At 47.0% G+C, this 56,585-nt stretch carries 58 protein-coding genes (1 of these 58 running past the window's edge); 19 read left to right on the forward strand and 39 right to left on the reverse strand.

Going from position 1 to position 56,585, the window contains the following annotated elements; genetic code table 11:
* Positions 1-31: 31 nt before the first annotated feature.
* The 3 genes from K5Q92_RS08260 to K5Q92_RS08270 all read left to right on the forward strand — a co-directional run bounded on the left by K5Q92_RS08260 (position 32) and on the right by K5Q92_RS08270 (position 3,895).
* Entirely contained in the window at positions 32-1,174 is a 1,143-nt protein-coding gene (locus K5Q92_RS08260) for a DcaP family trimeric outer membrane transporter (protein WP_220768533.1), read from the forward strand.
* 289 nt (positions 1,175-1,463) lie between these two features.
* Positions 1,464-2,708 (forward strand): hypothetical protein, encoded by a 1,245-nt coding sequence (locus K5Q92_RS08265; protein WP_220768534.1) that lies wholly within the window; start codon positions 1,464-1,466, stop codon positions 2,706-2,708.
* A gap of 80 nt (positions 2,709-2,788) precedes the next feature.
* Complete coding sequence (locus tag K5Q92_RS08270; RefSeq protein ID WP_220768535.1) at positions 2,789-3,895, forward strand: hypothetical protein; 1,107 nt, start codon at positions 2,789-2,791, stop codon at positions 3,893-3,895.
* 133 nt (positions 3,896-4,028) lie between these two features.
* Here the strand turns inward: K5Q92_RS08270 and K5Q92_RS08275 are convergent, their stop codons facing one another.
* On the reverse strand, positions 4,029-4,916 hold the full coding sequence (locus K5Q92_RS08275; protein WP_220768536.1) for a LysR family transcriptional regulator: 888 nt from the start codon (positions 4,914-4,916) through the stop codon (positions 4,029-4,031).
* A gap of 122 nt (positions 4,917-5,038) precedes the next feature.
* Between K5Q92_RS08275 and K5Q92_RS08280 the strand changes: the two genes are divergently transcribed.
* Positions 5,039-5,686, forward strand: coding sequence for a TetR/AcrR family transcriptional regulator (locus tag K5Q92_RS08280; protein WP_220768537.1), 648 nt, complete (start codon positions 5,039-5,041; stop codon positions 5,684-5,686).
* 11 nt (positions 5,687-5,697) lie between these two features.
* Here K5Q92_RS08280 and K5Q92_RS08285 read toward each other — a convergent pair whose 3' ends face one another.
* Positions 5,698-7,068: an ATP-binding protein gene (locus K5Q92_RS08285; protein WP_220768538.1), complete on the reverse strand. Its 1,371-nt coding sequence runs from the start codon at positions 7,066-7,068 to the stop codon at positions 5,698-5,700.
* On the reverse strand, positions 7,069-7,752 hold the full coding sequence (locus K5Q92_RS08290) for a response regulator (protein ID WP_220768539.1): 684 nt from the start codon (positions 7,750-7,752) through the stop codon (positions 7,069-7,071). It abuts the gene before it with no gap.
* 218 nt (positions 7,753-7,970) lie between these two features.
* On the opposite strand from K5Q92_RS08290, the gene K5Q92_RS08295 reads away from it, so the two are divergent.
* Positions 7,971-8,450 (forward strand): Spy/CpxP family protein refolding chaperone, encoded by a 480-nt coding sequence (locus K5Q92_RS08295; protein ID WP_220768540.1) that lies wholly within the window; start codon positions 7,971-7,973, stop codon positions 8,448-8,450.
* Between the two features lie 160 nt (positions 8,451-8,610).
* On the forward strand, positions 8,611-9,480 hold the full coding sequence (locus K5Q92_RS08300) for a cation diffusion facilitator family transporter (protein ID WP_220768541.1): 870 nt from the start codon (positions 8,611-8,613) through the stop codon (positions 9,478-9,480).
* 68 nt (positions 9,481-9,548) lie between these two features.
* On the opposite strand, the gene glnG is transcribed toward K5Q92_RS08300, so the two are convergent.
* From glnG to K5Q92_RS08315, 3 genes are all read right to left on the reverse strand, one after another.
* Positions 9,549-10,958, reverse strand: a complete 1,410-nt coding sequence (glnG, locus tag K5Q92_RS08305) for a nitrogen regulation protein NR(I) (RefSeq protein ID WP_220768542.1) — start codon at positions 10,956-10,958, stop codon at positions 9,549-9,551.
* Positions 10,959-10,975: 17 nt separating this feature from the next.
* Positions 10,976-12,016, reverse strand: a complete 1,041-nt coding sequence (gene glnL / locus K5Q92_RS08310; protein WP_220768543.1) for a nitrogen regulation protein NR(II) — start codon at positions 12,014-12,016, stop codon at positions 10,976-10,978.
* Positions 12,017-12,165: 149 nt separating this feature from the next.
* A complete protein-coding gene (locus K5Q92_RS08315) occupies positions 12,166-12,720 on the reverse strand; it encodes a DUF4124 domain-containing protein (RefSeq protein WP_220768544.1) in 555 nt (184 codons plus the stop codon).
* A gap of 194 nt (positions 12,721-12,914) precedes the next feature.
* On the opposite strand from K5Q92_RS08315, the gene K5Q92_RS24210 reads away from it, so the two are divergent.
* Positions 12,915-13,496: a type II secretion system GspH family protein gene (locus K5Q92_RS24210; protein ID WP_259649524.1), complete on the forward strand. Its 582-nt coding sequence runs from the start codon at positions 12,915-12,917 to the stop codon at positions 13,494-13,496.
* Positions 13,497-13,528: 32 nt separating this feature from the next.
* Positions 13,529-14,194: an MliC family protein gene (locus K5Q92_RS08325; RefSeq protein ID WP_220768545.1), complete on the forward strand. Its 666-nt coding sequence runs from the start codon at positions 13,529-13,531 to the stop codon at positions 14,192-14,194.
* A gap of 259 nt (positions 14,195-14,453) precedes the next feature.
* On the opposite strand, the gene K5Q92_RS08330 is transcribed toward K5Q92_RS08325, so the two are convergent.
* The 4 genes from K5Q92_RS08330 to K5Q92_RS08345 all read right to left on the reverse strand — a co-directional run bounded on the left by K5Q92_RS08330 (position 14,454) and on the right by K5Q92_RS08345 (position 17,663).
* Entirely contained in the window at positions 14,454-15,131 is a 678-nt protein-coding gene (locus tag K5Q92_RS08330; protein ID WP_220768546.1) for a type 1 glutamine amidotransferase domain-containing protein, read from the reverse strand.
* A gap of 92 nt (positions 15,132-15,223) precedes the next feature.
* Entirely contained in the window at positions 15,224-16,381 is a 1,158-nt protein-coding gene (locus K5Q92_RS08335) for an iron-containing alcohol dehydrogenase (RefSeq protein ID WP_220768547.1), read from the reverse strand.
* 151 nt (positions 16,382-16,532) lie between these two features.
* On the reverse strand, positions 16,533-17,135 hold the full coding sequence (locus tag K5Q92_RS08340; protein ID WP_220768548.1) for a TetR/AcrR family transcriptional regulator: 603 nt from the start codon (positions 17,133-17,135) through the stop codon (positions 16,533-16,535).
* 75 nt (positions 17,136-17,210) lie between these two features.
* A complete protein-coding gene (locus tag K5Q92_RS08345) occupies positions 17,211-17,663 on the reverse strand; it encodes an Lrp/AsnC family transcriptional regulator (RefSeq protein ID WP_220768549.1) in 453 nt (150 codons plus the stop codon).
* A 174-nt stretch (positions 17,664-17,837) separates the two neighbouring features.
* Here K5Q92_RS08345 and K5Q92_RS08350 point away from each other — a divergent pair, with 174 nt between their 5' ends.
* Both K5Q92_RS08350 and K5Q92_RS08355 read left to right on the forward strand, forming a co-directional pair.
* A complete protein-coding gene (locus tag K5Q92_RS08350) occupies positions 17,838-19,013 on the forward strand; it encodes a monodechloroaminopyrrolnitrin synthase PrnB family protein (protein WP_220768550.1) in 1,176 nt (391 codons plus the stop codon).
* A gap of 1 nt (position 19,014) precedes the next feature.
* Positions 19,015-20,133 carry an aminotransferase class V-fold PLP-dependent enzyme gene (locus K5Q92_RS08355; RefSeq protein ID WP_220768551.1) on the forward strand — a complete coding sequence of 373 codons (1,119 nt, stop codon included), beginning with the start codon at positions 19,015-19,017 and terminating at the stop codon, positions 20,131-20,133.
* 75 nt (positions 20,134-20,208) lie between these two features.
* Here K5Q92_RS08355 and K5Q92_RS08360 read toward each other — a convergent pair whose 3' ends face one another.
* Complete coding sequence (locus K5Q92_RS08360; RefSeq protein WP_220768552.1) at positions 20,209-20,514, reverse strand: hypothetical protein; 306 nt, start codon at positions 20,512-20,514, stop codon at positions 20,209-20,211.
* Positions 20,515-20,757: 243 nt separating this feature from the next.
* Between K5Q92_RS08360 and K5Q92_RS08365 the strand changes: the two genes are divergently transcribed.
* Positions 20,758-21,768 carry an oxidoreductase gene (locus K5Q92_RS08365; protein WP_220768553.1) on the forward strand — a complete coding sequence of 337 codons (1,011 nt, stop codon included), beginning with the start codon at positions 20,758-20,760 and terminating at the stop codon, positions 21,766-21,768.
* Between the two features lie 47 nt (positions 21,769-21,815).
* Here the strand turns inward: K5Q92_RS08365 and K5Q92_RS08370 are convergent, their stop codons facing one another.
* The gene (locus K5Q92_RS08370; RefSeq protein WP_220768554.1) at positions 21,816-23,027 is read right to left on the reverse strand and encodes a dicarboxylate/amino acid:cation symporter; all 1,212 of its coding nucleotides are present in this window, start codon (positions 23,025-23,027) and stop codon (positions 21,816-21,818) included.
* Positions 23,028-23,174: 147 nt separating this feature from the next.
* Entirely contained in the window at positions 23,175-24,584 is a 1,410-nt protein-coding gene (gene glnA / locus K5Q92_RS08375; protein WP_220768555.1) for a glutamate--ammonia ligase, read from the reverse strand.
* A gap of 686 nt (positions 24,585-25,270) precedes the next feature.
* Here glnA and typA point away from each other — a divergent pair.
* From typA to pdxY, 3 genes are all read left to right on the forward strand, one after another.
* On the forward strand, positions 25,271-27,082 hold the full coding sequence (typA, locus tag K5Q92_RS08380) for a translational GTPase TypA (protein ID WP_220768556.1): 1,812 nt from the start codon (positions 25,271-25,273) through the stop codon (positions 27,080-27,082).
* An 847-nt stretch (positions 27,083-27,929) separates the two neighbouring features.
* Entirely contained in the window at positions 27,930-29,384 is a 1,455-nt protein-coding gene (locus K5Q92_RS08385) for a disulfide bond formation protein B (RefSeq protein WP_220768557.1), read from the forward strand.
* Between the two features lie 297 nt (positions 29,385-29,681).
* Entirely contained in the window at positions 29,682-30,545 is an 864-nt protein-coding gene (pdxY, locus tag K5Q92_RS08390) for a pyridoxal kinase PdxY (RefSeq protein WP_220768558.1), read from the forward strand.
* A gap of 474 nt (positions 30,546-31,019) precedes the next feature.
* Here pdxY and K5Q92_RS08395 read toward each other — a convergent pair whose 3' ends face one another.
* From K5Q92_RS08395 to K5Q92_RS08405, 3 genes are all read right to left on the reverse strand, one after another.
* Positions 31,020-32,234 carry a 4Fe-4S binding protein gene (locus K5Q92_RS08395; RefSeq protein WP_220768559.1) on the reverse strand — a complete coding sequence of 405 codons (1,215 nt, stop codon included), beginning with the start codon at positions 32,232-32,234 and terminating at the stop codon, positions 31,020-31,022.
* A 183-nt stretch (positions 32,235-32,417) separates the two neighbouring features.
* Entirely contained in the window at positions 32,418-33,065 is a 648-nt protein-coding gene (locus K5Q92_RS08400; protein ID WP_220768560.1) for a DUF2959 domain-containing protein, read from the reverse strand.
* 27 nt (positions 33,066-33,092) lie between these two features.
* Complete coding sequence (locus K5Q92_RS08405; protein ID WP_220768561.1) at positions 33,093-33,314, reverse strand: hypothetical protein; 222 nt, start codon at positions 33,312-33,314, stop codon at positions 33,093-33,095.
* Positions 33,315-33,426: 112 nt separating this feature from the next.
* On the opposite strand from K5Q92_RS08405, the gene K5Q92_RS08410 reads away from it, so the two are divergent.
* The 5 genes from K5Q92_RS08410 to K5Q92_RS08430 all read left to right on the forward strand — a co-directional run bounded on the left by K5Q92_RS08410 (position 33,427) and on the right by K5Q92_RS08430 (position 37,393).
* Positions 33,427-34,449, forward strand: a complete 1,023-nt coding sequence (locus tag K5Q92_RS08410) for a virulence factor BrkB family protein (RefSeq protein WP_220768562.1) — start codon at positions 33,427-33,429, stop codon at positions 34,447-34,449.
* Positions 34,450-34,454: 5 nt separating this feature from the next.
* The gene (locus K5Q92_RS08415; RefSeq protein WP_220768563.1) at positions 34,455-35,387 is read left to right on the forward strand and encodes an alpha/beta fold hydrolase; all 933 of its coding nucleotides are present in this window, start codon (positions 34,455-34,457) and stop codon (positions 35,385-35,387) included.
* A gap of 19 nt (positions 35,388-35,406) precedes the next feature.
* Positions 35,407-35,988 carry a hypothetical protein gene (locus tag K5Q92_RS08420; RefSeq protein ID WP_220768564.1) on the forward strand — a complete coding sequence of 194 codons (582 nt, stop codon included), beginning with the start codon at positions 35,407-35,409 and terminating at the stop codon, positions 35,986-35,988.
* Between the two features lie 468 nt (positions 35,989-36,456).
* On the forward strand, positions 36,457-36,894 hold the full coding sequence (gene dtd, locus K5Q92_RS08425; RefSeq protein ID WP_012157097.1) for a D-aminoacyl-tRNA deacylase: 438 nt from the start codon (positions 36,457-36,459) through the stop codon (positions 36,892-36,894).
* A 49-nt stretch (positions 36,895-36,943) separates the two neighbouring features.
* A complete protein-coding gene (locus K5Q92_RS08430; protein ID WP_220768565.1) occupies positions 36,944-37,393 on the forward strand; it encodes a thioesterase domain-containing protein in 450 nt (149 codons plus the stop codon).
* 16 nt (positions 37,394-37,409) lie between these two features.
* Here the strand turns inward: K5Q92_RS08430 and K5Q92_RS08435 are convergent, their stop codons facing one another.
* From K5Q92_RS08435 to K5Q92_RS08545, 23 genes are all read right to left on the reverse strand, one after another.
* Positions 37,410-37,736: a rhodanese-like domain-containing protein gene (locus K5Q92_RS08435; RefSeq protein ID WP_220768566.1), complete on the reverse strand. Its 327-nt coding sequence runs from the start codon at positions 37,734-37,736 to the stop codon at positions 37,410-37,412.
* Positions 37,737-38,456: 720 nt separating this feature from the next.
* Entirely contained in the window at positions 38,457-39,704 is a 1,248-nt protein-coding gene (locus K5Q92_RS08440) for a beta-ketoacyl-ACP synthase (RefSeq protein ID WP_220768567.1), read from the reverse strand.
* A complete protein-coding gene (locus K5Q92_RS08445; protein WP_220768568.1) occupies positions 39,701-40,426 on the reverse strand; it encodes a 3-ketoacyl-ACP reductase FabG2 in 726 nt (241 codons plus the stop codon). Before K5Q92_RS08445 ends, K5Q92_RS08440 begins: the two co-directional genes overlap by 4 nt.
* A 111-nt stretch (positions 40,427-40,537) precedes the next feature.
* Positions 40,538-41,014 carry a hotdog family protein gene (locus K5Q92_RS08450; RefSeq protein WP_220768569.1) on the reverse strand — a complete coding sequence of 159 codons (477 nt, stop codon included), beginning with the start codon at positions 41,012-41,014 and terminating at the stop codon, positions 40,538-40,540.
* The gene (locus K5Q92_RS08455) at positions 41,007-42,305 is read right to left on the reverse strand and encodes a beta-ketoacyl-[acyl-carrier-protein] synthase family protein (RefSeq protein WP_220768570.1); all 1,299 of its coding nucleotides are present in this window, start codon (positions 42,303-42,305) and stop codon (positions 41,007-41,009) included. The genes K5Q92_RS08450 and K5Q92_RS08455 overlap by 8 nt, the downstream gene beginning before the upstream one ends.
* Before the next feature lie 22 nt (positions 42,306-42,327).
* Complete coding sequence (locus K5Q92_RS08460) at positions 42,328-42,990, reverse strand: DUF3261 domain-containing protein (RefSeq protein WP_220768571.1); 663 nt, start codon at positions 42,988-42,990, stop codon at positions 42,328-42,330.
* Complete coding sequence (locus tag K5Q92_RS08465) at positions 42,978-44,282, reverse strand: NAD(P)/FAD-dependent oxidoreductase (RefSeq protein ID WP_220768572.1); 1,305 nt, start codon at positions 44,280-44,282, stop codon at positions 42,978-42,980. The genes K5Q92_RS08460 and K5Q92_RS08465 overlap by 13 nt, the downstream gene beginning before the upstream one ends.
* Complete coding sequence (locus K5Q92_RS08470) at positions 44,272-46,707, reverse strand: MMPL family transporter (protein ID WP_220768573.1); 2,436 nt, start codon at positions 46,705-46,707, stop codon at positions 44,272-44,274. Before K5Q92_RS08470 ends, K5Q92_RS08465 begins: the two co-directional genes overlap by 11 nt.
* Positions 46,707-47,480, reverse strand: a complete 774-nt coding sequence (locus K5Q92_RS08475; RefSeq protein WP_220768574.1) for an outer membrane lipoprotein carrier protein LolA — start codon at positions 47,478-47,480, stop codon at positions 46,707-46,709. Before K5Q92_RS08475 ends, K5Q92_RS08470 begins: the two co-directional genes overlap by 1 nt.
* The gene (locus tag K5Q92_RS08480) at positions 47,477-47,923 is read right to left on the reverse strand and encodes a thioesterase family protein (RefSeq protein WP_220768575.1); all 447 of its coding nucleotides are present in this window, start codon (positions 47,921-47,923) and stop codon (positions 47,477-47,479) included. Before K5Q92_RS08480 ends, K5Q92_RS08475 begins: the two co-directional genes overlap by 4 nt.
* Entirely contained in the window at positions 47,923-48,054 is a 132-nt protein-coding gene (locus tag K5Q92_RS24215) for a hypothetical protein (RefSeq protein ID WP_259649525.1), read from the reverse strand. The genes K5Q92_RS08480 and K5Q92_RS24215 overlap by 1 nt, the downstream gene beginning before the upstream one ends.
* Positions 48,051-48,185: a hypothetical protein gene (locus K5Q92_RS24220; RefSeq protein WP_259649526.1), complete on the reverse strand. Its 135-nt coding sequence runs from the start codon at positions 48,183-48,185 to the stop codon at positions 48,051-48,053. Before K5Q92_RS24220 ends, K5Q92_RS24215 begins: the two co-directional genes overlap by 4 nt.
* Positions 48,185-48,316 (reverse strand): hypothetical protein, encoded by a 132-nt coding sequence (locus K5Q92_RS24225; RefSeq protein ID WP_259649527.1) that lies wholly within the window; start codon positions 48,314-48,316, stop codon positions 48,185-48,187. Before K5Q92_RS24225 ends, K5Q92_RS24220 begins: the two co-directional genes overlap by 1 nt.
* A 16-nt stretch (positions 48,317-48,332) precedes the next feature.
* Positions 48,333-49,895 carry a histidine ammonia-lyase gene (gene hutH / locus K5Q92_RS08500; RefSeq protein WP_220768576.1) on the reverse strand — a complete coding sequence of 521 codons (1,563 nt, stop codon included), beginning with the start codon at positions 49,893-49,895 and terminating at the stop codon, positions 48,333-48,335.
* Positions 49,896-49,903: 8 nt separating this feature from the next.
* Positions 49,904-51,631, reverse strand: coding sequence for a glycosyltransferase (locus K5Q92_RS08505; protein WP_220768577.1), 1,728 nt, complete (start codon positions 51,629-51,631; stop codon positions 49,904-49,906).
* Positions 51,631-52,005, reverse strand: coding sequence for a thioester dehydrase (locus K5Q92_RS08510; RefSeq protein ID WP_220768578.1), 375 nt, complete (start codon positions 52,003-52,005; stop codon positions 51,631-51,633). Before K5Q92_RS08510 ends, K5Q92_RS08505 begins: the two co-directional genes overlap by 1 nt.
* On the reverse strand, positions 52,002-53,381 hold the full coding sequence (locus tag K5Q92_RS08515; RefSeq protein ID WP_220768609.1) for an AMP-binding protein: 1,380 nt from the start codon (positions 53,379-53,381) through the stop codon (positions 52,002-52,004). Before K5Q92_RS08515 ends, K5Q92_RS08510 begins: the two co-directional genes overlap by 4 nt.
* Positions 53,378-53,926 (reverse strand): hypothetical protein, encoded by a 549-nt coding sequence (locus K5Q92_RS08520; protein WP_220768579.1) that lies wholly within the window; start codon positions 53,924-53,926, stop codon positions 53,378-53,380. Before K5Q92_RS08520 ends, K5Q92_RS08515 begins: the two co-directional genes overlap by 4 nt.
* Entirely contained in the window at positions 53,926-54,174 is a 249-nt protein-coding gene (locus K5Q92_RS08525; protein WP_220768580.1) for an acyl carrier protein, read from the reverse strand. The genes K5Q92_RS08520 and K5Q92_RS08525 overlap by 1 nt, the downstream gene beginning before the upstream one ends.
* Positions 54,175-54,182: 8 nt before the next feature.
* Positions 54,183-54,437, reverse strand: a complete 255-nt coding sequence (locus K5Q92_RS08530) for a phosphopantetheine-binding protein (RefSeq protein WP_220768581.1) — start codon at positions 54,435-54,437, stop codon at positions 54,183-54,185.
* Positions 54,434-55,267: a 1-acyl-sn-glycerol-3-phosphate acyltransferase gene (locus tag K5Q92_RS08535; RefSeq protein WP_220768582.1), complete on the reverse strand. Its 834-nt coding sequence runs from the start codon at positions 55,265-55,267 to the stop codon at positions 54,434-54,436. The genes K5Q92_RS08530 and K5Q92_RS08535 overlap by 4 nt, the downstream gene beginning before the upstream one ends.
* Positions 55,260-55,997 (reverse strand): beta-ketoacyl synthase chain length factor, encoded by a 738-nt coding sequence (locus K5Q92_RS08540; RefSeq protein ID WP_220768583.1) that lies wholly within the window; start codon positions 55,995-55,997, stop codon positions 55,260-55,262. The genes K5Q92_RS08535 and K5Q92_RS08540 overlap by 8 nt, the downstream gene beginning before the upstream one ends.
* A gap of 261 nt (positions 55,998-56,258) precedes the next feature.
* Positions 56,259-56,585 carry the 3' end of a DUF3014 domain-containing protein gene (locus K5Q92_RS08545; protein WP_220768584.1) on the reverse strand. The gene runs 540 nt beyond the window's last position, so only the last 327 of its 867 coding nucleotides appear in the window; its start codon lies off the right edge, out of view — the gene reads right to left on this strand; its stop codon occupies positions 56,259-56,261.

The following is a 56,585-nucleotide window of genomic DNA, read 5'->3' on the forward strand; positions in this document are numbered from 1 at the left end:
TTTGTATTTATGTTAATAATTACGGTGGTGAATGATTAATAAAAATATATTGGCTTTGTCTGTTTTAACTATTTTAAGTTGTAGTGCAAATGCTAGTGATACTACTTTTAAATTTGGTGGGTATGTAAAAGCTGACGTAATGTTTAGTGATTATAGTAATGGTGCACCTGATTCAGGTCATATTTCGAGACAGTTTTATGTGCCTGGGACTATATATGGTGTTTCTGATAATGGTGAGCAAGTTGTTGACTTTCAAGCTAGAGAGTCAAGATTTAACTTTAGCTCCCTCAGTAATATTAATGGGCATAAGTTAAAAGGGTTTATTGAATTAGACTTTATGACGCATGCGGATGGTAATGAACGCGTGTCGAATAGTTACTCTCCTAGAATTCGTCATGCGCTAGTAAGCTTCGATAACTGGTTGGTTGGTCAAACTTGGACGACTTTTCAAAATCCAGCTGCGTTACCTGAAAACCTAGACTTTGTTGGTGCCGCAGAAGGTACACCATTCGTTCGTCAAACACAGGTTCGTTACACTAATGGTGGTTTTCAGTTTGCGATAGAAAACCCTGAAACAACATTGACTGCAAATGTTGATATGGGGGGAGGAAGACTTACTAGCGGTAGTGGCATGGTTCCTGATTTTATTGCTCGTTATAACATTAATACCCAAGGTGGAGCTAAGTACTCTTTTGCAGCTTTAGTGCGCCAATTAAATATTGAAGATGCAAACTACGATTCACAGGAAATGGCATATGGCATGAGTATGACTGGTGTTGTCCCTGTTGGTAACGATGATCTTAAGTTCTCCGCTACAGCGGGATCGGGCTTAGGTCGCTATATGGCATTGAACTATGCCAATGCTGGTGTCATTGATAACAATGGTGATATTGAAACTATCGATTCTTACGGAGGATTTGTATCTTATCGTCATTGGTGGAATGAAAAGTGGCGCTCTAGTGTCACTCTATCTGGTTTCAAAGCTGATAATAATGAGTCTTTAACGGGTGGGAAAGTTAATAAAGAGTCCTATTCTGGCTATATCAACTTATTATATTCTCCAATTAAGCCGATTACAGTTGGTGTTGAATATATGTATGCTGAGAATACTAAGCAGAATAACGATTCAGCGGAATTGAATCGTGTGATGTTCTCTTTAAAGTACGTTATCTAATTAAAGTTTTAATTCTTATTATCCTTTTTAGCACAAATGGTGACAGACATTAGCTAGAAGATGCTCCCATTACAGCTGCGCCACGGATGGCGTGTCTGTGACCATTTTTTACTATTTACTGTATTTTATAAATAGCCTTTATTTTAATTTGTGTTTTTAGCCGTGATTGTGAGCTATACAACATTGCATGTTGTTTATGTTGAGCTTGCTAGTTTTTTGGAATTAATTCCATGTTTATTATTTCATTTAGAAAAAGGGGTTACTTATTAAAAATATTAAAGGGTGATGTATGAGGTTTAATTTTTTGTTCGGGTCTTTGTTATTATCAACGAGTGTTGTCGCTGCAGATATTCCTGATTTTCTCGATAAGAATGATATTGAGAATGCGCAATTTCAGTGTTTAGGTGACTCACCTCAATATAGTGCGAGAGATCAAAAGTATATCGATATCCTATGGGATGAAACGCTATCTTATTTGCAAGCCTATGCAGTGGCGTTAACCAATGATCAAGTCAGCGGATGCCTAAACTCTGATACTGCCATGATAGATTCAACCGAGGGCGGTCAGCATATTTGCGTGATGGACAGGCGCGATATGAAGCAGATGGTAAAAAACATCTATCAAGTAATTAATAATGCAGAAGAAGCAAAGAGATGTTTTGGCGCACGTGAAGATGTGAGTTGGATTTATAATCCCGGTGGTGAGCTAACCCAGAACTCCCCGGTTGCTCAGCATTTTAAGCGCACCACATTTGAAGAGTTTTTCGATGAGAAGGTGACAGATAAACAAGTGAAGCAGTATGGCGAAAGCTTTACTAAAAACTTTTATAAGATGGTGACTGGCGATGAAGTGAAAATGCCAGCCGTCTTCCCCTATGACATTAGCGCTAACTCTTTACCAAACCTATGGGCTGCAGCGGGTTGGTTCCCTATGTACGCCGAAGAGAGCAAGCGTAATGATAAGAACTTTAATAATATTCGTGGTGGTTATGCCTATGCTGAGATCTTCGGTCACTGGGGATTACTGCGTATCGATGAGATTAACGGTGAAAAAGTCGGAGCCGAGATTGGTATGACAGTACAGTCGGTAGATACCTTGTACCCGTTTCATAACCATGCGATCTCTGAGATGTACTACAATATGCGTATCCCCGCGTGTACCAATCAGTTTAAAACTATGGCTATACGTGAAGACTCACCACTGGTTAAAACTGTTGAAGAGGATGACAAGATCCGTCGAGTACAGTTTGATGAGGGGCAGCACAATTCGCAAACTATGTGGCGTTCGGGTAGTAGTGAACAAGATCCATTGATCTATTTCCACCAAAATACGATACATGCGTTTGATGTCGATGGTAGTTGTGAGGCTAACCCTGCAGAGCGTGCGATTGTGTCTGTATGGGCAAGAAGTAATGCCCATGATAAACGCAATGATTATGGCACCACCTTACTGTGTGAATCAGCCAAGAACCCAGGCACACCGGCTAAACGCGGTGAAGTGATCCAGTGTGATCTTACTAAGCTGAAGTGGTAATTACGATAAAAGGCGGTGGGCAAAAGCTGCCGCCTAAAAATATAAGAAGATATAAATTGAAGTTGGAAGGGATATCTCTGATGAAAAAAATGAATTTAGTGTTACCGCTAGTGAGCATTATTGCTATGACAAGCCAATATGCCTTAGCCGATGATTTGGAGATTGGCGGTTCGGTAAGGGTAAACTATAGCTACAGTGACTATTCAGAATCTTCAAAAGATAAATTAGGTGATTTTGATTTTAATCTATTTTCTATTACTTTTTCTGATAAATGGAATGATATTGGCGTTAAAGCCGAATATCGATTTTATGATGGTTATGATCATTTAAAGTATGGTTATGCTTATTGGGATGCCAATGAAGACCTTACAATAAGCGGTGGTGCTATCAGTAAACCCTTTGGTAATAAGGGGTACGCATCCCACAACTGGTGGTACAGCCTGAATTACTATATGGGGTTTGAGGATGATTATGGTCTAGGTGTGAGCGCTCAATATCAAAATGGTAGTTCATTAACCGAAGTTGCATTCATTAAAAATGCCATCTATGGCTCTACAGATCATAGGGATTTTGCCGGTACAGTGGCTAAAGGCACTGTAGGTGACATCACCTATAACAACGAAGAGACCAATACCTTTGCTGGTCGTCAAAGCTTTACCTTAACCAGTGGTGATTTGACGACGATTATCGGCGCTTCTATTGAATATGGTCAGCTATATAACTCAGAGTTTGGTGAGAATGGCGACACGCTTAATTACGCCGTGCATCTTGATCTGAATTATGACGGCTGGGGTTTTCAAGCTCAATATTTAGCGTTTGATTTTGATCAGTATGATGATGGCCAAATCGATCCTAATAAGATAGGTATGGGCATGCTCGATGGTTTTTACGAAGTCGCGAGCAAGGGGAATATCTATACCGCAAACCTGTCTAAGAGTGTTGGCACTTCATGGGGCAGTTTAACTCTTTATAACGATTTCAGTATGGTACAGCCTGACTTTGAAGAGTTTGATGACTCATTATTGAATACTATGGGGCTTTCAATAGCCTATGGCCCAGTCTTTGTGTATGTGGACTACTACATGGCGAAGAATGTGCTCTGGTTGGGTGGCAATAGCTTAGGCTTAGTCCAAAGCGATGATCACTGGAACCACCGCTTCAATATCAATTTTGCTTACTATTTCTAGTTATACTGATTGGTATTATTGCCGTTTAGATAGCAGTCGATAGTAAAATGCCAACCAAGGGTTGGTATTTTTGTTTTTAGCCCTAAACCACCTACTTCAGAAGGTGGCTTCCTACTTTTAGGTTACATACGGATTAGCCCTGTAGTCTAGATTGCGGTACTTCACCCAACTCCAGCACGTTGGCTTTAATTAGGTTAATAAGCTGATTAGTCGCTTCTGTTTGCGTGTCAGGGTTGAGATACAGTGACTCATTAAAGGGCGGCAGCGGCGGAATGTTATGCTCAATCGGATCGATGATCTGCATCTTATCGCTGATACGAAACTCAGCAATAGGGGCGATAACGAGATCATTCTCCACCGCCATACACATGGCTGCTGGTGAAGGTGTCGATAGCAGAACGCTCATGGGACGCATGGAGATCTGGTGATTGGCAAAAACCTGAGCACGGATCGGACAGTTTTCAGGATACAGCGCCATAGGCACGGTTTCGCGTTTATGGGCACTACCACCTTTTGCGGCAACCCAATGAAAGCGGCGCTCAAATAACAACTCGCCATGACCAACTGCCGGGGCTTGCCAATGGGTCGCGACAATCACATCGAACTCGCCATTATGTAGTCGCTTATAGAGGTTGCCACTGACATCGGTATCTATGACTAACTCAATACAGGTAAATTCACGAATAAACTCTAGCAGGCAACTGCCTAGGTAACGATTGATGTAGTCTGTCGGCACCCCGAGTCGTATGACTTCACGATTTTGACAATCTTTTAGCTCGTCGATCGCTTGAGAACTGAGCTGCAGCATCTTATAGGCGTAGTTGAGTAGTGTCTTGCCGGACTCGGTCATGGTGACCCCTTTGTTGTCTCTTAGCAGCAAAGGTTGACCAACGCTTTCTTCTAACTTTTTGATTTGTAAACTTAAAGTTGACTGGGTGCGGCACAGCTTTTCAGCAGCTTTAGATAAGTTGCCACACTCTACAACCGCAATGAAGCTCTCTAATAGTTCGATTTTTAACATAGGCTATTGAGTTTATTCATAGTGGTATCAGTATTACTCAATACCCCCGAGTGCCGCTAGGCTGCTACTTTACGAATGTGACGTGAATTTCAATTGATTGTTAGATTTGTGAAGAGGTCGACATGAGTAACTGGCAGCAGCGAGAAAGCTACTTAACGGATATTGCCGAGCGTTGTTTACGGGGGCATAAGAGCTTTGATTTGCGGCGCTCTCACTTGGTTGAGGCGAGCCAGATCTCTAAGGGTACCATCTACAATCATTTTCCCTCAGAGGCTGATTTAGTGGTGGCCGTTGCAACGGCGCATTACAGAAGACGTCTTGAGAGAGCGGCGATCGATGATGCGCAATACAGTGATTATTTGACTCGATTCCTCATGCATCATTGCTGGGGACTAAGAGACGATCTTTTATATGATCGGTTTATCATTTCCCGCGTGATGCCGAACCCAGAATTGCTTGAGCTGGTGACTGATGATAACCGAGCCGCATTCGAGCAGGTTTATGGTGAGTATATCAATTGGAATAACGAGCTGATTAAATCTGTCGGCGTTGTAGAGGGCTTTAATCGCGCGGAGTTGGTGGCTAATTATCTGCGCGGCGCTTTAATTAACTGTGACGATGCGGGTAAGGCGTATGATGATGCCTGTCTGTATTATCAATTTAGCTATGCACTCGCGCAGCTGATGGGGCATTCAAATAAGCGTATTCCTAAACAGCCTGAGTACGCTAGCTGGCTTGCTCGGCTAGAGCCAGCGGCAAATGCCGCTTAGCGCTAGAAATATTAGTGTAGAGGCAGGCTGATACTGATCTTTAAGCCATTCGGTTGCTGGTTTTCAGCTTGGATCTTGCCTTGATGGGCCTGAATTGCCGCCTTGGCAATTGCTAGGCCTAATCCCCAGCCACCGGACTCCCTTTCACGGGCTGATTGTGGACGGTAAAAAGGTTTGAAGATCGCATCTAAGTCGGCCTCATCACTGATCCCCGGGCCATCATCGATAATCTCTATCTGAACACTGCTGGTAGTGGCAATCGCTTGAATAGAGACTCGAGTATCGGCATAGCGAATCGCATTCCGCAGCAGGTTTTCCACCGCACGGCACAGGGGTCTAGGGTAAAGTGGCAAAGTGATTGATTCATCGATATCGATATGTAGCTGTTTCTGCTGTTGCTGGGCCTCGAAATCGGCGTCATCTAACACTTGGCTTAAGCTTTCCGATAACTCTAAGTTGCGTTTTGTCTCATTGGCGTTGAGCTTTACTCGTGAGAGTTCTAGCAGCTCGGCAATCATCTGTTCGAGTTGGTCGGCTTCATATTCGATGCGTTCGGTTTCTGGTGTCGCTAAGCCTTTCTTGCGGCTTAATGCCAAAGAGAGTTTTAGCCTTGTCAGTGGTGTGCGCAGCTCGTGGGAGATATCGCTGATCAATCTTTGTTGACTCTTAACCATATCCTCTACCGAGTCGGCCATGCCATTGAAGGCTTGAGCCAGCTGGCCAATTTCGTCGTTGCGCTGGGCGGTCGCCATATCGACGCGGCTACTTAAATCGCCATCGGCAAGGGCATCGGCGCTGCGTTTGAGTGAACGCAGTGGCTTACCTAGATGCCAAGCAAATAAACCACATAGCAAGCCTGATAGCAGGATCGCGATGCTGAGAGTTAAGATCTTATTGTCGATAAAAAAGAAGAACCAAGGTCTTGGGTGGTGCTCGGGTAAGCGGCCGTATAGGCTGTAGGGTTTACCTTCTATTTTGAAGTTATAAGGCCCGAAAATCAGCTCATCTCTAAATTGATGTTTAATTGGATGGCCAGCTTCATCTGCCATCAACATAAAGCGCCTCAGGGAGCGTGATTGTTTATGGCTGTTCAGTACCTTGCCATACTCATCGACAAGATAGATCCGCGCAGGGCGGCCTTTAAACTCTTTAAAGCGGCTCCAATGTTTCAGTTTTTCAGAGTTTAATACCTGCGGGTTGCTGGCTATGCGCTCGGCGCTACGTTCAAGCATGCGCTTCAGTGGTATCGGAAGTTCTGATTGATCGTGGTTTTGCTGCAACAGAGGTAGCAGCCCTATGAGTGCGATGATCAGCGAGCTGCAGAGCCAAAAGCCCAGTAGTAGCTTAACGAATATATTATTGGGATTTTTTGTTAGCTGCATTTAGGGTAACCAGATGTAGCCTTTACCGCGTATCGTTTTTACTCTTGGGCGGCCATCATCGCGCTCAGGCATCTTCTTACGTAGGTTAGAAAGGTGCATATCTAAGCTACGGTCGAAAGGCATCAGCTTTTTGCCGAGTACTTTTTCGCTTAAGGCCTCTTTGCTTGCTAGCTCGCCAGCATTTTTTACTAGCTCACACAGTAAGCTGAACTCGGTTCCAGTGAGGATGATGAGCTGATCTTGGCAATGGACCTCCTGACGAGCAGGATCCAGCTTTATATCGCCATAATGATGTGTGGTTTGCTGCGTCTCATTGGGCTGAATATGAGTACGGCGGATGATGGCGCGAATACGCGCCACCAGTTCTCTGTCGTTAAATGGCTTAGGTAGATAGTCATCGGCACCGATCTCTAAGCCGACCACGCGATCGATTTCATCACCGCGAGCCGTTAGCATCAACACCGGCGTCTGTTTCTTGCTACGCAGGGCGCGCAGTACTTCAAAACCATTAAGTTTGGGCAGCATGACATCGAGTAAGATTAGGTCGAACTGCTGCGCTAAAGCGAGATCGAGCCCTGCCTGGCCATCGTGGGCGAGTGTTAGCTCGAAACCTTCAAGTTCCAGCAGTTGTGCAAGCAACTCTGATAGACCTAAGTCATCATCTACCAACAATATACGGCTCATATTTACCCTTTTATCTACTCTTACTATGCTGAGTATACCCTGTTTGATGTCAATTGCGGTTTAGGAGTGTAATTCAACGTAAAGATCTAAGTGTGGCGGGATATTTAAACTGCTTTACAGAGCTTTACGCTATATAAACCCAACATTACGTTAAGCCAACTAAACTGGTAAGCGTCAAATCAAGCTTAGCGGGTCTAAGCACAATTATTGAGGCTACCATGATGAAAAAGAATACGTTAAAAGCAGGTTTGCTTGCCATAGTGGCCAGCAGTGTATTACTAACCGCAGGTGTGAGTGCTGGTGAAGGGCATCACGGTTCACATGAGGGTAAGAGCTACCATCAGATGAAAGGTGAACGTGGCGGTCATCACGACATGCGTAAAATGTTCCGTGGTTTGGATTTAACCGATGAACAGAAAACTGAAATTAAGGCGCTTTTCACGGCTCACCGTGATGAGATGAAGCAAAACCGTCCTTCAAAAGAGCAACGTGCGGCGCAAAAATCGCAGATGCTAGATTTTATTACCAGCACTAACTTTAACGAAGATGAAGTGAGACAAGCACTGGCGGCAAAGCAAGAGGCTCGTCAGCAAAAAGCTGTGGATATGCTGAAGCTACAAAACCAAGCCTATCAACTACTAACACCTGAGCAACAAGAGAAATTCAAGCAGCGTTTTGAAAAGCATCATAATCGATAATGGACCTGACGGCAGCTGGCGTATGGTTCTGCCGATAGGCTAACTGCTTTTTTCGATTACATCGATAGGCATTAACTTGAGGGAAATCATCAGTTTTTCCCTCAAGTTTGTTATAAACTTAGAATCTGTGCTTCCCTTACTTTAACAGTAAACAGATTTTATGAATGAAACTTCCCAATACGATTTCTGGGTAAAGCTGGCCAGCCGCGCTGCAGTTGCGACAGCTTTAACCCTTATCATCATCAAGCTTGCGGCATGGATGTACTCTGGCTCGGCCAGTATGTTGGCATCTTTGACTGACTCTTTTGCAGATGCGCTGGCATCGATCGTTAACTTTATTGCCATTCGCTACGCTATCGTGCCTGCCGATCAAGACCATAGATACGGGCATGGTAAGGCCGAGCCTCTCGCTGCACTGGCGCAATCAGCCTTTATTCTTGGTTCCGCTTTCTTACTACTGCTACATGGCGGAGAGCGTCTGATTAATCCTGTTGAGGTGCAGCATGCGACCTTAGGTGTGATTGTATCGATTATCGCAATTGCGCTGACTCTTGCTCTAGTCATACTGCAAAAAAAGGCTTTAGCGGCGACCTCAAGCACTGTGGTTGAAGCCGATGCGCTACATTACAAGTCGGATCTATTTCTAAACGCCGCAGTATTGCTGGCGTTAGTTCTGTCTCAGTACGGCTGGTGGTGGGCCGATGGCTTATTTGCGCTGTTGATTGCATTATTTATTGGTCAGCAGGCGATTGGTTTAGCCTATCGCTCGGTGCAATCGCTGCTCGATAGAGAGTTAGATGATGAAACCCGAGCAAAGATCACTGAAATAGCCATGCTCGATCCGCAAGTTAGGGGGATCCACGATTTGCGAACCCGTGAGTCTGGCAAGACGATGTTTATTCAATTCCATCTAGAATTGGATGGCGATTTGAGCCTACATCAAGCCCATAAAATAGCGGTGAAAACTTCAGAACGGGTGCGGGAGGAGTTTGTCGAGTCCGAGGTGATTATTCACCAAGATCCGGTGTAGCGATTAGCGTATAAGCAAAAAAGGAGAGCCTGCGGCTCTCCTTTTTGTTACAAGCATTGAAGCTTTCGCTAATCCATTTCTAGCTCTTTTAATTTACGGGTCAGAGTATTACGCCCCCAGCCTAGACGTTTAGCCGCTTCCTGTTTGTGACCATTAGTATGCTTAAGTGCCGTTTCCAGTAAAATTCGCTCGAACGCGGGTTGCACTTCGGTGAGCAGATCACTGTCGCCATCGGTGAGCTTCTGGTCGATAAACAGCTTTAGTGCGCCTTGCCAGTCGTCGCTATCGCTAGTTTGAACAGGGCTGAATTTGGGTTCTTGCAGTAGCTCTGGCGGTAGATCCAGTGGCAAGATCTCCTGACCCGATGCCATCACGGTTAACCAGCGACAGGTGTTTTCAAGCTGGCGCACATTACCCGGCCAAGGCAGTTGCGATAACTTAGTGGCAGTTTCCTTGGTCAGCACCTTAGGTTCAACACCTATCTCCTTGGCGGCGATCATCAAGAAGTGACGCGCAAGCTGGGGGATATCTTCACGGCGCTGAGACAATGGGGGCAGGTGCACACGAATGACGTTTAAGCGGTGGAACAGATCTTCACGAAAATCCCCTTGATGTACCAATTGCTCAAGGTTTTGATGGGTAGCGGCGATAATGCGCACATCCACCTGCACCGGTGAATGGCCACCTACACGATAGAACTGACCATCGGCCAGTACTCGCAGTAATCGTGTCTGAACGTCTAGAGGCATATCGCCAATTTCATCTAGGAACAGGGTGCCGCCGTTGGCTTGCTCGAAGCGACCTTGCCGTACGCTGCCCGCCCCCGTAAATGCTCCTTTCTCATGGCCAAATAGTTCAGACTCAATCAGATCTTTTGGGATCGCAGCCATGTTGATGGCAATAAAAGGCTTACCCTTACGTGGGCTGTGTTTGTGCAGCGCGCTGGCGACCAACTCTTTACCCGTACCCGATTGACCGTTAATTAACACGCTAATGGAGGAGCGAGAAAGGCGACCGATGGCTCTAAAGACCTCCTGCATTGCAGGTGCTTCACCAATAATCTCCGGTGTGGCGACTAGCGGCTCCTCTACGGTGATAGTGGAGGACTGCTCCTTGGCGTGGGTGAGTGCGCGCTCGACCAGTGAGATCGCCTCATCAATATCGAAAGGTTTGGGTAGATACTCAAAGGCACCCGCCTGATAGGCGCTCACCGCGCTGTCGAGATCGGAGTGCGCAGTCATGATGATAACGGGTATATGCGGATAGTGATTCTGTAATCGCTCTAGCAGTGTTAAACCATCGGTACCCGGCATACGTATGTCTGAGACGATCACCTGTGGCTGCGCCATCTCTAATGCTTCCCATAGCGACTCGGCTGCCGCGAAGCTAGCACAGCTAAATTTGGCACTTTGAAGTGCCTTTTCTAATACCCAACGTATCGAGCTATCGTCGTCGAGGATCCAAACTTGTTCAGTCATTGAGTGTTTTCCTCTTATTAACTATTGATGGGTAAGGTAATGGTAAATTCGGTGTGACCAGGCGTTGAGTCACAATCGATACGGCCGCCATGTAAACGGGCAAAGTTATGGGCGATAGAAAGACCCAAGCCTGAGCCTTGCTCGCGGCTGGTGACCATAGGGTAAAATAGCGTATCCATAAGCTCGGGTTGGATCCCCGGGCCATCGTCAATAATCGACAGCATGAGTACTAGCTTGTGGCGCTTGGTGCCTATGGTGACCTGATGTTGAGTCCGAGTCTTGAGTCGAATATGACCGCCACTCGGTTCTAGGGCCTGTATCGCGTTTTGCACGATATTTAGGATGGCCTGCTGTAGCTGATCAGGATCCATCTCGATATCTGGGATCGAGGGGTCGTAATCTTGAGTCAGTTCAATATTGTTAGGCAGGGTGACGTTGACTAACTTAACGACTTTTTGGATCACTTCATGGATGTTGTACAGGCTATGTTGCGTTGGTTTCTGCGGACCGAGTAAGCGATCGACTAAGCCGCGCAGTCTATCGGCTTGCTCAATGATCAGATCGGTAAATTCGTTTAGCTCTGGCTCTTTGAGTTCACGAGACAACAGCTGTGCCGCTCCCCGCAGTCCGCCTAACGGATTTTTAATTTCGTGGGCAAGATTACGCACCAAGAACTGCGCTGCTTGTTGCTGGGCATCTTGGGTCAATTGCTGGTGAATACGTCGCTGTTGATCAACTTGGCGCAACTCAATCAGGGCAAGATTTTGCTCCTGTTCCAGTGGTGTCAGGGTGACATCGACCGTGTGCTGCTGGCCATCTATGGTCACCAGTGGCACAGTATTAATGCTGAGCCCTTGGCCTTCGCAGATAGCCTGCTTAAGCACCTGCGGCTCGACTCCTAGCAGTTGATAGTGTTCTGGCAGAGGCTGCTCGGCGAGTCGATTGCTGCCAACACCGAGCAGTTGCTCGGTGGCGGTATTGACATAGAGTAACTCTAGCTCCTCATTGATAACGAGCACAGCCGTTACTAAATGATTGAGCAATAAACTGGTATTCATCGGCTACTCCGAATTATGCTGATGCACCCGCTTGGGCATCTGAGTTGATTGCACCACTATGGTGCACCAAAGTGGTGCAAGCTGCAACCAGACGTCATCGGAATGTAGACTAAATCAAAATATTCCTAAGTAAGTCTATTCAAAGACTTTTATTCATTACCTCTAGGCTGAGGTCTAAAATGTGCAGGCCCATTAACAGTCGTCCGATGAAGAAATACTTTTCTCGCAGGAGTCGATGCAAGTTGTTTGCCGTCTTTACTCAATACTTTCACGACAAAGTTATGTTCGCCGCGGTCGATATTGTTGAGCTTAAAGATGCCGTGCTGTTGTGTATTGCCAATCTGCTGTCCATCCATAAACAGAGCTAGCTCATGGGCGGAAGAGAGTTGTGGCTCAACATTGGCGATAATGGTGAGGTTGCCCTCGTTGTCACGAATACTCTCCTCTTCACTAGGGGAGATAATTTGGACAGCATATTTGATCTTTTCGCTGTCCTTATCCGTATCGGGTCGACTGCTAGGCAGCGCGGTGACTTCGGGGAGTTTGATATTGTTTTGGGTGTTCTCTTTAAGCTCGACGACTTCGGCGTTTTTGACCGGTTTGTCAGAGAAGTGAACCTTGCCGTTCTCGTCGACCCATTTATAAACAGTTCCATGAGCCAGAGTTGCAACCAATAACAGCAGTAGAGCTAAGCCAACACGCATCGTGACATCCTTTGTTACGGGGTTGTAATCATTGAAAGATTAGCTGTTTTTCTATAAAAAATCATCGACTTTATTATGGCAAAGATAACACTCCATTACGGAGATAAAAATTTGCTATCTTTAGCGCTAGAGTAGAACTTAGTCTATTGATTAAAATATTAGTGAGTTAATAAAGCGTCATGAGTAGGGGCAGCATGAGATTTATCAAGGGGAAAGGGGGCTTCACCTTAATCGAATTAGTGGTGGTGATCATCGTGTTGGGGATCTTGGCCGTTATCGCCGTTCCTAAATTTATTAACTTGAGAACCGATGCCGATACCGCTGTGCTAAAAGGGATGCAGGCTAGCCTTAAGTCGGCTCGAGATCTGCTGGCGGCGCAGATAGCCTTAAGACCTGAAAACCTTAACTCTGCTCAAAACCGTTTTACTTTAGAGAATGGTCAGAACGTCCGAGTCAGAGGTCATTACCCCGATGGCCGCTGGAATAACACCTTCTCGCGTTTGGTAGAATTTGATGGAGTGACTTTTATCACCTCTAATCAGTGCACTGAGACAAATTCTGACACAGCTTGGTGTGCGCGTAATCGTGGTTTAGCTTGGTTTACTCAACGTGGCTATACCACGGCAACGACTGGGCGGGGGTTTATTATTTTTCCGCGAGGCAATAACCTCAATAATGATCGCTGTTATCTGTATTATTTTAACCCCAACGATAACAATGTGACCGAAATGGGTCAGTTACCCATCGTTAAGCTAGATCTCACTGACTGTGGTTAACCTTCGAAATAGCAAAGCTTAAAGGATAACAGATGCAAAAATACATTATGGTAAGCTGCCTAGTCTTACTAACGGCCTGTAGCACAGTGGAGCAACAAGCTGTCACGACCAAACAATCCCAAACCTCCGAGACGGCTCAGACGCCAGCAAAAATTCAGACGCAAGAGCCTATGTCGCCTAGCTTTGATTGCACCAAGGCTCAGGGGCAAGTTGAGACGCTCATCTGTCATGACGGCGAACTGGCGCAGCTCGATAGGCAGATGGCGCAAGTTTATAAGGCGGCTGTGGTAAATATCCCAGCTGTTGAGCAGCCTAAGGCGATGCAAAGAGGTTGGATAAAGGGGCGTAATGACTGCTGGAAGGCGCAGGATGTACGCGAGTGTACGCTGCAAAATTACAAGGGGCGGATTATCGAATTGCAGATCCAGGGCGGATTGCTTGAGGTTCCGCCTGCCGTTGTATTCGACTGTGGTGTTCACCCACAGATAAGCGCCGTTTTTTATACGCAATTAGACCCTGTTACGGCTGTATTTACCTTTTCGAGTGAGAAAGTGGGTGAGCAGCAACTGTTAGCCACCAATGTTCGCAGTGGCAGTGGCGCAAAGTATCAAGGACGTAACTTCGAGTTTTGGGAGCATCAAGGTGAGGCGAGCGTGCGTTTTTTCGATGACAGCTATCGGTGTAAATTACTTAAATAGCTAGGGCTCGAACGAGTTTATATGACAGTTAACATAAACTAAAAGGCAGATATGGAGCTTTAATACCATTTATTTAAAGAAGTCGTTCAGAAAAATTTGATGACTTTGAAGGATAAGAATGGATCTCGAAGGACACGAAAATCACGAAGAAAAGCTGCCCCGAGTTTTTCTTTTCTTCGTGTCCTCTGTGTAGCGAGCAAAGTGTGCGCTTCGTGGTGAATAGTTCTTTTATTTATTAGTCAGATTCATGCGGGAATTTCTACTTCAGCTGTTTGATCATCTCATCGGCGACCACTTCAGAAGACGCCGGGTTTTGTCCGGTGATAAGGTTACCATCAACTGCGAGGTAGCTGCTCCAGTCCTCGCCTTTACCGTATAGCGCACCATTTTCTTGCAGCATATCTTCAACCAAGAAAGGCACGATATCGGTAAGTTGCACTGCAGCTTCTTCACTGTTGGTGAAGCCGGTTACTTTTTTACCTGCCACTAAAGGTGTGCCGTCAGCAGCTTTTACATTTTTCAGCGCGCCAGGTGCGTGGCACACCAAGCCTACAGGCTTGTTAGCTTGGTAGAAGGCTTCAATCAATGCAATGGAGTGAGCATCATTGGCGAGATCCCATAAAGGCCCGTGTCCACCGGGATAGAAGATGGCATCGTAATCGGCTTGGTCTATTTCAGCTAAGACTTTGGTCGTTGCCAGTTGCTGCTTGGCTTGCCCATCTTGATTGAATCGCTCTGTTGCTGCTGTTTGAAAATCAGCCTGTTCGCTGCTTGGATCAAGTGGTGGTTGTCCACCTGCAGGCGAGGCCAATGTGACATTAAAGCCACTATCTTTAAAGCGATAAAAAGGACTGGCAAACTCTTCGAGCCAGAAGCCTGTTTTTAAGCCTGTGTCGCCAAGTTTGTCGTGTGAAGTGAGTACCATTAATACGTTCATATTGTTGTCCTTTTTATCTGTTGGTTTGCCAACTAACAAGCGAGATAACACCAGTTAGCTAGCTGAGGTCTCTTATATAGTTTTATCTTGGTTTACAGGTTACACTCTAAAATCTTGCGGCTCATGGCTAGATCTACATCTTGCTTTTCACCCAGTGCCGTCATGCCGTGGGCTTCAAGCTGGTTAATGATTTCATCGATACTGCTGCTATCTAAATTGTAATCCGATAAGCGAGTCTTGATCCCCATGGTCTCAAAAAATTCACGGGTCTTACCAATAGCAGCATCGATGATCTCATTCTGGCTACCTTGGTTAATCCCCCAGACTCGATCGGCATATTGCAGCAGTTTCTCTTGCTTGCCTTCACGGCGTACATCGAGCATGCCTGGCAAGATCATCGCGATAGTACGCGCATGGTCGATGCCATACAGAGCCGTGATCTCATGGCCTATCATATGAGTAGCCCAGTCGTGTGGTACGCCTTTACCAATCACACCGCTCAATGCCATGGTTGCCACCCACATCAGATTGCCGCGCACATCAAAGTCTTTAGGTTCCGTTAATGCTTTAGGGCCAAGTTCAATGAGGGTTTGTAGTAAGCCTTCGGCAAATCTGTCTTGGACAGGTGCATTAACCGGGTAGTTTAGATATTGCTCTGTGATGTGAATAAAGGCATCTACAACCCCATTGGCCACTTGGCGCTCAGGTAGGGTGAAAGTTTTACTCGGGTCTAATATTGAGAACTTAGGGAAAACATGGTTGCTCATGAAAGACAATTTAGCTTGAAACTCTTTGCGGGTGACCACGCTCGCGCTATTCATCTCTGAACCTGTGGCAGGTAAAGTCAGAACTGTACCAAAAGGCATTGCTTGGGTGACTTTAGCCCCCCAACTTAAAAGAATATCCCATGGCTCACCTTCAAATAGCGCCGCAGCGGCAACAAACTTAGTACCATCGATAACCGAGCCTCCGCCAACGGCGAGGAGGAAGTCGATCTCTTGCTGTTTAACCACCTCTACGGCCTGCATTAAGGTTTCGTAAGTGGGATTGGCCTCGATGCCGCCAAATTCAACCACATTACGTTGCTTTAGCGCCGCTTTTACCTCGTCGAGTGTACCTGTGCTTCTGGCGCTGTTGCCACCAAACAGGATTAACACTTTTGCGTTCTGGGGAACTAAGTTATCGAGTTCGGCAATCTTACCTTCACCAAAGCTGATATGTGTTGGGTTGTAATAATCGAAGCTATACATGATTAATCCTATTCAGCGACCCTAGTGGTCGAATGATGCTGTTTAAATTTTAGTAGACCAGTCGTCTAGTAAATTTGTAAAAAATTCCCGCCTTAAGCTTAGGCGGGGGAGATAAATTTGTCGGTCATTTAAAGATGGTTAACTCAATGGTTTATTTCAAAGAGGAAACCGGGTTGGCCAACAAGGCTTTGGTCATCAGCAATACGCGTTCAATGACATTTGGATCACGAGATAATTTATTTCTTAAACTGGCACCTAACCACATCTGGTATAGGGCTTCAGCGGTATGCGCTGCATTAAGACTCGGGATTGAACCATCTTCTATCCCAGATTCAATACAATCAGCAAGGCGAGCAATAACTGCTGATGAGCCTTTGTCTAGGGCTAGACGCATTGACTCGGAAAGATCTGCAACCTCGGCGCTGAGCTTGACCACTAGGCACTTTTGGTCAACACAAGCATCACTTTGAGTTTGTTGCCAGCGCAGCCAATAACTCATGAGTCTCTCAAGGCCTGAGCCGTTATTTACGGCAAACAGCGTATCAATACTGTGTAAATAGTTTTTAAAATAGTCGGTAATGATCTCTTCACCAAACTGTTCCTTAGATTTGAAGTAGTGGTAAAAAGAGCCCTTAGGCACATCGGCAAACTTAAGGATTTGCGCTAGACCAACATTTGAAAAGCCTTTACTCGCAATCAGACTGTAGCCTGAATCGATAATATGCTGCCGTGTTTGTTGAGGAGTCGTTTTCATGTAAACCAGCTTAACACAATTAGACCGGTCGTCTAGTGATTTGTTGTTGGAGTTTTTTGAACATTTTAAATGTCGTTATAACGGCAAAGTACTGCGTGAGAAGTTTTGTTTTAGCACGACGGTTGATTCTATGCCCGCGATACAGTTTAGGCTGCCTAGGGACTTTTTGACGAAACTTTCGTAGCTGAGTAGGTCACTGGCGACGATTTTGAGTAGGTAATCATGGGCACCGGTTACCACGGAACATTCCATAACTTGTTCCAAGTTTTCCATACTCTCTTCAAACAGTATTGCGTGCTGATCAGAGTTTTCTTTTAATCGCACAAAAGCATATACCACCACATTAAGACCCACCTCTTTAGGATCTATCTGTGCCGCGTAACCACTGATAACACCTGTTTGCTCGAGTTTTCTAACACGGCGAAGGCAAGGCGTATCTGACATGTTCAGTCTGGCTGCGAGTTCTGAGATCGCAATACGACCGTGACGCTGTAATATGGCGAGTATATTGCGATCTTTGTTATCCATCTTGGCAACCTTTCTTTTCTTATGGTGAATATCAATATTAACTAGGCTTTTTATAGGGGATTTCGATCTTAATTGGAAGTAATTTGGCTTAGTTTAATGATTTACACCGTACGTATGCTGCTAGGCTAATTTAATTCACTCATGGTTAGAGCCCAGAAAAATAAAGGATAGGCAATGACGCAAAATACTCAGGCGTTCGATCATTGGATCCGTACTCGATTTGTAGCACTGAATAATGAGCTAGAGCATCTTTATCGTTTACAGGCTGATCGCGCGAATGTAGAAGGTGTCGGTGACGATTTAAAAGCCCAGTTAGAGTCTGAAGGTAGAGAGCTTATTGTGAGCTTGCTGGCGGAGGGAAATACCGACGAAGGCTTTGATCATGCATTTGATCTGCTGGGTAACGTGGGTTTGTATATGGCCGCCTGTCGCCGCCATGAGATCACCGAACCCTCGCGGGAGAGAGTCTCGCCGCTGACTGAGGCATCGGCCTTAGCCATGCATATCGGTGCCTCTATTGGTGTAACGCCAAGATTTGCTACTGCTCATCTTACTACTCATAACCGTGCACAGGGAGGCTTGTATAAACGCTTTACCGATCTAGATGCCGAGAAGCTGTTTGTCGATTACAACACCAAAGGAATTTTGGCCTATAAACGTGCCGCCGATGCGCTGTTAAAGATCCAGCCTTTAGGTATAGATCACCCCATCGCCTATGATCTGCTCCAAGTTGCTAAGCAGGCACTGAGGGATGTGATTGACTCGAATAGGGTACTGTTTCAAGAGCTCGATGCAGATGATTTTTTCTATTGTGTGCGCCCTTACTACAAGCCTTACCGTGTGGGGAGTCAGGTTTATCGTGGTGCCAATGCTGGTGACTTTGCTGGGATTAATGTGATTGATATGCTGCTTGGGCTTTGTAATGCCAACGAGCCGGGATATTCGCAGATGTTAGTTGATAAATTCCTTTATATGATGCCAGAAGATCAGGCTATCTTACGTGATTGTATGCGCCGAAATAGCTTTATGGATGATTTGCTTAACATGATGCATTTACGTCATGAGCCTTGGTATCAAAACAATGTAAAGCTGTTTCTTGAGGTGTGCGCATTACACGGAGAAACAGCCATTCAACACCATAATGAATTGGTGACTAAGTATATTGCCGAGCCTTCGAAAACCATGGAGCAGCAACATATGTCGAAGGTGACCGCAAGTGGTCCTCCTTTACCCGTTTTACTCAATTCATTAGAGAAGCTGCGTGATCGGCGTGCCGCAGTGTATCGGAGTGACATTAAAACTCGGTTTGACGATGTGCAAGCGTTAACAGCGAGTTTGGAGGCTAAGTAATATGCAATCTTTTAAAGAGGATTTTAGCTTAGCGGCGGGAAGCTACCTGCTTAACCATTCTGTTGGTCGACCGCTGAAAGATGCTGAGCAAGCATTTAGCCAGCAATTTTTTGCCCCTTGGAAAGCCTCGGGAGTTGAGCCGTGGCAAGAGTGGCTAACGGTAATCGACCAGTTTACCATGAGTTTAGCAAAGCTGTTTAATGGCTCGGCTGAAGAGTTCTGCCCTCAGGTTAACCTTTCTAGTGCACTAACCAAATTAGTGATGTCGTTACCGCAGCTTGCGCATGATAAGGCGGTTGTGCTGATGAGTGAGCTTGACTTTCCAAGCATGGGCTTTGCCCTGCAAAAAGCACTGCCGGATTCCTGTGAGTTACGTTTTATTCCAAAAGAACTGGATATCACTGAAGCGGACGTTTGGCAGTCGTATATTAACGTGGATATTGATTTAGTGTTTGTTAGCCATGTTTATTCTAATACTGGGCAGCAAGCTCCGTTAGCTGACATAGTGGACGTTGCCAAATCTAAGAATGTGCTGACACTTATCGATGTGGCTCAATCGGCCGGTATCGTGCCGCTCGATCTTGCCGCTTTGCAACCTGACTTTATGATTGGCTCTAGCGTTAAGTGGTTATGCGGTGGTCCTGGAGCAGCCTATTTGTGGGTGAGCCCGCAGCATATTGAGGGCTGTCAACCCAAAGACGTGGGCTGGTTTAGCCATGAAAACCCCTTCGAGTTCGATATTCATAATTTTCGTTATCATCCGACAGCACTTAAGTTTTGGGGCGGAACACCATCGATAGCCCCCTATGCAATTGCAGCGCACAGCATAGGTTACTTTGCCGAAATGGGATCCCATAAACTTCGCGAACATAACCAATGGTTAATCGATGTGATTGCTGAGCAATTTGAGACAGAGCTTGTATCACCTCGGCTTGAGGCTAAGCGCAGCGGTACCCTCATTTTAGATTTTGGTGGGAAACAGCAGCAGGTGTTAGCGGCATTGCTAAGGGCCGATGTAAGTGTGGATTTGCGTAGTGAAGGGATCCGAGTATCACCGCATATTTATAATGACATGGCCGATGTCGAGCGCCTTCTGTCTGTAATAAAGGAATGCCGATAGTGAAAGGCTAATCGTGATAACGAGCTGTAGAAAGGTAAAAAAAACAGGCCTAAGGCCTGTCATATCACTTTAAGCTTAAGGCTTTACTGCCCTTAAATGCACTTTGCGGTGATTGAATTCTTGGTTGAGATGATTTAATTCACCCACTGATAGCTTAGTCAGTAATGCGGCACCCTTGTCGTCAGTGACAAATTTCTGAGCGGTGCGATTAACAAAATCAACCACATAAACGCTATCGCTTTGCTGTGCTTTTGCCGCCGACAATGCTGCTTGGCTTGAGCAATCATTACATTCCGTAATAGGACTCATAGCGGCAAGACTTGTCGTTGAAAGTAGTAGTCCTGCACTCAACAGTGCTACCCGAGTTACTGTTTTTCTCATAGTAGGTTCCTTATTACTCTAATGGTGATCTGTGTCACACTTTTAATTTAGTTCATAGTTTAGGCAGTGTCCAGATTTTTTTGTTGCTAACTTGTTGTTTAATTGTGTTTTATTTAGTTCCCACTAATTAATCTATCGGTGTTGCACCGCGAGTGTATGAGTTCGTTCTGTCTGTTTTCTAAGCTTGCCTATCGACGCCGTTTGGCCGATAGTGATTGTCATGGAGCATTTTTAAGGGGTTTTATGAAGACATTCATGCTGTTACTCAGCCTGTGTTGTTTTAGCACATCTGCCATGGATTGGAATATTCAGAAGCTTACACCCGGTACTGCTTTTAGAGGCAGTGCGGTACTTGATGGCGTAGCTTGGGTAACGGGGAGTGACAATAGTGTCTATATTTCCAAAGACGGCGGTAACAGCTGGCTAGATATATCGGTTAAAGGGTTCCCTTTGACTGATTTACGCGATATTGAAGTGTTCGATGTTAATACGGCGATAGTGATGGGCGCAGGTCAAGGTGGCTTATCTAAACTCTATGTAACTGAAAACCAAGGTTTAAGTTGGCAGTTACTGTTTGATAATCCTGATGAGTTAGGTTTTTTCAACTCTATCGCTTTTTGGGATCGCAATAATGGGCTGTTACTCGGCGACCCTATTGGCGGTGGTTATGTCATTTTACGTACGGCCGATGGTGGCAAAACCTGGCAGCGCATTGCTAAAGATTCTCTGCCTAGCCTACTAGATAAAGAGGTCGCTTTTGCCGCTAGCGGCAATACCTTAATTGTTGATAAGCGCGGTAAGGCTTGGTTTACCTCGGGCGGCTATAGCAGCTCAGCCTATAGTAGTGCAGATTCGGGGAGTCATTGGCGTAGGCATCCAGTTGCTCTTTATGATGATACCCAAACCGCAGGGGGTTATGCCTTAGCATTTAATGCGTTAGGTGATCTATTTGTGCTGGGTGGTGATTATCAACAACGGGACAAGCATGATGCTAACTTGGTCTATAGAAGAGGCTATGTTTGGCATAAAGCCCCAGGTACTACCCCAGGCCTACGCACCGCTATGGCGTGTTATGAGGAAACTTGTATTGCATCGGGCAAATTGTCGACCGATATTTCACATGATCATGGTTATAGTTGGCAGCCACTGCTGATTAATGGCGAAACTCAGGGATTTTTCACCCTAGCGATTGACGGCAATACTCTGGTGGCTGGGGGGCATGGTGGTCGAGTCGCGGTATATACTTTTAAATAGTCTCTCCTACAGCATAAAAGGCTCAAACATAAGCCCTAGGCTTTGTGTTAACTAGATAGCCTATGATAACGCTTACCATTAATCCGTTCGATAATTTGGGTGGCGTTGAGATCGTGGATCACGTTAATCACAGTAGCAGGAGCATCAGTGACAGCGCCTATAATCACTAGAATCGGGATCACTTCTATGGGTAAGCCTAGTGTGGTAACGATAAATATCTCGCCGAGGAAAGCGCCGCCAGGCACACCGCCAATGACGAAGGCCGATAGCACTGAAATTAAGATCGTGAGTGCAAATACATCTGCAGTAAAATCTAATCCAAGTATCGAATAGATAAACACTATTTTTAGTGCCGTGGTCATCGCCGCGCCGCCCTTATTTAGATTAACTAGTAACGGCAGACAGATATCAGCTATCTCTTCTTTAATTCCCATCTTATTAGCGGCTCGTATGTTCACTGGGAGTGAGGCTAGTGAGGAGCTAGTGCCTAACGCAGTTGCCGAAGGTTCAATGGCGTTGCGCCAAAACTGTTTCACGCCATTAATGCCACCACCTAACCAAGCATATAGCGTGCTTCCTAAGGTGTAGTAGATCGCCGCGGCTATAAAGAATAAGCCGATGGCACGGGCAAATGTACTTAATAGCTCTGTGTCTTGGCTGGCCATAGTTGAGGCGAAGTAGGCGCCAAGCCCCACGGGGGCAACGAGCATTAGAATAGATACAATTTTCATGATCACAGTATTAAAACTATCAAGTAGAGCTGAGACTTTCTCGCCGTCTTTTCCTGACTGGCCAATTGCTATACCTGCAATGACTGACATGATAATCAGTGCCAGAATGTTGGACTTAGACAGTAAACCGATAAAGTCATTGGTGGTGAGTAGGCTAACAAAGTCCATTTCACCTGATCCCGTGCTCACTTGTTGATGCAGATCTAAGGTCACGCCCTGCGCTGGGTCGTAAATAGAGGCGAGGCCGATAATCGCTACGGTTGGGATGATAGCCATGATGATGGAGACGAGAAAAATAGTGATTAAGATGGCTCCGAGCTTTTTCAAATCTGTCATATGAGCGATAGAGGAGGTCACGCTAATTGCAACTAAAGGCACGATAATCATAAACAGCAAGTTAAGAAATATCTGGCCAAAGGGCTTAAGCTTAAGTGCAAACACTGGAAAGAGGAGCCCTATAAGTCCACCCAGCATCAGAGCCGAAAGTAAGATAATTGAGGAGCGATAGGGTTTAAGTTTTTGCCACATATCAATATTCCTGTTGGCATAAAGATAGTTAAACTATAGGTCACAGGGGAGTGGCGGGCAGACAAGGAAATAAAAAAGCCCCAAACATCGCTGTTTAGGGCTTTAATGCTAACCCATTATTCGGGTTAGCGAGTCAACTCAGAGGGATTACAAGCTGTAGTAAAGCTCGAACTCTACTGGGTGAGTTGTTTGGTTGATACGCTCAACGTCTGCAGACTTTAGTTTGATGTAAGAATCGATGAAGTCATTACAGAATACATCACCACGAGTTAGGAACTCACGGTCAGCATCTAGGCACTCAAGTGCATTTTCTAGTGAAGTTGCAACTGTTGGGATTTCAGCGGCTTCTTCAGCTGGAAGATCGTATAGATCTTTATCCATCGCTTCACCTGGGTGGATCTTGTTTTGAATACCGTCAAGACCTGCCATCAACATTGCAGAGAATGCTAAGTATGGGTTAGCAACTGGGTCACCAAAGCGTAGCTCGATACGACGTGCCTTTGCACTTGGTACCACTGGGATACGGATAGAAGCAGAGCGGTTAGCTGCAGAGTAAGCAAGCATAACTGGTGCTTCGAAGTGTGGAACCAAACGCTTATATGAGTTTGTAGATGGGTTAGAGAATGCGTTGATTGCGCGAGCATGCTTAATCACACCACCGATGAAGAACAGAGCCGACTCGCTTAATCCGCCGTACTTATCACCGGCAAATAGGTTCGTACCATCTTTAGCTAGTGACATATGTACGTGCATACCGCTACCGTTGTCGCCAACGATTGGCTTAGGCATAAATGTTGCTGTCTTACCGTATGCGTGAGCAACGTTATGAACAACATACTTAAGTACCTGAACTTCGTCGGCCTTCAGTGTTAGGGTGTTAAAGCGAGTTGCGATTTCGTTCTGACCCGCAGTCGCCACTTCGTGGTGATGCGCTTCAACAACTTGACCCATCTCTTCAAGTACTAAACACATTGCCGAACGTAGATCCTGTGACGAGTCAACAGGAGCCACTGGGAAGTAACCACCTTTAACGCCTGGACGGTGACCTGTATTGCCGTCATCGTAGTGAGTACCAGAGTTCCAAGAAGCTTCTTCAGCATCAACCTTGTAGAAACAACCTGACATGTCCGCGCCGTATTTCACATCGTCAAATAGGAAGAACTCTGGCTCTGGACCGACTAATACAGTGTCAGCAATACCAGTAGAGCGTAGGTAGTTTTCAGCTTTCTTTGCGATTGAGCGAGGGTCACGGTTGTAACCTGTCATTGTGCCTGGGTTTAGGATGTCACAGCGGATGTTTGCAGTCGTTTCAGCTGTGAAAGGGTCCAGTACAAAACTTGCTGGATCTGGCATCAATACCATGTCTGATTCGTTAATCCCTTTCCAACCAGAGATTGAAGAGCCGTCAAACATTTTACCGTCTTCAAAGAAGTCAGCATCAACTTGGTGAGTTGGAATTGTAACGTGCTGCTCTTTACCGCGAGTATCGGTAAAGCGCAAATCAACGAACTTAACTTCTAATTCTACTAGTTGTTTTAAAACTGATTCTGCTGACATTCTAGAGTCTCCGAGTAGGGTAAAGGATAATCCCTTGATTTTATCTTTAATATTTAACGCTGAACGCGATTCTGATATTCATATAGCGAGACTCGTGCCAATAATTTAACTTATTGAAAATAATAGATTAGTTATTTGCCTTCCAGGCTAAAGTTATCATGATTGCACTATTTTGGTGCACTCAATGGATCTATGTGGTGCACGCGCTATTGTTGTGCAGTGCCATTCTGACTCTAGCGGATTTATGTTCGTCCCACTTACAACAGCTACACATTAGCTAAGCTGGTTGGTTTTTTATAGGAGCTAACTCAAGGAATTAGTATCCCATTTTCGATAAGTGTTATTCAGATTTAAGACAGTGAGATTTTTGAGTGATTAAAGAGGAAAAGGGGGCGTAATTTAGCGAGAAGAGGCTCAAATATCCAATAAAAGACATTGTTTATTATTTAATCTGACGTCAATGGCATCACATCGCAAAACTATAAAAAAGTGTATAAAAAGCGGACGTTAAGACGAAAAAAATCAATGCGAAAGAGTTATTTTTAACGATTGGTTAAAAATAATCCTGTGAGATAGCGCCGAGCTAGAGTAGAATGTCACGCTTTTTATTGCAACTACTATACTAAACTGGCTTTAGTGAGTTGCAAATCCCCCCTATTTATATACCGATGGTAAGAGGTTTAGCCGTGTTAGAGAATTTACGTAACATCGCCATTATTGCACACGTTGACCATGGTAAGACTACCTTGGTTGATAAGATGCTGGCGCAGTCAGGAACCCTTGAGTCTCGAGGAGAAGCCACTGAGCGGGTGATGGATTCAAATGATCTTGAAAAGGAGCGTGGTATCACGATTCTGGCCAAGAACACTGCCATCAAGTGGAACGATTACCGTATCAACATCGTTGATACTCCAGGTCACGCCGATTTCGGTGGTGAGGTAGAGCGTGTTCTATCTATGGTTGACTCAGTATTACTACTAGTTGACGCAGTAGATGGTCCGATGCCACAGACTCGCTTCGTGACTAAGAAAGCTTTCGCTCAAGGCCTTAAGCCAATCGTTGTTATTAACAAGATTGACCGTCCAGGCGCGCGTCCAGATTGGGTTATCGATCAAGTATTCGATCTATTCGACAACTTAGGTGCGACTGACGAGCAACTAGATTTCCCAATCGTTTATGCTTCTGCACTAAACGGTTTTGCTTCATTAGATCCAGACGAAGTTAGCGCTGACATGACGCCGCTATTCGAAACGATCGTTGAAAAAGTTTCTTCACCAGATGCTGATGCTGAAGGTGATTTCCAGATGCAGATTTCGCAGCTGGACTACAACTCATACGTGGGTGTTATCGGTGTTGGTCGTATCAAGCGTGGTAGCGTTAAGACTAACCAGCAAGTAACTATCATCGATGCTGAAGGTAACAAGCGTAACGGTAAAGTTGGCCAAGTATTAGGTTACATGGGTCTAGAGCGTCACGAAGTTGCTGAAGCTAACGCTGGCGACATCGTAGCGATCACAGGTCTTGGTCAGCTTAAGATTTCTGACACTATCTGTGCTACAGCGACTGTTGAAGCATTACCTCCATTGTCTGTTGACGAACCAACACTAACAATGACTTTCCAGGTAAACACTTCTCCGTTCGCGGGTAAAGAAGGTAAGTACGTAACTTCACGTAACATCCTTGAGCGTCTAGAGCAGGAACTCGTTCACAACGTGGCACTTCGCGTTGAAGAGACTGACAGCCCAGATCGTTTCCGCGTATCTGGTCGTGGTGAACTTCACCTATCTATCTTGATTGAAAACATGCGTCGTGAAGGTTACGAGCTAGCCGTTTCTCGTCCAGAAGTTATCATGAAAGAGATCGATGGCGAGATGTGTGAGCCATTCGAAACACTAACTGTTGACGTTCAAGAAGAACATCAAGGTGCAGTGATCGAAAAGCTTGGTACTCGTAAGGGTGACATGAAAGACATGCAGTTAGACGGTAAGGGTCGTGTACGTATCGACTTCGTTATCCCTAGCCGTGGTCTAATCGGTTTCCAAACTGAATTCATGACAGCCACTTCTGGTACAGGTCTTATCTACCATTCATTCGACCATTACGGTCCAGTGAAGGGTGGCGATATCGGTCAACGTGCACGTGGTGTATTGATCTCTAACGCTACTGGTAAAGCACTAACGTTCGCACTATTCGGTCTGCAAGAGCGTGGTCGTCTATTCATTGGTCACGCTGCAGAAGTATACGAAGGTCAGGTAGTTGGTCTTCACGCTCGTGCAAACGACCTAACAGTTAACTGTTTGAAAGGTAAGCAGCTAACTAACATGCGTGCATCAGGTACTGACGAAGCTCAGGTACTAACTCCGCATATCGAAATGACACTTGAGCAAGCTCTTGAGTTCATCGATGATGATGAATTAGTAGAAGTAACACCGCTGAACATCCGTGTTCGTAAGCGTTACTTGACTGAAAACGAGCGTAAGCGTCATAACCGTAAGTAATGACCGCGTTTAGCTTCAACCTGTAACCGGGTGAAGTATTTAAAAAGCCCTGAGCATGTATGTGCTCAGGGCTTTTTTTGTTAATCCGAAAATTATAAGTGCTAAAGCACCAATTTCTTTATTACGTTATTTGAATGTGGCTCACTCTTTTATCGCCACAATTGGAGAGCTTTACGCAGATTTAACAAGCGTTAATCTCAACGATTCAATTTGTGCTGTGCTTATGGCATTCCTCTCTCTATTAAGTGCAATTTTGGTGCTACACAAACTTGTATTTGGCTCATTATCAGTAACAGTCAGCTAGTATGGAACGCATTTCGTACGCTGTTTTAAATCGCAATAATCATAGCATTCAGCCCTAGCTCACAAGTTGGTGTGGAGTGTGAATATAGCGGGGCACTCGATGTGGTGCTAGGCGTTAAATCTCACTAATTTAGTAATAAATGAACCCACTTAGCAAAAATCAGAATACGCTAATACTCATTTGGAGGTATGGCGGTTGTGACACATTTTTTTCATTAGATTTACCGTAATTTGGTAGCAGCTTTAGTAACTTGCACAGCCAATTTACTAAGTATTGCAGTCAATACTGCAGACATTTTTGAGCCGCTATATGGCTCTTGCTAAGCGCATTGTTGAATTAAGTTCTAATGAACGCTATTGGAGAAAGTCGTGGAATTCCTACTTTTTTGCCTAATTTTTATTGCTTGTTTCTTGGTTGCTTTTAAACCCCACAAACAGAAACTGGCGCATATTTTTTTAGCTCTGAGCATTTTAATGAGTATGGGGATCTGGTTGGTCGCCACTTGGGGCATGTTAGTACCTGCCGGTAACTTGTGAGAACACGATGATGAATGAATTAACAGTAAACAGAATTGTATCATTAGCGGCATTGGCGCTAATTACTTTGCCAGTCGGCATCGCTTGTATCATCTTAGGTTTTGCCATGGGTGACACCCCATGTATTCTTTGTTGGCAAGAACGTACTGCCATGGTCCTAGTATCTCTAATCGCGATTTTCATTATGCGTTATGGCTTAAAGCCTAAGTATATTGGCGCACTGATTATTACCGCTGTATATGGCTTATGGGCGGGTTACCGTCATAGCTCGGCACATATTCTTCGTGATATTGGCCAGGGCTTCGGCCCGGCTATTTTTGGCGTACACACTTATGTATGGGTGATTGTGGTCTTTGCGATTATCTTATTATTTGCTGGTGTATTAATGCTGCTACAAGGCGATAAACTAGTAGAGAAGAGCGATAGCAGTGAATGGAGCTTATTGAACAAGGTCACTGTAAATGTGTTCTTAGTGATTATTGGCTTCAACATTGTGCAAGCATTCACGCAAACAGGACCATTCCCATATATTGGTCAAAGCGATCCTGTGCGCATGACATTTGATTCTGAGAAAACCATTTGGTCAACGGCTAACTGGCCAGCATTTTCTAAGCTTTCTGCGCGTGGCGCATACTCAATTGAAAAGCCTGACTTTGCGGCGATGACGGCAAATGCCGCGACTAAAGTAGCTACTAACGAAGCGCTTAGCTTACTTCAAAGTGTTGATTTGCCAGCCGACATTTTTGGTTTGGCCACCGGTATTAGCTATAACCCTCAAAGTAAGCTGTACGCTGTAGTCACCAGCAATAACTGGGTTTATTTCTTGGATGACACACTAACAACTACTTTGGCTAAAGTGCAGATTGATGCGGCATTTTCTGCTGAAATATCTAACCTTGCTGGTGTGACTTTTGACGGTGAAACCTCGGTGTTAGTGACAGCAGATCATAAAAGCTTTGTGCGTGTAGAGTACGATTCTAGCGTGAAGTTTGATGATACTTATGGACGTTTTATTGAAGGCACAGATGGCGTTCGCGAAGTGAAGCGCAGCCGCTTTGCGACAGTCCGTGCTAAGTACAACTACGTGGCAAGTGTTGCTTGGGATGCGAATACACAAGAGTATTTAATGGTGACCTTACCAGCTACGAAGCGCAATAACTTTGTGGTTTCACGTTTAAGTGGCAAAGACTATGAGCTAAACAGCGAAGCGATTATTAGTATTGATGCCAAGGCTTACCCTAATGTGACTGGTGTTAGTGTAGTAGACGATAAAGCTTATTTACTTAGTCATTCTGGTCAGCAAATGTTAACTATGGATTTGGCTTCAAATACCATAGTTGCGGCTAGTGATATTGCGGGTCTAAATAACCCACAAGCACTGACAGTCGTAAATGGTGAGTTTGCAGTCTTAGATGCGAGTGAAGGGAATAATCGCGTTAACTTCTATCAGATCCAGAAGTAAGCGCCTAAGGCGTTAAGATCACTTTAAAGCAATAAGCCCTTAATTACTCGTTAAGGGTTTTTTTAAGGTCTAAGCTTCACTTACGTTCACCTCTAGAATAATTGTTGGATAGCCTTAACTAGCCTGCGTTTGGCCATAAAAAATGCCAATCCTATGCAATAGCTCACAGGCTGATTAAGTTTGGCAATACTAATTTAGATGAATAGGTATAATTCGAAAAAATACCTCAAATAGTTGTAATCATATCGCTATTGAGTGCCCTCTACTAAATCGCTAACAGAATTAAAGGTTGTAACCATGAAGCGGATCTTATCCATTCAATCCCATGTGGTATTTGGCTGCGCAGGAAACAGTAGCGCCGTATTCCCAATGCGTCGTCTAGGTATGGAGGTGTGGCCAATCAATACGGTTCAGTTCTCTAACCATACTCAGTATGCACAAGGATGGACGGGAACGATTATGCCAGCTGGGCAGATCACCGAGTTGGTACAAGGGTTAGATAATATAGGTAAACTGCAAAGCTGTGATGCTATTCTGAGTGGCTACTTAGGTAGCGCCGAGCAGGGTGGTGAAATTGTCGCTGCAGTGAAAAAGATGAAAGCCCTCAATCCTCAGGCGATCTACTTCTGTGACCCAGTGATGGGCCACCCTGAGAAAGGCTGTATCGTTGCGCCGGGTGTGCAAGAGTTTCTTAAAACTCAAGCCTTGGCCGAAGCCGATATTATTGCGCCTAACCTCTTAGAGCTGGAAACGCTTACCGATAGAGAGTTGCATAATCTAGATGAAGTGATAAATGCGTGTGAGTGCTTGTTAGAAAAAGGGCTTGAGGTTGTGGTGGTGAAGCATCTTGCTAAGGCAGCTACTAGTCAAGAACAGTTTGAGATGTTGTTGGTAACCAAGACAGGCAGTTACCTAATCTCTCGCCCTCTATATGAGTTTGATAAGCAACCTGTGGGCGTAGGAGACTTAATCAGTGGCTTGATGTTAGCTAATCTGCAAGCAGGTTTTAGCCCAGTAGAAGCCTTCGAGCGCACCAATGCCTCGGTTGATGCCGTACTACTAGAGACCTTTAACCAAGGTGCTTATGAGCTGCAATTAATTGGCGCGCAGGATGCTATTGCATCGCCGACAATCAAGGCACACGCCAAGCGAGTAAACTAACTCAAGCTTATTCGTATCAAAATCAATAGGCGGAATTTAATGAGCCTGCTCTATTCATGGAACAGGCTCTTTTCTTAGCTTTAAAAGAAGTTCCTAGCACCTAGCACCTTTCTTAGCCTTTCCTAGGACCTTATTCGTTTCCCGCTTTTCCGTCTTTGCTTTCACCATCTTTAAACCGTCTCAGCCTTTCCCTGCTTTACTCCATCTTTTCCGAAAGCGTAGCGTGCCGTAAGTGACCTAGTCACGTTTGTAAGGCCGAAGGCCGTTCGGCTATTACCATCCTGGCCTTTCCTAGCACCTTTCTTAGCCTTTCCTAGGACCTTATTCGTTTCCCGCTTTTCCGTCTTTGCTTTCACCATCTTTAAACCGTCTCAGCCTTTCCCTGCTTTACTCCATCTTCTCCGTAAGCGCAGCGTTCTGTAAGGCCGAAGGCCGTTCGTCTTGTACCGTCTTGGCTTTTCCTAGAACCTTCCGTTAATGCCCAATCCTATCTAAATGTTGAATTAAGTACATACGTGCCTCGACTGGCGTTTCGCTGTGCCAGAAGCCGCCTAGATAAGCGATAAGCGGGAGCAGGAACATGATGATTAGCAGCATGATACTAAGTCCACGTGCGGAGAGCTTCCAACCGTTACGAGTACTAAAATGCAGCGCCTCCTTCTTAGGGCAGGCGGACACGCAGCGCATACAGGCCTGGCATTCGTCTGAACGAATGTTGATTTGGTTATGTACCTGGATATTCGCCGGGCAGGCGCGGCTGCACTTATCGCAGTTCATCCCTTTTGATTCGATTAGACAGTGCTGAGTACTGCGGCGGATCTTAAATGGACTTAAGAAGCTTACTAGTCCAAGCAACGCGCCATAAGGGCAGATATAGCGACAGAAACCTTGGCGGCGCCAAGCGGCAAGCCCTAGAATGAAGCCGAAACAGATTAAGGTCACAAGCCCTGGAGTGATAAAGAACAGTGCCATCTTAAGATCGGCAATCTTGTGATAATTACTGTTTAAATAACCGGGAATGCTCTGACTCGGCATGCCAACAATGATGTACAACAAAGCCAGTAACAGCAGGTATTTGACCATACGTAGTGGCCAGTCTATCCAAGCGGGTGGCAGTAGCTCCTGTTTGATGAAGCGCTTTCTGAGTTTATACAGATATTCACCAGCCAAGCCTAACGGGCAGGCCCAGCCGCAGAAAGCACGTTTACACAGTAAACCTGTCAGTAACACCACTGTTAACATGACAGCTGCTGCAGGGTGGTTTTGATCCCAGATCCCCAAGCTGAGAATCGCCTTAATCTCGATGCCGCCAGCAATGGGTAAAAAGGCATCGCCAACATCGGGGCGCATCAGCCAAGGTGTGATGCCAGCTTTAAGTAACGCGGCATTAACCGCAAATTGCACACCAACCAATAGCATCGACAGTGCTAAAAGATGCTGTACACCGTCTCTTAAGTTATTGGCTCTCAGAGCGCCTTGAGCGACTTCGGGCTGTAACTTAGTTATTAGGCCGATAACGATAACGGCGAGGCCTAGACCTGCGATAAGAGGCCAATATAGGCTAGAAATTATGGCAGCAGTTACTAGGAGGGCGGTGGTCAGTGCCCCCCACTTCTTGCCACTCCAATACAGCAGACTGGTGCTATAGGTCAGCGCTAAGGCAAGAGTTAAAGATTCGATAAAGCTCATAAATAGCGTTAGTTAAAATAGGATGGATACTATTGTGAAACTTTGTTTGAGAATTAGTTCTTGTTGAACGCTTAGCTTGTGCGGGAGATCGAAAAATGAGGATTATAGCGTTGAAAACGATGTGTTAGCTCACAAGTTAGGTTCCTAAGTTATGTTGCTTAGGAACCTAACTTTAGGGGATGTTTATTTACCTTCTAATGAGGCAATGAACTTGTTTGATTCATCGATCGACTTGTTCATCTCTTTAATTAACCCTGAGATATCGGTCTGCAGGCTAGCAAACTCCCCTTTAATCGCGCCAATGGCTTGGGCGTTAAGGTTATGCTTTAGGTACAGCATATTGTCTTTCATCGCGGTGAGAACTGGTTCCATCTTGCTCTCGGCGCGGCGCATGCTTTTTACCAGTTGGTTATATGAACGGCGAGTCTCTTTGAGCTTAGACTCACTGTTACGGCGTAGGCTGGCTTTGCTGATCTCACCAATCTCTGTTTGCCATTCGTCAAAGAGTGCCTCGGCCACATCTTCAACTTTGTCGATACGATTGGTGACATCATCGGCTGCATCTTGTGCCGATTCGTATTCGTCTTTGGCCTTGTTATAGGCACTTTCTAGGTCGCCACCATCATGGTTTAGTAGTGCTTGCATCTCTTCTAGCGCCGAGCTGAACTGCTCTTGGGCATCTTCTTGAGATTCTCTAGCGTCTTCGACACGATCGACCATGATGTCGCGCTTGTGATACCCCACTTTTTCCATCGCGCCATAATAGGCACTCTGGCAGCCACCCAGTAGTAAACTTGTGCCAATAACGGCGGTGGTAATTAGTTTTTTCATTTTCTTTTATCCCTGAAAATTCAAAGGCTACTCTGAGCGAAACTTAGCTGCGTCGATAATACTCCACAGATGGGCAATACCGCCTATGATTGCCGGAACAATAAGCCACCATAGGGCATAACCGACAACGGCAATAACACAGAAAAGTAAAGCCGCTAAAATACGCCCTTGAACAAGCTGTCCAAGGCCTGGGAAGAAAAAGCTCGCGATTGCGGCAATAACATTGCCCGCTGATCCTTGTTGAGACATCAATTCAATCCTTATGCTTGTAAAGAGAAGGTTATAAGCTTTATTGTACCAAGATAATGATTATTATCGTCTAATAGATTAAGACTAACTTTAACAGAATCAAGAGTAACAAGTGAAAAATAAGATTGTGATAAATCAGGTTCGTTCTTTCTTACTGAGTATTTGGGCATTTTTTTTACACCTACTCAGTCGCTTTAAAGAAGACCAAGTCAATATTAAGGCTGGCCACTTAGCCTATGTCACCCTGTTGTCACTGGTGCCAATTGTGGCGGTGATGTTTTCCATGTTGTCGGCGTTCCCGGTTTTTTCTGGCATACGCGAAAAGTTAGAAGCGTTTGTTTACGACAATTTTCTGCCTGCCGCCGGTGATACGGTGCAGATCTATATCAATGAATTTGTCGCCAACGCCTCTAAGGGGACCAGCGTCGGTATCGCTGCCTTAGTGGTGGTGGCACTGCTGCTGATCTCGGCTATCGATAAGGCGCTAAACAGTATTTGGCGAACCAAAGAAAAACGTCAGGCGGCGGTCTCTTTTTCTATGTATTGGATGGTGTTGACCTTAGGGCCTGTGTTGGTGGGGGCCAGCCTAGTTGCAACCTCTTACATAGTGTCATTAAAGGTGTTCAATACTGAAGAGCTTTCTGGAGTCGTCCCTATACTGATAGAGCGTTTGCCGATGATCTTTTCGGTGGCGGCCTTTCTACTGCTGTATATGGTTGTACCCGTTAAGAAGGTTAAGTTTCTGCATGCACTACTGGGTGCACTAGTCGCAGCCATGCTGTTTGAGCTGGGCAAGAAGGGGTTCGCATACTATGTGACTCAGTTCCCGAGTTACGAGGCCATCTACGGCGCCCTAGCGACAATACCCATTTTATTTGTTTGGGTTTATGTTTCTTGGGTGATCGTGCTCGTTGGTGCAGAGATCACTGCAGGACTGCCTGAGTATCTGCATGAGTGCCAGCAGATCCGAGAAAGGGTATCGGCCGAGGCTGAAGCCGAAGAGTTGGAGCAGGAGTCAAAACAGAGTGTTAGCCAACTCGAAGAAACGAATGAGCAAGTTAGTGAGAAAACGAGCAAGCAAATGAGTGAGTCTAGCCCTGATAAGCAGGATAAGTCTGCCGATAGGAATAAGTAGGGCTAATGCCTATTGCGCTACCTAAAGCCTTCCGTCGAACCTGGATCGATGTTGGTGACGGTCATCAACTGCATGTGGCATTGTATGGTAATTCCGAGGGAATCCCACTGCTGTATCTGCACGGTGGTCCTGGTGCGGGTTGTAGCGTCGAAGAGTTAAAGCTGTTCGATCTGTCTGTTTATCAGGTGATTTTAGTCGATCAGCGTGGTGCTGGGCGTTCACGCCCTCGGGGGGAGCTTAAGCATAATAACCTCTCCAATTTACTGGCCGATATTGAGCGAGTTCGCTGCTGGCTTAATGTTCCTCAATGGATGCTGGCGGGGGGCTCATTTGGTGCCACCTTAGCCTTGTTATATTCCGCCTACTACCCAAACCGGGTGATCTCACAGGTATTATGGGGGCTGTTTGTTCCCAGCCCTGCGGGTATTGAATGGCTCTACGGTAATCGTGGAGCGGCTCGCTTGTTCAAAGAGGAATATCGAGATTTTGTTGATGGTGCAGAGCCACAAGAGTTAACGGCTTTACTCACCAGTTATCGTTCCAGTTTGGATGATGACTGCCAAGACGTTCGCTACTCTGCGGCAGAGCGCTGGATCCGCTGGGAAATGGCCTTAGCTTATCCAGGCTGTATGTTAGGCGAGATTAATTCGCCATTCAGTCAGTCTCTAGCAAGCATAGAGCTTTATTATGTTGCTAATGATTACTTTGGTGCATTTGAAAAACTCATCGTTCAATTGCCTTTGATTCAATGTCAAACACGTGTACTGCAGGGTGAGATGGACTGGGTCTGCCCATTTAAAGTACTGCAAAACTTCTTTAAAGGTAGGGCGAGCCAGTTGATCGAGGTGACAGAGATTAAAGGTGGGTATCACGCTTTGGCCGATGTTAAGATGGCTAGAGCGGTAATGGATGCCATACAGGAAATGGCCAAACAATAAACAAGGAAACATAGACGCTATGAAAAAACTGATTGTTGCAGGCTTAGCTATCGGCTTAACTATCGGCCTAACGGCTTGCGCTTCAACTGAAAAAACAGCAGAGGCAGAAGCTGCTGTCAAAGCGCCTGACAGTGTGGATTTAGGTGGCCTGTCTAACGAAGAAGCCACGACTAAATTGCTTGAAGCACTGTTAAATAAGAGTTATTTGGCATCGCGTGCAGGGCCTAATGGTGTGGCGGTCAATTTTGATAACAGCCAGTTTATTCTGCAGCCGAGCATCAACCCTGATGGTATCGATCGCATCATGATGAATCGCTTTTACGCCATTCACCCTAAATATGTGGGTAGTAAAGAGATGTTGCTGATGATCGGTACCTTGAACCAAAAGCTTAATTTCGCCAAGTTTGTTATCCGCGACCAAGGTGCGGTGATCCAGGTGCAAGGGGCGGCAACATTTGTCGATACCATCACCATGGAGGAGATCCGTCGATTTATCCTATGGATAGATGAAGGTTTACGTCAGGTAGGTGAGTCTCTCCCAGAAGGTTCGGAAGATGTGATTAAGCCAATACCTGTGATGCAGAATATTCAGTCGATTTAAAGAAGGTTTTAGGGAAAGCAGGGAAAGCAGGTCCTAGGTCTTAGGAAAGGCTAAGAAAGGTACTAGGGAAAGCTGGGAAAGCTAAGAAATGGCAAAGGTGGTGCTTTTGGTTTTTGTTGTTCCTAGCAGGGCGAAGCCCGTCCTCGAAGCGAAGCGTCCTAGGATCTTTAAAGCAAAGACGAACGGCCTACGGCCTTACGGACGTGACTATGTCACTTACGGAACGCTGCGCTTACGGAAAAGCAGGGAAAGCAGGTCCTAGGTCTTAGGAAAGGCTAAGAAAGGTACTAGGGAAAGCTGGAAAAGCTAAGAAATGGCAAAGGTGGTGCTTTTGGTTTTTGTTGTTCCTAGCAGGGCGAAGCCCGTCCTCGGAGCGAAGCGTCCTAGAACCTAATCCCTTGTTTTAAAGCGAAGCGTTCGTCTTCGCTTTTTCATTTAAGTTATTAAATTTTTTGGAGAGTGTTGTACGTGATTGCCCTAATTCAACGTGTGAGTGAAGCAAAAGTTGTCGTTGATGGCGCGACTATCGGTGAGATAGATAAAGGCCTGTTGGTATTACTCGGTGTCGAGCGCGAGGATAACATTGAGAAGATGCAAAAGCTGGCCACCAAGGTGATGAGCTACCGTGTGTTTTCCGATGAAAATGGCAAGATGAACCTTAACCTTGAACAGGCGGGGGGCAGTCTATTAGTGGTATCGCAGTTTACCTTAGCTGCCGATACTGGCCGAGGATTGCGTCCAAGTTTCTCCGGTGCAGGTACGCCGGATCAAGCGCGCGAACTCTATGAGGCGTTTGTCGATTTTTGTAAGTCCAAAGGGGTGAACACTCAAACTGGCCAATTTGCCGCAGACATGAAAGTGTCTTTAGTGAATGACGGCCCTGTAACCTTTAACCTGCAAGTCTAGAGCTTTACTGCGTGCTCAGGGATTGTAAAGGCTCGTATTAGGAAAGCGGATGTCTGATTCAAACTATCAAAACTTGCTAAAGCAGCTGCAACAGACTTGGCATCAAACCATACCTGTAAGTGAGTTTATGCAGGTAGCACCGTTAGCGTTTGATGGGGATACTTTCGAAGTCTCTGCACCAATGGAGCCCAATATCAACCTGCACAACACCATGTTTGCAGGCAGCATCTATACGCTAATGACCTTAACTGGCTGGGGCATGTTGTGGTTGCAGCAAAAGCTAGCCGAGCAAGAGGGCGATATCGTGTTAGCTGATGCCAATGTGCGCTATATCGCCCCAATTGACATTCAACCTGTAGCTAAAGTTTGTTGGCCGCAAGTCGATCTCGCGAAGTTAGCGCAAGGACGTCGAGTTAAGGTACGTTTAGAGGTCGAGCTATATTGTCGTGATAAGTTATGTGCCAGCTTCTCTGGGCTTTATGTCAGTATGGGTAACTAACTTATTCCGATAGTTTTTAGCGTTTTGGCTGACAGCAGAGTAGATCTTTTAATGCGCCGCCGTTGATCACACATTCCAAGCCGTTGGCCTTTAAAATATCGCAGCCTTTTTGGGCGCGAATGCCTGCACCACAATAGAGCACGAACACTTGTTGACGGTTTTCAACCTTGTGTAACCAAGCATCTAAGCTATCTAGTGGCACGTTTATCGCCTGTGGTAGATGGCCGCTAGCAAATTCTTGCGGCGAGCGTACATCAATCACGGTCGCGCCGTCCTCTATCAGTTTCCAGCATTGATCGCTTGCAGGCTTAGTCGGTAATTTTGAAATCTGAGTGTTTAACATATCCACCTCTATTTATTGTGTTCTTTGATTTTGTTTGATGTTAGCTGAACAAAACTTGTGCAGATATTTAAACCTTTAATTAGATTAATTTCAATAAGTTTTTGCTAATGATTGTTTGTGCCGATTAACGGTTTATGGCTAGAGCACGAAGATTAACGATGAAAATCAGTTATAAAAAAGGAGCTAGGAGCTAGGAGCTAGGACCTAGGCTCTAGGGCGCTGCGCTTTAAAACAAGGTACGAGATCCTAGGGCGCTTCGCTTCGAGGACGGGCTACGCCCTGCTAGGAACAGCAAAAGAGAAAAGCACCACCAGTGCTCCTTCTTAGCTTTTCCGGCTTTACCTAGGACCAGCTTTTCCTAGAGCCTAGAACCTTTCCTAGCTTTTCCGTAAGCGCAGCGTTCCGTAAGTGACATAGTCACGTTCCCTAGGCTGTCGGCCGTTCGGCTATTATTGTCTTAGCCTTTCCTAGCACCTAGATTCTAGGGCGCTGCGCTTTAAAACAAGGTACGAGATCCTAGGGCGCTTCGCTTCGAGAACGAGCTACGCCCTGCTAGGAACAGCAAAAGAGAAAAGCACCACCAGTGCTCCTTCTTAGCTTTTCCGGCTTTACCTAGGACCTGCTTTTCCTAGAGCCTAGAACCTTTCCTAGCTTTTCCGTAAGCGCAGCGTTCCGTAAGGCCGTAGGCCGTTCGTCTTTGCTTTCCCTAGAACCTAGAACCTATCCCTTAAATCGCTTAAAGATCAGCGAAGTATTGATGCCACCGAAGGCGAAGTTATTACTCATCACATAGTCGGTTTCAAGCTGGCGAACTTCGTCTTTGATGTAATCTAGCTCGCCACACTCAGGATCCACTTCTGCCAGATTGAGTGTCGGTGCAAACCAGCCTGCGTTCATCATTTCAATGCTGACCCACGCCTCTAGGGCACCACAGGCACCCAATGTATGGCCAGTGTAGCTCTTAAGTGAAGAGATTGGCTGCTTAGCACCAAATACCGCATGAGTGGCCTGGGTTTCGGCGATATCGCCGCGATCGGTCGCCGTGCCGTGGGCATTCACATAGCCAATCTTGTCGGCACTGATGTTGGCATCTTTTAGTGCTAAGCGAATGGCGACTTCCATGGTTTCACTGTTTGGCTGCGTCACATGTAGGCCGTCGGCATTGGTACCAAAACCTATGATTTCGGCATAGATCTTTGCGCCGCGTGCCTGAGCGTGTTCGAGCTCTTCTAATACCAGAGTACAGGCGCCTTCACCTATCACCAGACCGTCGCGGCCCTTGTCGAATGGGCGTGGCGTCTCCGCTGGCGTATCGTTCTTAGTGCTGGTGGCAAATAGGGTATCGAAGACTACCGCCTCGGTTGGACACAGCTCTTCTCCGCCGCCAGCAAGCATAAGATCTTGCTGGCCATATTTGATGGCCTCATAGGCGTAACCTATCCCTTGGCTACCAGAGGTACAGGCGCTGCTGGTGGTGTGCACTCGCCCCTTGAGACCAAAGAAAACTCCGACGTTTACCGCAGTGGTGTGTGCCATCATACGAATATAGCTGGTGGCAGTAACACCCGACATGTCGCCATCTTTAAGCATGTCACCGAATGCCACAATCGGATCGGTGCTGCCCGTCGATGAGCCGTAAGCTATACCCATAGCGCCCGATGTCACTACGGGGTCATCGAGTAGGTTGGCATCTATCAATGCCAGCTCACTGGCACGAGTGGCCATGATCGACACTCGCCCCATGGAGCGGATCTTCTTACGCTTATAGTGGCTTGGCACTTCGAAATCAGTAATAGGCGCTGCTAAGCGGGTATGAAGATCGGCAAACCTGTCCCACTCGTCCATGCGTACCACGCAGTTCTTCTGCGCCTTTAAGCTCTCAGCAATGCTTGGCCAATCATGGCCTAGGGCTGAAATACCGCCAACGCCAGTGATCACTACGCGGCGAGGAAAAGCTGCTTGGCTCATATCATGCCTCCGTTTACCGAGATAACTTGACGAGTGATATAGGCAGCGTCTTCTGACATTAAGTAATTGGCTAGGCCTGCAATCTCAGACGGCTTGCCCATGCGGCGCATCGGCACTATGTTGTTGACCATCTCTTTTGGTATATCGCTAACCATATCTGTCTCGATAAGCCCTGGGGCGATGCAGTTTACGGTGATTTTCCGTTTAGCGAGCTCTAAAGAGAGCGCCTTAGTCGCGCCAATAATCCCCGCCTTAGATGCGCTGTAGTTGACCTGACCACGATTGCCAGCAATGCCCGATACCGATGCAAGGGTAATGATGCGTCCACCTTGGCGGCTTTGTACCATAGGCATTACAGTCGGGTGAATAACGTTATAGAAACCATCTAGGTTGGTGTGGACTACGCTGTCCCACTCAGATTCAGTCATCGCAGGGAAGGCGGTATCGGCATTGATACCAGCATTGAGTACTACACCATAATAGGCGCCATGTTGCTCGATATCTTGCTCTATGGCTTGTTTGACCGCGGCTCTATCTGCAATATCAAACTGCAGACAGCTGACCTTAATGCCGAGCTGCTCAAGCTCAGCCTTGGTGGCATCGGCGGCGGTTTGGTTGCTATGAAAATGCATTGCGATATCATAGCCTGAGCCAGCCAGTTTTAGGGCGATGGCTTTGCCTATTCCGCGGCTTGAGCCGGTAATTAATACTCTTTTGGTCATCTTGTTGTTGCTCCCTGCGTAGTGCCTTAGCTCAGCTGTTTTTCGCCGTCACTTGAGATGACAGTTGTGACTGAGCTAATACGCTGCGACTTTATATTTTCATCAATTAAGTTACTGAGTCGACTCTGCAATATAGGCTTGCGCGTCTTGTGGCTGAAACACATTCACATTGGCTTCGGCCACTACCTCTTGGTTATGCAATATTTGGCAGTCAAATACCGCTAAGCCCGATTCCTCTTGGTAGAGGCGAGTCACTCGGGTTTGATAGTTTTGTCCAAGCTTAAAGGTTGGGATATGCATCTTCAGCTTGCGGCTTCCCAGCAAGAATCCCACTCTAATAATGTCGTCCCTCAGATGGGCTTCTACGCCTGCCAGTGCCGCGATGCTTTGTGCCATATATTCGATACCTACATAGTTGGGCACGCCATTGAGAGATGCATCGAAATAGGGACTTGAGGTCGATATATTGGTCTGGGTCAGTAAGCTATCTGGGCTATGGCTAAGTAGCTGGCTGATTAAGATCATCGGCTGGCGGTGAGGGATAAACTTTTCTACCGCTTGCTCGGCAAGGTTAGATATATCAAACATTTGGATTTGTCTCTGTTGAGTCAAAGGCTCTATTTTCTAGGACTTCGCGACTTGACCTGTAGCGGCTCAAGATCAGGCTGGCATTACTGCCACCGAAGGCAAAAGAGTTACTCATCACATGGCGAATATTGGCCTGTTGCCCTTTTTCGACTAGCGTTAGGCTAGGGTCGTTAGGATCTTGCTCCCCGTCCCACACCTGTGGGGGTAATTGCTGCTGAGTATTGTAATCACTGAGCAGTAGATAACAAAATGCCGCTTCAATCGCACCCGCAGCGCCCAAAGTATGGCCGGTTAGTGACTTAGTGGAGCTGCATGCTGGCAAGTTATTGCTAAACACTTGGTGTACGGCGCGGCTCTCCATGGCATCATTTTTGGGCGTAGCAGTGCCATGTAGGTTGAGGTAATCAATCTGTTCCGGCTTAAGCTTGGCCATGTTAAGGGCGGCTTGCATCGCATTGATTGCACCTCTTCCTTCGGGGTGTGGTGCCGAGATATGGTGGGCATCGCTAGACTCACCGATGCCACTGAGAATTATCGCTTTTTCCTCACCATCTTTTGCTGCATTATCAAGAGTAACCTTCTCTAAAGTCACTTTCTCTAAAGTAAAGAGCGCGCCGCCTTCTCCGATATTGATACCGTCACGATTGATGCTAAAGGGTTGGCAATGGCCGTTAGATATCGATTCGAGGGAGTAAAACCCATTAAGGGTTAGCTTACAAAGGGTATCGATACCACCGACAATCACCATATCGCAAACATCGGCATCGATAAGACGCTTGGCGCTGGCAAAGACTTTGGCGCTAGAGGAACAAGCGGTTGAAACGGTATAGCAAGGACCGCTTAACCCAAAGTAGGCCTGCAAAAATTGGCTAGTATCGCCAAGTTCTTGCTTGGCATAGTCATACTCTTTTGGAAATTCGCCATGAGCTTTAAGCTCGCTAAGTGCTGCCTCACCAGTGGCAATGCCCGAGGTGCTGGTGCCGATAACGATGCCGATCCGCTCACAACTAAAGCGTGCTTTCGCTTGCTCAACGGCTTGCTCAATTTGGCGGGCAATCAACAGAGTAAGTTGGTTATTACGGGTATCAAACCGCTTTAAGGCAGACGGGAGTTCGGGCAACTTGGCATCGACTTGGCCAACCAGTACTGAACGTTCAAATAGCAGGTCGTCACGCCACTGCATACCAGTGGTACTGGCGTGGAGTAGATTATCGAGCACGACTTGGTGGGACTGACCTAGAGGGCAGCATAAACCTAGATGGGTTATCGCGATTTGTGTTGTTGAGTTCACTAAAATGTCCACTAAATCAGGTTTATAACGGGCTGATGGTTAGCTTAAAGTTGGCAGCATCAATATTTAGGTTAACATCGGTCTGCCACTTGTCTAACTCACTCTTATTTGAGCCATTCTTATTTAAGCTGCTTTCACTTATATTGCTATAGCGTATGGCTATTATCGGCTGCTTGCCTGCAGCCGAGTCAATAGTGTCATTTTTAGCAAAAAAGAGCCCGCGACACAAAGTGGCATCGCAGTCATAGCTCTGCATCTTCGCGCCTCGTAAATGCAGGTTGACGCTGGCATCGGGCCAATAGATGAGCTGCATAATCGCTAACAGATACTCGGCCTTGAATTGATCGCCGAGTAGTTGGCTCTGCTCACTGATCAAGGTGTTGCCATCATAGGTGAGGGTAAACAGTGCTTGCCCAAGTGGCGCAAGGCCAACTAGGGTGAGCCGCTGTGGCTCAAGCTCTAACTGACTAAGCAGCTCGTGTTGGTTATTTTGAGTCTGAATGCTAACCTTTTGCGTTGCACTTATCGTGTGCTGCTCCCCTAAGACTTGCTGGTAGACAGGTGCTAAGCAATAGCTCACATCGGTCGCCAGTTCGACACAGGTTTGACGCTGCAGTGTCTGGCTACAGGCACTAATGACTAGGCATAGACCAGCAAAGGCTAATCTTTTACTTAACTTCGACATAGTTCTACAACCATATTGAGTCGGCGTTTCGATTCGCTAACGAATGGATTGTTCTCATCCCAAGCGTAGCCTGCGAGAATGGAGCTGATCATCTGCTTGATTTTAGGGTCTGGCCTGTCGAAGAAGATCGCCTCTTGGAAGCTGCAATCGTACCAAGCCTCGACATAGGTTCTGAAGGTGTCGACCCCTTTCATTAGTGGTTGGGCATAGTCTTGCTGCCAATCGACCTGTTCGCCATCGAGCTGTTTTAGCAAGGTGTGAGCCGCTATGGATGCAGACCGCATCGCTATGGTCACCCCCGATGAAAAGACCGGATCGAGAAACTCGCCGGCATTACCCAGCAGGGCAAACTTATCGGTTGCTAGTGTCTTCACATTTGCCGAGTAGCCTTTGAGTAGCGCTGACTCATTAATCAGCTCTGCATTGGCGAGTAACTTTTGCAGTCCTGGCTCTTGGTTAATCATAGTCTTGAGAATCGAGTCTAAGTCGCTATTACCGATCTCAGTGCTGAAGCCATTATTCCCGTAACCGCTTAGAGAGGTGAGTTGCTCAGGCTCACCGACAACGCCGACCGAGCAACGGCCATCGCTGAAAGGAATAAGCCAATACCAGATATCTTGGTTATCTGGATGCACACTGATCAGGATTTTATTTCGATCAAAATTAGGATCTGTGATCTTGTCTCGAATATGGTTAAATACGGCGCTCCGCGTGGGTAGTGTCGAGGGCTTTTCTAAGTCGAGTAGTCTAGGTAACACACGGCCAAAGCCACTGGCATCGAGCACAAATTTGGCTTTAACAGTCTGCTTTTGGCCTTTGTCGTTGCTCACTTCAAGGCTTGGTTCGGCGCTTAAATCGATCGAGTCGACCCTGTGACCGTAACGGATCTGGACTCCTTGTTTTACCGCTTCATCGGCTAGCAGTTTATCGAAATTGGCACGTTCGACCTGAAAGGTTGTGCCCGGACCTTGGCTAAACTTGTCGGTAAAATCGAAGGTGGTGTACTTATCTTGGTAACGAAAAGCGGCACCATTCTTAAATTGAAACCCTGCTTGGTTGACCGCTTCAAGCATATTGGCTTCATCGATAACTTGCATGCAGCAGGGCAGTAGACTCTCACCGATAGAGAAGCGCGGAAAATGTTGTTTCTCTAACACCAATACTTTCTTACCTTGAGCGTGTAATAAGCTAGCGGCAATGCTACCCGATGGCCCGGCGCCAATAATGGCCACATCAACCGATTCGGTTACACCAGATTCACTCTCATACTGAACAGCTTGATCAGTCGACATCAGTAGACTTCCTTGTAAAATTTTGGATAAAAGGGGAGAGCAAGAAGGTAAAGCCAATTCCCAGTAATAGGGTTAGGCCAAACGCATTAATTGCCGGTGTTTGGCTAAAGGCAAGCAAGCCAAAGGCGAGCAGGGTCGACATGGCTGACATAAATACCGCCATCATCACCCCGCGAGTTTGTTGTTTCGACTCGGCAAAAAATAGACTGTAATCGATGCCTATGCCGAAGACTAAGATCAGTGCCAGTGCATGAAATAGGGTTAGCGGATTATGACTGATCCCTAAGCAGGCCAAGGTTAGCAGAGCTGATAGGGTTGGCACCGCAACGACGATGGCAGCGAGCCTCAGGCCAAATCTAAAGGTAAAGATGATGCCAGCGATCAGTAACGCGAGTGCTAATAAACCCAAGGTGAGCTGGCGATAGTGACCCATGACCGTCGATATATCGCCGACTTTATCGACTAGCTGAACATGAGGGAGAGCATCGAAGCGTTGAGCCAGCGTCTCTAACTGGGTGATACCGCCAAGCAGCACGATAGCGCCATAACCTGTCTCCCCCTCTGCTGGCGACAGCCATAGTGGCTTAAAACTTTCTCCCGCAGCATGATTTAACAAGCTATCGGCTGTGATGAAACCTCCCTTTGCCGCTTGGTATTGCTCTACGAGTGCGCCCTTAATGCTGGGGTCTAAGCCTAAGCTGGCAAGGATCTCATCTAGATGCTCTAGGTAGATCTGCCCCTGTAGTTGATAGTGGCGTTCTTGTTCCGATTGTCTTGGCAGAAAGCGGCTTAGGCTGAGGTGATTACCGATTAAGTTATCTTGCTCTGCTTGCCTGAGGAGCGGCTCCAACTGAGCGAGCTCATCGGTAACCTGCTGTTCGCTATCTCCGCTCACCAGTAGAAACTGATTGTCGGTGCCGCCACTGAGCAGGGTGCGTAGCTCATCTTCCTCGGCTTGAATGTCGGCAGGTGTATGCTGCAGCTGGCGGATATCGTCATTAGCCTCTATCTGGGTAAAGCCTATGGTGATAAAGATGCATGTCCCTATCGCGAGCAATAGTCGTTTAGTCAAACCTGCAGGCATCAGGCTAAGCATAAAGCCTTGGTAGCGACTGGCGTAATCGAGTGCTCGACTAGCATTACGCACAGGACGAGCCGCAAGTATTGGGTAGGCCAGTAGCAGGGTTAAGTAGGCACCGGCTAAGCCTGAAGCGCAGAATATCGCGACTTGCTGCATTCCGGGGAAGGGGGCAAGGCCTATGGCGCTGTAGGCGATAACGCTGGTTAGTAGCGCCAGTGATATGGCGATAAAAATCTGTTGGATAACTCGATCACTACTATAGCTTGGGTGATTTAAGCGCTCACAGTAGTAATGAAAGCAGTAGTCGATAGAGATCCCGATAAGGCTAGTACCAAAGACTAGCGTCAGTAGGTGTAGCTCACCAAATACCGCAGTTGTGGTTACCACTGCAAATAGAAAACTGCTACTGACGGTGACTAAGGCAATGGTTAGCGGCATAAAGGAGCGAAACGCAAACCAGACTAAGGTGATCACACCTAGCAGTGAGATCACACCGATAGTCGAGACCTCTTTCTTGGCATTATCGGTAGCGGCTATTGCATGAAATAGCGCCCCCGCCTTGATGATTTCAATATTGCGGTCTTGCTGCTTTACCGTATCGAATGCCGATGTCAGTGCTGAGAGTTGTAGCTGTTGTGCATTAGGGTTAAAGGCGCTATCACGGCCCTTAGCCATGACGATGGCGGCAAATTTAGGACTTTGGTTTAGCTCTTTAGCCTCGATAGTCTTGAGCAGCACCCCTTGCTTAACGTTGAGCTGCTGTGATGGCGCCAACGCGAGCAGGTTATCTGGGTAGAGCAATAGTGGGTCATGGCTCAGCAAGTCGCTATTAGCATAGCTAAAGGCGTTATAGAGCTTTTCGAGCGCGGTTTGCGAGAGCGGCTGCCATTGCCCTCGTTCAAGAAGTTGTTGCTGCTTATCTGTGAGTAGCTGAAATCTATGTTTAAAGTAATAACTGTTTAGTGCCTCGGCCTGCGCCATATCCGCGCTGCTAACATCGATAAAGGCACTTTCTTGATTACTCACTCGAGTCCCGTCTTTCGAGGGCTGGTTAAGCTTAGCCATTGCTGTCTTGGCTGCATCGATTGCCGACTGCTCGTTATCACTAATGAAGCCTAAGTAAATGCGGTTCGCCAACTGCTGTTCGACCTGAGCCATGGCGCGCTGGGTCATTGGGCTCTCACTCACCTTGGGTAGCATGGCGAGAATATCGCTTTGTACTCGAGCGCCGCTTTGCCACAAAACAAGGCCAGTCGCAAAAGTAATGCCGATTAGGGTTAGCCAAATGAGCAGTCTTAACTTGGCTGTCTTGTGGTTTAGAAATCGATTAAAGCTCGGCTTCATTATGGCTGTTTGCCCTCGATCTGAGGGGCGGCATTTGGCGATACTTCTGGTAACGGAGCGGGGCTAAAGCGTTGCTTATCTGCTGCCGTTAATGGGCCTTCATCGATGGCTGAAAATTCGATACGGCTGCGATCACCGTTACGGCTAAACAGCACCAGAGTTTGGATCTGCTCATCGCCTGCTAGTACCATCTGCGGTATCGCTTTCTCTAGCAATGGGTCAGTGGGTTTTAGCCCCAGTTGCCATTGTTGTGTCGCTTGTCCTTCAGTATTGGGTGCTAGCTGTAGGCTAAGGGTAAAATGCTGCTCTAACTGCTTAATATCACCGCTTAATAGGGCGTTTAACAGCTTTGGCATCAACTCACTCATCTGATTACCGCTGCCTGCTTGCTCGGCATTATTGATGTTGATATTGCCTTGGCTATCTATCTGGATAAGTTGCTTATCCTTTAAGATCAGCGTGCTGGCAAACGGGGTATTCTGTTGCCAAATCATGCCCAGATCTTTGGCAAAGACAAACTCCCCCTGACTCACTAGCGGCTTCTTAAGCACCTTGAGGTAGCGATATTGGCTGAAATTCCCTTTCGCCTGCGCGCTTGGCGATAGCTGGGTCGTTAGCCTCGTCAGCTCTGCACTGCTCGCCTCATGCTGAAATAGCTCGGAGTAATCGGTGTGTGTATCAGCCTGCGCGTAACTGCTGCTAAGCAGCACCGGTACGAAAGCAAATGCTAGAGCGAGTGCTAGAGCTTGTGTTAGGGGAATGAGGCGTTTCATTCGCTTTGCTCGGCAGTGGGTGACTGAGGCAGTAGATGAGCAATCCTCTGCTGGAAAACATCAGGCGTTACAAAGCACAGCTCCTGAGTTTGCATATCGACCGCTGCCTGAATGGTGTGCCCCTTGGTGATGCGCTTACCTGTTTGGGCATCGACCACCTGATAGTTTATCTTGAGTCGGTTTTCCCATTCGACCAGTGCCGCCTTGATGATAATCGTCTGCTCGAAGGTGCTCGACTGTACGTATTTTATCTGCACATCCACAATCGGCCAGACGTAGCCCGAATCCTGCATGGCGCGGTAGCCGTAGCCTATTTTATCCAGCAGCTTACAGCGTACCAGCTCAAAGTAGCGTAGGTAGTTACCATGCCAAGTGATCCCCATCGAATCGACATCGTGGAATGGGATCTCAACTTCTAGTTCTGCGAATAAGATACCTTTCATTAGCAAGCTCCAACTTCGGAAGCGAGTTTAACTTTTTGCACAGCGAAACCATGCCAGCAGTTATAGCCCATCGAATCGACATCATGGAATGGGATCTCAACTTCTAGTTCTGCATGTAGAATGCCTTTCATTGATAGGCTCCTAGCTCGGAAGCTAACTTAATTTTTTGCACAGATAAGCCATGCCAACGGTCATAGCCCATAGAATCGACATCATGGAATGGGATCTCAACTTCTAGTTCTGCGAATAAGATACCTTTCATTAGCAAGCTCCAACTTCGGAAGCGAGTTTAACTTTTTGCACAGCGAAACCATGCCAGCAGTTATAGCCCATAGAATCGACATCATGGAATGGGGTCTCAACTTCTAGTTCTGCATGTAGAATGCCTTTCATTAGCAAGCTCCCGTCATTAGCCACATACTTCCCAATAGCCATTTTGGATTTTATCCACGGTTGAGCGTAGGGTCTGCTCTAATGGTCTATCTTCGGTCAGTAGCTCAAAGTCTGCTTCAACCTGAGCCAAGGTCTTACCCAGTGAGGGGGTAATCGAGCTGGGCTGGAGCTCCTCTTGGGCGATGCGCAGGCGAATACCTTGAGACATGGCCAGAAGCGCCGCCGCTGCCACTTGTTCGGTAAGCTGTAATACCCGCATACAGTCGCGAGCCGAGATGGTACCCATGCTCACCTTATCTTGGTTATGGCACTCGGTTGAGCGAGAAAATACGCTAGCAGGCATGGTGTTTTTCAGCGCCTCAGCCGTCCAAGCCGAAACTCCAATCTGCACTGCCTTAAAGCCGTGGTTAATCGCCTTACGCTTGCCTTGGGCACCCGACAGGTTGGCGGGTAAACCGTTATTGAATTTTTGATCCATCACAAGCGCCATCTGACGATCGATAAGATCGGCAATATTAGCCACAGCGTTTTTCATTGCATCCATGGCAAAGGCGATATGGCCGCCATAGAAGTGACCGCCGTGTAGGATATGCTCGCCTTCACCATCGACAATCGGGTTATCGTTAGCGCTGTTAAGCTCGGTCTCGATAAATTGACGCATAAAGGGCAGCGCATCTTGCAGTACGCCAATGACATGGGGGGCGCAGCGGATAGAGTATCTGTCCTGCAGTCTGTCAGAGTTGCGTGGATGGATATGATGATTGAGGTCTTCCCGGATCCACGCCGCGATCTGGTTTTGCCCAGGGTGTGGCTTAGCGGCAAATAGGATGTCATCGAAGTGATTCGAGTTACCTTTTAATGTTAGCGAAGCCATGGCGGTAATGCGGCTAGCAAGGCGCGCCATATATTGAGCGCGGTCATAGGCAAGGCAGGCCAGTGCCGTCATTACTGCGGTGCCGTTCATCAGCGCTAAGCCCTCTTTCGGGCGTAGCTTAAGCGGCACGATATTCAGCTCTTGATAGACGTCGCTGGTAGGGCGTCGCTCACCTTGATAGATGACATCACGTTCGCCCACAAGCACCGCGGCAAGGTAAGACAGTGGCGTTAAGTCACCGCTGGCACCGACTGACCCCTCTTCTGGGATCACTGGGGTGATGTTGAGATTGAGTAGGGTTTCGATACGCGCGAGTAGCTCGTAACTGACGCCAGATTTACCAACGGCGAGTGAGCTGAGTCGGCATGCCATCACGGCACGGGCTTGCATCGGTGATAGGATCTCTCCCATACCGCAGCCGTGAAAACGGGTCAGATGCAGTGGTAATTCATGGACTAAATCTAAGCCAACCGTCACCGTGCAGGAGTCGCCATAACCTGTGGTGACGCCGTAAACCACACCCTCTTCTTTTAGCAGGCTATCGATGAATTGGGCACCCTTTTGGATATAGGCACGATACTCGGCAGTCTGATTGAGCTTAGCTGTCGCGCCTTTGGCGATAGCCACCACATCTTCAAGCGATAGGCTGTTATAGCCAAATTCAACGGTTTGCTGGCTAAGGTTATAGGTATTGTGTTGGGTCATTTGCTTGCTTATCCTTTACTGCTACGACTACTGCCGCGACTGCTTTGCGCATCGGCACGCTGGAACTCTTCATCCTTGCGCCAAAAATCATAAAAATTAAACCATTGCAGTGGCTCACTCAGGGCAAAACGCTCCAAGCGACTGCTAAATTCGTTTACGGCTTGCTCAAGCCTTTCGGCGCGTCCCGCTCTTGGGCCTTTTAAGGTATCGGCGAAGTGCTCAAGGTGAACATGATAGCGACCATTTTGGCGCAGACAGAACATGGTATAAACCGGACAGTCCAGCAGCCCCGCCAAAATGAACGGCCCTTGTGGGAATGCGGCCTGCTCACCTAAAAATTCTTGGTAGATCACCCGTCCAGCCGTTTGAGACGAGGTCCTGTCTCCGGCAATTACTACCAGTTCACCGGCTTCAATCTTTTGCTGTAGTAGCATCGAGGTGCTCGGGCCGAGCTCGGTCACCTGAATAAGATTCAGTGAGCTATCAGGGTTAAGCTGCTTGAGCACCCGATTAAAGTTCTCGGCGTTTTGCGTCAGCACCATGACGTTAACCTTGACTTGGCGCTGGTGGATTGAGATCGCGCGGCACAGCTCTAAATTACCTAGGTGTGAGACCAGTAACACGGCGCCATTGCCGGCAGCAAGTTGGCTGGCGAGCATTTCACGGTTGGGAAAGTCCACCTCTGAGAGCTTGATACGATCGCACCAGGCATCGATTCTATCGAGGGCGGCATTACCGAAGGCGAAAAAGTGCTTCAGACTATCGCGCCAGCTGAGTGGCTCCCCCAACTGTGGGTGGTTAGGACGCTGGTGCTTCACATGGGTTAAAAACTGCTTCGATGCGGTTCGCGCCGTGGTGCCTGTGATAAAGAAGTAGCAGATCACCGGATACATGATGACGCGGCACAGCCAGTGCCCACCTAAGCGGTAGCTTTGGGCTAGCAGCTTAATTCCCCAGTAGCTGCCACGTTCACCCATGCTGGACCAGTGTTTGTTCTGGCTCGGCCTAGTCAGTTTGTGCAACAGCTTCTTGGGCTGACGTAACAACATGCCAAAGAAGAGTTTGCTGTGCATCAGTGAGATGCGCACATTGTCTTTGAGGCCTTGGAAATGACTGACACCATCTTCGGGGTAGATCACCCGTGTTGGCAGATGGATAACCGGGACACCTTGCCAATAGAGGCGCACCAGCACTTCGATATCGAAATCCATGCGCTCGCCCAAGGCGTGGCTTAAAAATAGCTTCTCTGTTGCCGCCAGTGGGTAAACTCGAAAGCCACACATGGAGTCTTGAATATCAAAGCTTAAGGTCTCTATCCACACCCAGAAGTGGGTGATATAGCGGCCATACAAACGGCCCTTAGGTACGGATTCGTCGTACTGTGGAAGGCCGGAGATTAGTGCCTCTGGTGCTGATTCTGCACGGGCGATCATCGCCGGAATATCATCTAAATCGTGCTGACCGTCGGCATCGACCTGCAGCGCGTGGGTGAAACCATCGGCGTAGGCTCTGCGCAGGCCTGTCATCACCGCCGCACCTTTGCCGCGATTAAATGGGTGGTGGATCAGTGTCACCCAATCATATTTCTTAGCCAGCTCGATGAGCAGAAAGCGAGTGTCATCGTCACTGCCATCGTTAATCAGATAGCAGGGGAGCTCAAAAGCCGCGAGGCGAGCTAGCGTCTTCTCGATTGCGCCGCGATGATTGTAGTTGGGAATAACCAGAGCTAGACGCATTAGTTTGCATCCGCTGTGTTAGAGGCACCATTGAGTGCAATGCGTCCCGATGCAAAGCGCTTATCGCCATCGCTGTAGGCAAACGTAAGCTTAGCCTTGGCTGCATTGTGGCTGATGTTGAGATCTACTTGAGTGCCGGGCAACATGAGTTGTTGAAACTTTAGAACCTCTAAGGTTGCGACATCTATGGCGTACCCGAAATGCTCACAGCCGAGCTTTATCGCCCAATCGAGCTGAGTCACGCCTGGCAGTACGGGTTGCTCTGGAAAGTGGCCATTAAAATAGTCGAGATCGGCTGCAATATTGAGCCGCCAAGTCACAGAGTCTTGGTTCTTGCTGCAACTGATGATGGTGGGCAATTTAGATCTAATCATTTGCTCTTAAACTTATCGATATCGAATAGGGCTAACATGCTAGATTGAACACGCTTCCCCTGCTGATCCAGTGGCAGCTGTTCTACATAGCGCCAACGTCTAGGTAGGGTGACTCGTTCAAACTGTGACAACAGGTGATTTTTCAGTTGGTTATTGAGTGCCAACTTGCCATTTGCTTCGAGTTGTTCCATCCCTTGGGCTGAAAGCTCAATGGCTGCGCCGAGCTGCACTCTAGGCTGTTCGAGCATCACCAGCGCGGCTTTAGCCACATAAGGGTGACTCTCTAACAGTGACTCCATCTGCACCAGCGACAAGCGCTTCTCTTCCACCTTGATAATTCGGTCTAAGCGGCCTTGAAGGGTAAATTTACCATTGGCGTGCAGGTCAATTTTATCATCGCATTTTAGCCATTCACTATCTGGCAGGTAGGGCGATTTGAGTACTAGTGCACCATCGCTTGGATCTTGCTGGATCTCAATTGGCGCAAAAGCTTGCCAGTCTGCGTTAGGCTGGTGTTGACGACGATAGGCTATACCACCGGTTTCGGTGCTGCCAAACACCTCTATCGGTGCCTGCCCATAGCAATGTGCCACGGCTTTAGACGCATCAAAACTTAACGGCCCGCCAGAACTAAAGACTAAACTCGGTGCACGCAGTTGACGCTCGTTATCGAGCGCGTCGGGCAATCGAGACAATTGGGCCGGACTACTGATCAAACACAGATTTGGAAATAGGTTGGCGTAATAGTTTAAGGTCTCAGGGTATTCGACCAGATCGCTTAGGAATGGGCGACTCGCCGCCAGAGGCCAAAGGATCTTAAACAGGAGACCGTAAATATGCTGATGAGAGACGGTTGAGATGACGCTGCAGTGGGGCAGGTGCTCGGCAAAAGTCTGCTCTAGTACGCTGACTTCGGCATCGAGCTGCTCGATAGATTTTACGACTCGCTTAGGCTTTCCGCTGCTACCTGAGGTGAATAGAACTAGCTCACCTAAGTCATTGGTTTGCGGCCATTCACTCGCGGGTGGGTTGAGATCTTTATCGAGACGCAAGAATGCTTTGCCTTCACAGATGGGCATATCGGAGAGTACGCCATCGAACTCGTGGGTCAGTTGGCTCAAGGTTCCCGCTTGTCTGTTTGCGGGCAGTACAACCTGCTTCCCCGCGAGTAATCCTGCACACAGTCCAACGGCAAACAGATCGCTGCTATCGCAACATAGCAGCCAACGCTGGGAGTCAGAGTCAATGAGTTGCTGTTGCAGCTGGGCGACTTGGGCGGTAAATGCAGAACCCGTCACGATATCGTGATGATTGAAGCTAATTAGCTGCTGAGCAGCTGGGCCTTGGCAGAGCCAAGATTTAAGGAGATCCGTCATGACTTTTTCAACCAAAATGTTCTGTATAACCATTCGCCACCAAGTAGCGACCCGATAAGCAGATAGGCGATCAGCCCGTTATAAAGCGTCCATGTTTCTAGACTGGCATAGAGTGCGGTATAAAGCGCCATTGCGCCATTAAAGATAAACAAACCGCACCAAACTAAGGTAACAGTCTTGAGGTAGCCGATTGCCTCATCGGGCAGTTCTGGCTCCTTTAATCTCGCCAGCCTCTCTATCATGCTGGGCCCACGCCTTAGTGAATAGCCAAAAAGCGCCAGCATGGTGAGGTTTATCACTACTGGATAGAAGAGTAGCCAGTGATTTTCTTTGGCTACAAAACTACCAGCCGTTAAACCTATACCCACAAGGAGCGGCAGCATAAGCGCCTTTACTTGCTGCTGTTGCAGCACCAGTCGTAGGACCAAGACCGCGCACAATGCGAGTGCTATGCTGCCAGCAGGCAAATAGTGTAGACCAAAATAGACCGCCAGCGGGTAGCCTATTACCACAAGGGTCGTCACTATTTGCAGGATTAATCGCATTACTCTTTAACTAAGCCTTCGATAGCCGACACAACGTCATCTACGGTTCTCACCGCTTTAAACTCTTCAGGCTTAATCTTTTTGCCTGTCATCTGTTGTAGCTTAATCACCAAATCGACAGCATCGATGCTGTCTAGATCTAGCTCTTCATACAGAGAAGCTTCTAGGGTGATATCTTCTGCGTCAATCTCGAATTCTTCGACGAGGATCTCTGTCAACATTTCAAGGATCTGTTCACGACTTTGCATACTTCCCCCTAGACCCGCTGTGACTCAATGAAACTGACCAAGCTGGCAACGCTATAGAAATGCTGTTTTGTTGCATCTGAGTTTGCTTCAATCTTCACATCAAATTGCTTTTTGATGGCAAGGCCAAGCTCCAATGCATCGATAGAGTCGAGTCCAAGGCCTTCACCAAATAGCGGTGCCTGTGAGTCGATATCTTCAATGCTGACGTCTTCAAGGTCGAGACAGTCAATGATTAGTTGTTTTACTTCGTTATCTAGGCTCATAAGTATCTATCTAATTGTTGTTTATAATAATTTTCTAGGTCACGAGTCATCTGTCGTGCCATTTTTGCATCGCCGCCTGCACAGGCATCATAACGTAAATAGGGGAGTGTTTCGCCTATTTCGATATGCATGCCTATGGTTCGTCTAGGCAGCTGATACCAAGCCTGCTGCTTACTGAGTCCAACAGTATTGGTTTTCAGAAATACAGGCAATAGGTCGCTTCGTGTTCTCAGGGTGATATTGGCGGCCCCACGTGCAAAGGGGTTCACTTTTTCACCTATGACAGTGCGGGTTCCCTCGGGGAAAATAATTAAATTCGTGCCGCGTTCAAGTACCGATTTGCAGTCCTCCAATAGCAGCTCTGCCCCGCGGTTGGGAATGTAACCCGCACAAGAGACTACCCCTCTTAAAAAGGGGTTGCGCCATAGCCCTTGCTTAACGATACAGCCTGCATTTGGCATCAAGCTGATAAGCACGACCACATCGACTAAGGTGGGATGATTTGCAGTGACTATCACGCCTTTTGCATCGCGAAGACGACTCAAGTCTCCATGACTGACATTAATCACGCCAGCCCAGGTGAGCATTTTTACGAATCCTTTAAACATAATGTGTACGGCGCGCTGTACCCGCTCGATACGCTGCTGGGGCGTACCAGGCCAGAATCGCAGGATGGGCAGGATAGTAAGCGAACTTAAAAGGCCACCAAGGCCGAAGGCGATATAGCAAGCGGTGCCGCCAAGCCAGCGTGGCACATAGGCCAAGCCAGTTAACTTAGGTGCGAGAGGTTGGGCTCTCTGGGATGATTTACTTGCTAAAGACTTAGTCATAGCAGATTAGCTCCCAATGCCATCCCGCCAAATAACCTGAGATACTCTGCTTAGCCGCAAGGCTTGCGAGTAACTGGCCGAAACAGAGCTGCTCACGTTCATCTCTATGTTCCCGTTTGTCGGCAGTTAAGTTCAAACTCGCGATAGCACCTTGCTGGCAATTTGCTGGAGCCAGCATAAAGGCGATGGCAATAGGCCACTCCGGTTCAGAGGAGAACTGCTGATAAACTTGTGGCACGGGCTCGTCCGCATAGGCTAATAATAGTGGTTCAGGATCGGCGTGCAGTTGTCCAAAGGCTTCGATGAAAGCTTGAGAAAAGCTATTCTTGCACGCCGCAATGGAGGTCGAGGCAGCCTGATTACCCGTTAAAATACTGAAAATACCACTGGCAGTGTTGTGTACCGACTGACTAAAACCAGTAGGGGATAGTGGCTGCTCGGCAACAATATCGTTAAGTAAGCCAACTGTGCGATTAATCTCGCCGTGTTGCGAGGAAAATATGCTACGGCATTGCTCAGGCGGAGCACACTGAGATACGGCTTCTAGGATGATTTTAGTGAGTTTGCTGAGTCTTCTACGCTGCATAGCAGGCACATGAGCCAGTTTTGGCACAGCTGAGCGCTGTATAGAGTCGTTTGGGGCTATGCATGGCCAATTTAACCATTCATTGGCTTGTTGGTACTGCGGCGACCAGGCGCCCCATGAAAGAATGCTAAACTTCAAATGCATCGCCTTAGATCCGAATATCCTTTCGTATCACCTTGACTGGTAAAAAGATAGTGCTGACCGACGACAGCAATTATGTCTGTAAGTGGTCAAATATAATGTTATTTAGAGCCGCTATTCTACATCATAAATGCAGGGCTTAATAAGCTCTTTTATGATACAGGTGTCGCTTAAAGGTGAGAGGGAGGTGAATAAATGTTGGCTTTGAATGAGAGCCCTGTTAATTCAGGGCTCTTGAAGAAACGATTTAACGGCTGTGATGGCCTAATTTAGATGCTGCTGTAACCGACGTAGTGCTGATTTTACTTTGCGTGAGTTTTCAGGTCCCATACGGATCATTAACTTCTGCGCATTTGGCAGTGCTTCAAGTTTTGGATCGACAAACTGGTAGTTTACACTCACACCATCTAGCTCGATGGGCTGTTCGATTATCGGTGCATCCAACATCACCTCAATCGCCTCCTGCATACGCTCATCGAATGAGATGTCGTTATAGCCTAGCTCGACAAATGCTTCGCTCAATAATGGCGTAAGCTCCTTGTAGGTTTTCGCTAACTCCTCATCATTGAGGCTAGCTAGGAAATCGGCATA

The organism is Shewanella sp. MBTL60-007 (assembly GCF_019654915.1).
Lineage (GTDB): Bacteria > Pseudomonadota > Gammaproteobacteria > Enterobacterales > Shewanellaceae > Shewanella.

Excerpts from the sequence above, each read along its gene's own strand:
- K5Q92_RS08260 (WP_220768533.1), top strand. The coding sequence starts at position 32 with ATGATTAATAAAAATATATTGGCTTTGTCTGTTTTAACTATTTTAAGT.
- K5Q92_RS08265 (WP_220768534.1), top strand. The coding sequence starts at position 1,464 with ATGAGGTTTAATTTTTTGTTCGGGTCTTTGTTATTATCAACGAGTGTT.
- K5Q92_RS08270 (WP_220768535.1), top strand. The coding sequence starts at position 2,789 with ATGAAAAAAATGAATTTAGTGTTACCGCTAGTGAGCATTATTGCTATG.
- K5Q92_RS08275 (WP_220768536.1), bottom strand. The coding sequence starts at position 4,916 with ATGTTAAAAATCGAACTATTAGAGAGCTTCATTGCGGTTGTAGAGTGT.
- K5Q92_RS08280 (WP_220768537.1), top strand. The coding sequence starts at position 5,039 with ATGAGTAACTGGCAGCAGCGAGAAAGCTACTTAACGGATATTGCCGAG.
- K5Q92_RS08285 (WP_220768538.1), bottom strand. The coding sequence starts at position 7,068 with ATGCAGCTAACAAAAAATCCCAATAATATATTCGTTAAGCTACTACTG.
- K5Q92_RS08290 (WP_220768539.1), bottom strand. The coding sequence starts at position 7,752 with ATGAGCCGTATATTGTTGGTAGATGATGACTTAGGTCTATCAGAGTTG.
- K5Q92_RS08295 (WP_220768540.1), top strand. The coding sequence starts at position 7,971 with ATGATGAAAAAGAATACGTTAAAAGCAGGTTTGCTTGCCATAGTGGCC.
- K5Q92_RS08300 (WP_220768541.1), top strand. The coding sequence starts at position 8,611 with ATGAATGAAACTTCCCAATACGATTTCTGGGTAAAGCTGGCCAGCCGC.
- glnG (WP_220768542.1), bottom strand. The coding sequence starts at position 10,958 with ATGACTGAACAAGTTTGGATCCTCGACGACGATAGCTCGATACGTTGG.
- glnL (WP_220768543.1), bottom strand. The coding sequence starts at position 12,016 with ATGAATACCAGTTTATTGCTCAATCATTTAGTAACGGCTGTGCTCGTT.
- K5Q92_RS08315 (WP_220768544.1), bottom strand. The coding sequence starts at position 12,720 with ATGCGTGTTGGCTTAGCTCTACTGCTGTTATTGGTTGCAACTCTGGCT.
- K5Q92_RS24210 (WP_259649524.1), top strand. The coding sequence starts at position 12,915 with ATGAGATTTATCAAGGGGAAAGGGGGCTTCACCTTAATCGAATTAGTG.
- K5Q92_RS08325 (WP_220768545.1), top strand. The coding sequence starts at position 13,529 with ATGCAAAAATACATTATGGTAAGCTGCCTAGTCTTACTAACGGCCTGT.
- K5Q92_RS08330 (WP_220768546.1), bottom strand. The coding sequence starts at position 15,131 with ATGAACGTATTAATGGTACTCACTTCACACGACAAACTTGGCGACACA.
- K5Q92_RS08335 (WP_220768547.1), bottom strand. The coding sequence starts at position 16,381 with ATGTATAGCTTCGATTATTACAACCCAACACATATCAGCTTTGGTGAA.
- K5Q92_RS08340 (WP_220768548.1), bottom strand. The coding sequence starts at position 17,135 with ATGAAAACGACTCCTCAACAAACACGGCAGCATATTATCGATTCAGGC.
- K5Q92_RS08345 (WP_220768549.1), bottom strand. The coding sequence starts at position 17,663 with ATGGATAACAAAGATCGCAATATACTCGCCATATTACAGCGTCACGGT.
- K5Q92_RS08350 (WP_220768550.1), top strand. The coding sequence starts at position 17,838 with ATGACGCAAAATACTCAGGCGTTCGATCATTGGATCCGTACTCGATTT.
- K5Q92_RS08355 (WP_220768551.1), top strand. The coding sequence starts at position 19,015 with ATGCAATCTTTTAAAGAGGATTTTAGCTTAGCGGCGGGAAGCTACCTG.
- K5Q92_RS08360 (WP_220768552.1), bottom strand. The coding sequence starts at position 20,514 with ATGAGAAAAACAGTAACTCGGGTAGCACTGTTGAGTGCAGGACTACTA.
- K5Q92_RS08365 (WP_220768553.1), top strand. The coding sequence starts at position 20,758 with ATGAAGACATTCATGCTGTTACTCAGCCTGTGTTGTTTTAGCACATCT.
- K5Q92_RS08370 (WP_220768554.1), bottom strand. The coding sequence starts at position 23,027 with ATGTGGCAAAAACTTAAACCCTATCGCTCCTCAATTATCTTACTTTCG.
- glnA (WP_220768555.1), bottom strand. The coding sequence starts at position 24,584 with ATGTCAGCAGAATCAGTTTTAAAACAACTAGTAGAATTAGAAGTTAAG.
- K5Q92_RS08385 (WP_220768557.1), top strand. The coding sequence starts at position 27,930 with ATGATGAATGAATTAACAGTAAACAGAATTGTATCATTAGCGGCATTG.
- pdxY (WP_220768558.1), top strand. The coding sequence starts at position 29,682 with ATGAAGCGGATCTTATCCATTCAATCCCATGTGGTATTTGGCTGCGCA.
- K5Q92_RS08395 (WP_220768559.1), bottom strand. The coding sequence starts at position 32,234 with ATGAGCTTTATCGAATCTTTAACTCTTGCCTTAGCGCTGACCTATAGC.
- K5Q92_RS08400 (WP_220768560.1), bottom strand. The coding sequence starts at position 33,065 with ATGAAAAAACTAATTACCACCGCCGTTATTGGCACAAGTTTACTACTG.
- K5Q92_RS08405 (WP_220768561.1), bottom strand. The coding sequence starts at position 33,314 with ATGTCTCAACAAGGATCAGCGGGCAATGTTATTGCCGCAATCGCGAGC.
- K5Q92_RS08415 (WP_220768563.1), top strand. The coding sequence starts at position 34,455 with ATGCCTATTGCGCTACCTAAAGCCTTCCGTCGAACCTGGATCGATGTT.
- K5Q92_RS08420 (WP_220768564.1), top strand. The coding sequence starts at position 35,407 with ATGAAAAAACTGATTGTTGCAGGCTTAGCTATCGGCTTAACTATCGGC.
- K5Q92_RS08430 (WP_220768565.1), top strand. The coding sequence starts at position 36,944 with ATGTCTGATTCAAACTATCAAAACTTGCTAAAGCAGCTGCAACAGACT.
- K5Q92_RS08435 (WP_220768566.1), bottom strand. The coding sequence starts at position 37,736 with ATGTTAAACACTCAGATTTCAAAATTACCGACTAAGCCTGCAAGCGAT.
- K5Q92_RS08440 (WP_220768567.1), bottom strand. The coding sequence starts at position 39,704 with ATGAGCCAAGCAGCTTTTCCTCGCCGCGTAGTGATCACTGGCGTTGGC.
- K5Q92_RS08445 (WP_220768568.1), bottom strand. The coding sequence starts at position 40,426 with ATGACCAAAAGAGTATTAATTACCGGCTCAAGCCGCGGAATAGGCAAA.
- K5Q92_RS08450 (WP_220768569.1), bottom strand. The coding sequence starts at position 41,014 with ATGTTTGATATATCTAACCTTGCCGAGCAAGCGGTAGAAAAGTTTATC.
- K5Q92_RS08460 (WP_220768571.1), bottom strand. The coding sequence starts at position 42,990 with ATGTCGAAGTTAAGTAAAAGATTAGCCTTTGCTGGTCTATGCCTAGTC.
- K5Q92_RS08465 (WP_220768572.1), bottom strand. The coding sequence starts at position 44,282 with ATGTCGACTGATCAAGCTGTTCAGTATGAGAGTGAATCTGGTGTAACC.
- K5Q92_RS08470 (WP_220768573.1), bottom strand. The coding sequence starts at position 46,707 with ATGAAGCCGAGCTTTAATCGATTTCTAAACCACAAGACAGCCAAGTTA.
- K5Q92_RS08475 (WP_220768574.1), bottom strand. The coding sequence starts at position 47,480 with ATGAAACGCCTCATTCCCCTAACACAAGCTCTAGCACTCGCTCTAGCA.
- K5Q92_RS08480 (WP_220768575.1), bottom strand. The coding sequence starts at position 47,923 with ATGAAAGGTATCTTATTCGCAGAACTAGAAGTTGAGATCCCATTCCAC.
- K5Q92_RS24215 (WP_259649525.1), bottom strand. The coding sequence starts at position 48,054 with ATGAAAGGCATTCTACATGCAGAACTAGAAGTTGAGATCCCATTCCAT.
- K5Q92_RS24220 (WP_259649526.1), bottom strand. The coding sequence starts at position 48,185 with ATGAAAGGTATCTTATTCGCAGAACTAGAAGTTGAGATCCCATTCCAT.
- K5Q92_RS24225 (WP_259649527.1), bottom strand. The coding sequence starts at position 48,316 with ATGAAAGGCATTCTACATGCAGAACTAGAAGTTGAGACCCCATTCCAT.
- hutH (WP_220768576.1), bottom strand. The coding sequence starts at position 49,895 with ATGACCCAACACAATACCTATAACCTTAGCCAGCAAACCGTTGAATTT.
- K5Q92_RS08505 (WP_220768577.1), bottom strand. The coding sequence starts at position 51,631 with ATGCGTCTAGCTCTGGTTATTCCCAACTACAATCATCGCGGCGCAATC.
- K5Q92_RS08510 (WP_220768578.1), bottom strand. The coding sequence starts at position 52,005 with ATGATTAGATCTAAATTGCCCACCATCATCAGTTGCAGCAAGAACCAA.
- K5Q92_RS08515 (WP_220768609.1), bottom strand. The coding sequence starts at position 53,381 with ATGACGGATCTCCTTAAATCTTGGCTCTGCCAAGGCCCAGCTGCTCAG.
- K5Q92_RS08520 (WP_220768579.1), bottom strand. The coding sequence starts at position 53,926 with ATGCGATTAATCCTGCAAATAGTGACGACCCTTGTGGTAATAGGCTAC.
- K5Q92_RS08525 (WP_220768580.1), bottom strand. The coding sequence starts at position 54,174 with ATGCAAAGTCGTGAACAGATCCTTGAAATGTTGACAGAGATCCTCGTC.
- K5Q92_RS08530 (WP_220768581.1), bottom strand. The coding sequence starts at position 54,437 with ATGAGCCTAGATAACGAAGTAAAACAACTAATCATTGACTGTCTCGAC.
- K5Q92_RS08535 (WP_220768582.1), bottom strand. The coding sequence starts at position 55,267 with ATGACTAAGTCTTTAGCAAGTAAATCATCCCAGAGAGCCCAACCTCTC.
- K5Q92_RS08540 (WP_220768583.1), bottom strand. The coding sequence starts at position 55,997 with ATGCATTTGAAGTTTAGCATTCTTTCATGGGGCGCCTGGTCGCCGCAG.